The following is a 49,503-nucleotide window of genomic DNA, read 5'->3' on the forward strand; positions in this document are numbered from 1 at the left end:
CAGCCCGCCCAGCAGCGGAGCGAGCGCCGATGCCGGGCGCCCGTCGACCGCTCCGGCGACGAGCTGCGCGACCAGCCAGGCGAACGCGATCGCTCCGAGCGTGCGGGCGAGCGCGAGAGCGCCGCCGAGCACGAGGAACTTGCGCGCCGCCCGGGCGTAGCGGAGCAGGCGGGGGTCGAGGGGCTTCACGTCAGAGGGGGCTTCCGGTCGCGGTCGTCACGTCAGTGGGCGTCCACCGGGATCTGCGTGCGGGTGATGCGCTTGCGGAAGATCCAGTAGGTCCAGGCCTGGTACCCCACGATCAGCGGGACGAACACCAGCGCCGTCCAGCTCATGACCGTCAGCGTATAGGGCGTGCTCGAGGCGTTCTCGATCGTGAGGCTGTTCGCCGCGTCGTTCGAGGCGGGCATGACCGCGGGGAACAGCGTCGTGAACAGCGCGAGGACCGCAAGGGCGATCGTGCCGGCGAGGAGGGCGAAGGCGCGGCCCTCCCGACCGCGGAGGTTCGCCACCCAGGCCAGGATCAGCGCCCCGGCCGCGGCGAGCGAGAGCAGCCACGAGGGTCCGGTGCCGGCCTGCAGGTTCGTCCAGGCGAGGAACACGGCCGCGACCACGATCGTGAGCAGCCCCGCCTTCGTCGCCAGCCGGCGCGCCCGCTCGCGGATCTCCCCGTCCGTCTTGAGCGAGACGAAGACCACTCCGTGCGTGAAGAACAGCAGGAGGGTCGTCAGACCGCCCAGGAGCGCGAAGGGGTTCAGCAGGTCGAGCACGGTGCCGGTGTAGTTGTGGTCGGCGTCCAGCGGCACGCCCTGCACGATGTTGGCGAAGGCGACGCCCCAGAGGAACGCCGGAAGCGCCGAGCCCACGACGATCATGCGGTCGAACCGCGTCTTCCAGGCCGCCTCCGGGCGCTGGTGGCGGTACTCGAACGAGACGCCGCGGGCGATCAGCGCGAGCAGGATCAGCAGCAGCGGCAGGTAGAACCCGCTGAAGAGCGTGGCGTACCACTCGGGGAACGCCGCGAACATCGCCGCTCCCGCCACGATGACCCAGGTCTCGTTGAGGTCCCAGACCGGGCCGATCGTGTTGATGAGGACCCGGCGGTCGGTGTCGTCGCGACCGAGGAACGGGAGCGACATGCCGACGCCGAAGTCGAAGCCGTCGAGGACGAAGTAGCCGATGAAGAACGCGGCGACGACCCAGAACCAGAGGGTGGGCAGATCCATGGTGGTGCCTCCTAGTAGACGGTGCCGACGAGCTGCGGGCGACCGCTCTCCTCGTCGATCTCGGGGGCGTCGTCGGGTCCGGCCTGGGCCGCCCGCGTGATGAGCCGGAACTCGACGACCGCGAGGGTGCCGTAGATCGCGGTGAAGGAGAGGAGCGAGATCAGCACCTCGACGCCGCTGACGCCGGGCGAGACTCCGTCGGCCGTCTTGAGCAGGCCGAAGACCAGCCAGGGCTGACGGCCCATCTCGGTGAAGACCCAGCCGACGATCATCGCGAACAGGGGCAGCGGAGCGGCCCAGATCGCGACCTTCCACATCCACTGCTTCGGCTCGCGGCCCTTGCGGGTGAACCAGAGGCCGGCGGCGGCGACGCCGATGGCCAGGACGCCGAGCGCCATCATCCAGCGGAACGACCAGTAGGTGACCCAGATGATCGGGGTGTAGTCGCCGGGGCCGTAGACCTGCTCGTACTGCGCCTGCAGGTCGTTGATGCCCTCGACCGTGCCGGTGAACGTGTGGGTCGAGAGGAACGACAGCAGGTACGGGATGCGGATCGAGAACAGCTCGCTCGAGCCGTCGGGCGTGCCCCAGGTGAAGACCGAGAACGAGGCGTCGACGCCCGTCGAGGTGCGGTAGAGCGCCTCCGCCGCCGCCATCTTCATCGGCTGGGTGTCCACCATCGCGAGACCGAGCTGGTCGCCGGTCAGGAGGGTGAGACCGCCGCTGATGATCATCATCCAGGCGCCGAACTTCAGCGCCGGGCGCATGGTCTCGAGGTGCCGGCTGCGCGAGAGGTGGTACGCGGCGACGCTGATGATGACCGCGGCCGACACCATGAAGCAGGCGAAGATCGTGTGCGGGAACGCCGCGAGAGCCACCTTGTTGGTGAGCAGCGCCCAGATGTCGGTGAGCTCGGCCCGGCCCTTCGCCTCGTTGATCCGGAAGCCGACCGGGTTCTGCATGAAGGCGTTCGCGGCGATGATGAAGTACGCCGAGAGCGTCGTGCCCAGCGAGGTCAACCAGATCGTGGCGAGGTGCAGCTTCTCGGGGAGCTTGTCCCAGCCGAAGATCCAGAGGCCGATGAAGGTCGCCTCGAGGAAGAAGGCGAGAAGCCCCTCGAATGCGAGCGGAGCGCCGAAGACGTCGCCGACGAAGCGCGAGTAGTCGCTCCAGTTCATGCCGAACTGGAACTCCTGAACGATCCCGGTGACCACGCCCATCGCGAAGTTGATCAGGAAGAGCTTCCCGAAGAACTTCGTGAGCTGCAGGTAGTGGATCTTCGAGGTCCGCACCCAGGCGGTCTGGAAGATCGCGACGGTCAGCGCCATGCCGATCGTCAGCGGCACGAAGAGGAAGTGGTAGATCGTCGTCAGGCCGAACTGCCACCTCGACAGCAGGAGCGGATCCAGGAGTTCGTTCACGGCCCCGAGCCTAGGTCCGCGTCGGGGCGCCGATGGCCTCCGATCCCAGTACTGGGGCGGATGTGCGCCCCGTCGGACCCCTCCTGCGACACCCTTTCACGGGCCGCCCCCGGCCCCCTCCGGAGGGTTCCGCGCAGAGGTTGTGTCGACGTCGAGACGGACTGTCTCGACGTCGAGGAACACCCCCGCCGGAGGACGGTCGAGAAGGACTCGGGACCGGCACGGGCGTTGCCGCGGACGTCTCGAGGCCGAGCGATCTGCGCGAGGTTCGGAAGCTGAGCATCCGGTCCACCGCCTCCCGGCTTCTTCTCAGGATGAACGGACCGCACCGGCGTGTTGAACGTCCGTTCAGCCTGCGCGACCGCGCATGACGGCGCGTGCACCGCGCGTCCGGCCTCGCCCCGTACGATCGATCCATGCCGAGCAAGGGGAGCTACGCCAAGGGTGTCGCCAAGCGCGAGGAGATCCTCCAGACCGCGCTCGAGGTGTTCTCGCGCCAGGGGTACCGCAAGGCCTCCCTGCGCGAGATCTCGGAGGCGGTCGGACTGACGCAGGCGGGCCTGCTGCACTACTTCGATTCGAAGGAGGAGCTCTTCGCCGAGGTCCTCCGCAAGCGCGACGACCTCGACCGGACGGCCTACGACCTCGACCGGACGGGCGACGCCGCGATCGAGGAGCTCGTTCGCCTCATCCGGCACAACAGCGACGTGCCCGGTCTCGTGCACCTCTACGCCACGCTGTCCGCCGACGGGACCGACCGCTCGCACCCCGCCCACCCGTTCTTCGTCGAGCGCTACGCCATGGTCATCGAGCTCCTGGCGTCGCGGGTCCGCGAGGACCAGCGCGAGGGGCTCATCGCGGCGGACGTCGATCCCGAGATCGCCGCGCGCATGATCACGGCCCTCTCCGACGGCCTGCAGATCCAGTGGCTCCTCGACGACGAGGTCGACATGGGCTCGATCGTCGAGACCTTCTGGGCGCTGCTCAAGCGCGTGCGCTGACACGACGGCTCCGACGTGAACGACGCCCTCACCGCGATCCTGGACTTCGTCGTCTCCGTGCCGCCCGTCTGGCGCACCCTGCTCGCCGGGCTCGCGATCTTCCTCGAGACGACGATCCTCGCCGGACTGATCGTGCCGGGCGACACGGTCGTGATCGTCACCGCGACGGGTGTCACCACTCCCCTGCAGTTCTTCGCCCTCGCCCTCACGGTGATCGTGGGAGCGCTCGGCGGCGAGTCCGTCGGATTCGCGCTGGGCCGCTTCTTCGGGCCGCGGATCCGCGGCTCCCGCCTCGGGCGCCGGCTCGGCGAGAAGAACTGGCTCCGCGCCGAGCGCTACCTCGCGCGCCGCGGGGGCATCGCCGTCTTCCTCTCGCGCTTCCTCCCGGTGCTCCACTCGCTCATCCCCCTCACGGTCGGGATGAGCGGGATGGGCTACCGCACGTTCATGGCGTGGACGACGCCCGCGTGCGTCATCTGGTCCTTCGCCTACGTCGGAGTCGGCACGGCGGTCGCGGGCGGCTACCGGGAGCTCTCGGACACCCTGCACTGGGCCGGGTACCTCTTCGTCGGGGCCATCGTGCTGTTCGTCCTGCTCGTGCTCGGCGGCAAGAAGCTGCTCTCACGAGCAGAGGCGCGTCACCTCGACGAGTGACGCGCCCCTGCGCGGTGCGGTCGGCCGGAGCCGACCCGGTCAGCCGATCAGGCCGGCCGAGGTGAGCCACTCGGTCGCGATGGCCGCGGCCGACTTCTGCTCGTTGACGCTCTCGGAGTTGAGCGAGACGAGGTCCTCGGCGCTCAGCTCGGCGCTGACCGCGTTCAGCACGTCGGCGGCCTCCTCGTCGACCTTCTCGGAGACGATCGGCACCACGTTGTCCGCGACGAACAGGCCGTCGGGGTCCTCGAGGGGCAGCAGCGAGTTCGACTCGATGTTGGGGTCGGCGGTGTAGATGTTCGCCAGCTGGATCTGGTTGCCGGTCAGCGCGTCGACGGTCGTCGATCCGCCGCTGTCCTCGATCGCCTGGAACGTGGTCGCCACGCCGTACTTCTCCTGCAGCGCGTCCGGCCCGTAGGGGCGGGTCTGCAGCTCGGAGTTGCCGCCCAGCACGATCGGGTCGGTGACCTTCGAGAGCGAGGCGATGTCGGTGAGGCCCCACTGGTCGGCGAAGGCCTGGGTGACCGTGTACGAGTTCTGGTCGCTGGCGTCCGCCGCGTCCAGGGCGCGCAGGCCCTCGGGCAGCGCCTCGGTCAGCGCCGAGTACACGTCGTCGGCGGAGGTCGCGGTCGTGTCGGGCTCGAGAGCCTGGAGGAGGCTTCCGCCGTACTCGGGGAAGACGTCGATCGAGCCGCTCTCGATCTCGGGGAGGTAGATCTCGCGCTGTCCGATGCGGAAGTCGCGCTGCACGGTGAACCCGCCGTCTTCCAGCGCCTGCGCGTAGATCTCGGCGACGATCTCGTTCGAGTAGTAGTCCTGCGAGCCGACGACGATCGTGTCGCCGCCCTCGGCGGCACCCGATCCCTCGTCCAGCGGATCGCTCGAGGAACACCCTGCCAGTGCCACGACGGCACCGACCGCGAGTGCGCCCAGCGCGACACGGCCCTTCGTGAAGTGTGCTGTGAACATTGCTATTTCCTCTCTTCGGTGGGGATCCCCACCACCGCGCGTCGTCGGGGCGACGAGGCGCGGATGTTCGAACGGCCGGCGGCGCTGCCGGCGAGACCGAGGACCACTCCGCGCGGGACGGCGACCCGCTGGAGGACGGCGTAGACCACCTCGCTGATCAGAGTGAGCACGATGACGATGATCGACCCGGCGAGCATCTGCGGGTAGTCCCCCGCCTTCACGCCCTGGAAGATGTAGCGGCCGAGCCCTCCGGCGCCGATGAAGTCGGCGAGCGTGGCGGTCGCGATGATCTGCAGCGTCGCCGAGCGGAGCCCGCCCATCAGCAGCGGGAGCCCGAGCGGGATCTCGACCCTGGTGAGGATCTGCCACTCCGTCATGCCGACCGAGCGGGCGGCGTCGACGGTGCGACGGTCGACTGCCTCGAGACCGGAGTAGGCACCGGCGAGGATCGACGGGACGGCGAGGATCACCAGGGCGATGAGCGGTGCGCCCAGACCCAGGCCCAGGCTCATGGCGGCGAGCACCAGCACGCCGAGCGTCGGGAGCGCGCGCAGACCACCGGCGACGGGGACGGCGATCCCCTTGCCCTTGCCGGTGTGCCCGATCGCGTAGCCGATCGGGATCGCGATCGCCGCGGCGATCACGAGGACGAGGAGGCTGATGCCCAGGTGCTGGGCGACCCGGGTGGGGATGCCGTAGATCCCGGTCCAGTGCTCCGCGTCGCCGATCCAGGCGAACGCCTCGAGGATGAGGTTCACGTCGTGACCGCCTTCCGGGGCGCGGAGGCTCGGCGGTCGGAGCGGACGCGGTCCGCCGCGGTCCACGGCATCACCAGGCGTCCGAGCAGGACCAGCAGGCCGTCCAGGGCGAGGGCCAGCGCGATCGTGAGCACGATGCCGGTGACGATCTCGCCGGTGATCCCGCGCTGGAACCCGTCGGTGAAGAGCAGGCCGAGGCTCTGGATGCCGAGCACGGCGCCGACCGTCACCAGGCTGACCGTGCTCACGGTGACCACCCGGAGGCCCGAGAGCAGGACCGGGCCGGCGAGGGGGAACTCGACCTTCCAGAAGCGCGCCCAGTCGGAGTAGCCCATCGCCGTGGCCGACTGGATCACGTCGTCCGACACCGCCGAGAGCGCATCGGCGGTCGTGCGGACCATGAGCGCGATGCCGTAGAGCGTGAGGCCGATGACCACGTTGGCCGTCGAGCGCAGGGGGATGCCGAGCACGGCCGGGAGCAGGATGAACATCGCCAGCGACGGGATCGCGTAGAGCACCCCGAGCGCGGTGAGCAGAGTGCCGCGACTCCAGCGGTACCGGTTGGCGAACCAGCCGAACGGCACCGAGAGCACGAACGAGAGGAGTATCGGCGGCACCGAGAGAGCGAGGTGCGCGAGCAGGTTCGCGACGATCGAGTCGACGTTGTTGACGACCCAGTTCACGAATCGACGCCGTCCCGGCCGCGCAGCACTCCCGTAGGGCGCCCGTCGCCGTCGATCACCAGGCGCACTCCGTCCCGCTCCTGGATGCTGAGCGTGCGCTTGCCGCGGTCGGCGCCGATGAAACCGGCGACGAAGTCGCTGGCGGGCGCCGCGAGGATCTCGGCGGGCGAGCCCTTCTGGGCGATGCGGCCGCCCTTCTCGAGGATCACGACCTGGTCGCCGAGCAGGAAGGCCTCGTCGATGTCGTGGGTGACGAATACCACGGTCTTGTCGAGCTCGCGCTGGAGCCGCAGGGTCTCACGCTGCAGATCGGCGCGCACCAGCGGGTCGACGGCGCCGAAGGGCTCGTCCATCAACAGGATGTTGGGGTCGACGGCCAGGCCGCGCGCCACTCCCACGCGCTGCTGCTGCCCGCCCGAGAGCTGGCTGGGGTACCGGGTGGCGAGGGAGCGGTCGAGTCCGACCGTGTCCATGAGCTCGAGCGCGCGCTCGTGAGCGGCCTTCTTGGCGACGCCGTTCAGCCGCGGCACCGTGGCGATGTTGTCCACGACCCGGCGGTGCGGCAGCAGGCCGGAGTTCTGCATGACGTAGCCGATGCGGCGGCGCAGCGCCACGGCCGGGAGCGTCGAGATGTCCTCGCCGTCGATCTCGATCGTGCCGCCCGTGGGCTCGATCATGCGGTTGATCATCCGCAGGATGGTCGTCTTGCCGCAGCCGGAGGAGCCGACGAAGACGGTGGTGCGCCGCGACGGCAGCACCAGCGAGAAGTCGTCGACGGCACGGGTGCCGTCCGGGTACCGCTTGCTCACTCCGCGGAATTCGATCACGCCTGTGCCTGCTCTCGCTCCGCCGTTCCGGGCCTGTCCCGGGTCGGGAACCTCGGGAACCCGGCTGTCAGCAAAACATCATTCGGAGACTCCCGCCAACCGGATGGCGGAGTGTTGCGGGAGTCGCCGGGAAGAGCTAGGGCCTGTTGAACAAGAGATCGCCGTCGCGAGCACGGCCTGGTCGTGCGAGCTGCAAGGAGGAAGCCGAAGGTCGATGCGGGCATCGACCGAGGATTCCGACGCCGCAGATCGTGCGATCAGGCCGAGCGGAGCACGCGAGATCGTGTTCAACAGGTCCTAGGGGGCGACCGCATCGAAGCGCAGGAGCACCTTGCCGGAGCGCGACGCGTCCCGGGCGACGTCGAACGCCTCCGCCGTGTCCTCCACCGCGAACTCGTGGGTGACCACGGGATCGACGACGAGCGATCCGTCGGCGAGGGCGGCGATGACCTCGTCGATCTCGTCCGCGAAGCGGAAGGAGCCGACGAGCTCGAGCTCGCGGGTGATCGCGAGGGAGACCAGCACGGGCTGCTCGCCGGTCGGCAGCAGCCCGACCATGACGACCCTGCCGCCCCGGGTCGCTCCGCGGACGGCCGACATCAGGCCGCGGGCGCTGCCGGACGACTCCAGGACCACGTCGGCGTCCACGGCCGCGACCGCGTCCGCGTCGGTCGCGAGGAGGGTGCGGTCCGCGCCGACCGCCCGCGAGATCGCGAGGGGCAGCTCGTGCATGTCCACCGCGACGATCTCCCCCGCGCCGTGGTGGCGGAGCACGGCGACGATCAGGGCGCCGATCGGACCGGAGCCGATCACGAGGATCCGCTTGCCTCGGACGTCACCGGCGCGGCCGACCGCGTGCCAGGCCACGCTCGCGGGCTCGACCAGCGCCGCCTCCCGGAGGCCGAGTCCGTCGGGCAGGACGCGGAGCATCCGCGTCGGCAGGGCCACGCGACGCGCGAACGCGCCCGCCGTGTGCGGGACGCGGGCGGCGCTGCCGAGGTACGTGGCTCCGGGCGCGATGTTCGGGCGGTCCTCCGGCCAGCGGGTACCCGCCGCGTCGGGACCCGGTGTCGCCGGGTGCACCGCCACCGTCGCGCCGACCGCGGGACCGCTGCCGTCCGCGGCGGCCTCGATCACCGTGCCCACCACCTCGTGTCCGAGCACCATCGGCTCGCGGAGGACGGACTCCCCCGCCGCTCCGTGGGTCCAGTAGTGCAGGTCGGAGCCGCAGACTCCGCCGAAGGCGATCGCCACCACGGCGTCCGAGGGCGACGGGTCCGGCTCGGGCAGGGTGTCGACGCGGAGGTCGTCCCGGCCGTGCGCGACGACGGCGAGATTGGGGGTGCTGATGGTCATGGGTGCCTCCTGGGATCGGTGGACGAGCGGGCGGGCGTCAGACCACGACGGTCATGCCGCCGTCGACGAAGATCACCTGGCCGTTGACGAAGTCGGACCCGCTGGAGGCGAGCCAGACCGCCGGTCCGACGAGGTCCGCCGTGGTCCCCCAGCGGTGAGCCGGGGTGCGACCGAGGATCCAGCCGTTGAACGCCTCGTCGTCGACGAGCTTCTGGGTCATCTCGGTGTGGATGTAGCCGGGTGCGAGCGCGTTGATCTGCAGACCGTGCGCCGCCCACTCCGCGGTCATCGCCCGGGTGAGATTGCGCAGCCCGCCCTTGGCCGCCGTGTACGCCGCGATCGTCGGCCGGGCGAGGTCGGTCTGCACGGAGGCGATGTTCACGATCTTGCCGCGACCGCGCTCGATCATCCCGCGGGCGACCTCGCGTCCGACGAGGAAGGCCGACGTCAGGTCCGTCCGGATCACGCGGTCCCAGTCCTCGACGGCGAGCTCGAGCATCGGCACCCGGTGCTGGACGCCCGCGTTGTTCACGAGCACGTCGAGCGGCCCGATCTCCGACTCGATCCTTCGGACGCCCTCGACGACGGCGTCGGCGTCGGTCACGTCGAACGGCACCGCGTGGACCGAGCCCGCTCCGAGCAGTCCGGCCAGCTCGGAGCGGGTGCGCTCGAGCGCCTCGGCGTCGCGGCCGTGGAGGACGACTGCGGCGCCCGCCTGGACGAGGCCGATCGCCAGTGCTCGGCCGATCCCCCGGCTGGAGCCGGTGACGAGGACGAGGCGCCCGTGGAGATCGAAGGGGGAGGTCATGGCTGCCTTTCGAGAGGGTGGGAGTGGCGGCGGCCGCGGATCCGCTCCGCGCCGCCGCTGGGATCAGACCAGGGAGGCGACGAGGAAGAGCGCGAGGGCGAGCACGAAGCCGAGCACTCCGATCAGCGCCTGCCCGACCGTCCAGGTCTTCAGAGTGGTCGGCGTGTCCATGCCGAAGAAGCGGCTGACCAGCCAGAAGCCGGAGTCGTTCACGTGCCCGGCGAACACGGAGCCGGCGGCGAGGGCCAGCACGATCGCCGTGAGCTCGACGGGGTTGAGGCTCGCGTCCGCGGCGACCACCGGCTGCAGGAGCGCGGCCGCCGTCGTGAGCGCCACCGTCGCGGAGCCCTGAGCGACTCGGACGATGGCCGCGATGACCCAGCCTGCGACGATGATCGGCAGACCGACCGCGTCCAGCGACTCGGCCAGGGCGTTGCCGATGCCGCTGGCGCGCAGCACACCGCCGAACATGCCGCCCGCACCGGTGATCAGGATGATCGAGCAGACCGGGCCCAGCGCGCTGTCGACGATCGACTCGACCAGGGTCCCGGGCTTGCCGCGACGCCAGCCCAGGAGCGCCATGGCGGCGAAGACGGTGATGAGCAGCGCGATCGGGGTCTCCCCGAGCATCCGGAGGATCTGCACCACCGGGCTGTCGAGCGAGACCACCTCGGCCGTGGCGAGGGCGTTCAGGCCGGTGTTCATGAAGATGAGGACCAGCGGGAGCACGAGCAGGAGGATGATCGTGCCGAGCTTGGGTGCCGACTGGAACCGGTCCGCGTCGTCGTCCCCGCCCGAGCGGCCGGCCAGGATGTCGGGGACGGCGATGTCGTACTTGCGGCCGACGTAGCGGCCGAAGAGGTGGCCCACCACGTACCAGCACGGGATCGCGACGACGAGGCCGAACAGCAGGACCAGTCCGACATCGGCTCCGAGGAGGCCCGTCGCCGCGACGGGGCCGGGGTGCGGCGGCACGAAGATGTGCATGACCGAGAAGGCCGTCGCCGCGGGGAAGGCGTAGAGCAGGAGGGAGCCGCCGAGCCGTCGCGCCACCGCGAAGATGATCGGCAGCATGACGACCAGACCGGCGTCGAAGAAGATCGGGAAGCCCATCATGAGCGAGGCCATCGCGAGGGCCAGCGGTGCGCGCTTCTCGCCGAAGCGGTCGATCAGCGCCTCGGTCAGCACCTTCGCCCCGCCGCTGGTCTCGAGCATGCGTCCGAGCATCGCGCCCAGTCCGACCAGCAGGGCGACCGTGCCGAGCGTGCTGCCGAATCCGCCCGTGAGGACCGAGACGAGCGAGCCCGCCGGGATCCCGGTGGCGACGGCGGTCAGGAAGCTCACGACGATCAACGCGAGGAACGCGTGGATCCGGAAGCGGATGATCAGCAGGAGCAGCAGCGCGATCGCTGCGGCTGCGATGCCGAGGAGCGCCGCGGTCGGCAGCTCCCAGGTCAACTCGAGTTCGGGCATCGTCGTCCTCTCGGGGTCGGTGGCGCTCGCTCGTCCCGGCCGGTCACCGCGACGTGAGCTCGTTGAAACCATACTTCAACAGAGGCGCCGAGCGCCAGAGGTCCCCCGGAGCCGTCAACCCGCGTCATCGGGCTCGACGAGCCCCACGACCTCCGACAGCGTCTTCTCGGCGAGCGCGGCCATCGCCCGGGCGGCGTCCGACCGGCTCCCCCGGGAGACCGCGTCCGCGACCGCCCGGTGCAGCGCGAGGGACTCGCCGTCCGGTCCCGACGGCGTGGCCTCGTGCAGCGTGTGGCCGCGGAGGACCTCGGCGACGACGTCCGAGAGCCGGGCGAACATCTCGTTGCGGCTCATCCGGAGCACCAGCCGATGGAACCGCACGTCGTCGCGGAGGAAGCCGTCGATGTCGCCGCGCTCGGCGCACGACGCCAGCGACGCCGCCAGCGCGGTCAACTCGTCCACCTCGGCCCGCTCGGCGTGGAGCGCCGCGAGCCCGGCCGCCACCGGCTCCACCGCCGTCCGCAGCTCTGTCAGCGACCGGAGCTGGCGCAGCGCCCCGGAGCCGGCCAGCCGCCAGTGGATCACCGCCGGGTCGAGGACGTTCCAGGACGGCATCGGCAGCACCCGGACCCCGATGCGCTTGACCGTCTCGACGAGCCCGAGCGACTGGAGTACCCTGACCGCCTCGCGCGCGACGGGGCGCGACACCGACTGCTCGACGGCGATGCTCTCGAGGAGCATGACGTGACCGGCGGGGAGGCGGCCGGACACGATCGCACCGCCCAGGGCGTCGAGGACGCGCTGATGGAGGACGCCGAGCACCGGGTCAGCCTAGCGAGAGCGGGCCGTTCCTCACTCCCCGACGGGGCCGTAGTGCATCGAGAGGTAGTTGCGCAGCAGCGCCCGGCTCTCGTCGATGAAGCGCTGGTCGCCGTTCGGATCGATCAGGAACGCCCGCGTGAGCAGCGAGTCGGCGACCTCGACGACGACCTCCAGGCGGAAGGACAGCTGCGCGCCCCCCGGCAGTCCGTACTCGGACGACAGGATCTCGGCGAACCGGCGGGCGAAGAAGCCGGCCTCGAACGCCTCGCCGGCGACCTCGGGGGCGTGGACCGTGTCGACGAACCGGATCGAGCGGAAGCCCGCCTCGGTGCGGTGCATGTCGCAGAACGCGTCGACCGCGCAGTCGACGGCACCCCACCACGTCTCGGGCTTCGTGTCCCGGATCTCGGAGATGACCTTCTTGCGGAAGCGCTCGAGCGCCCGCTCGCGCAGGGCCTGGAGCACGGCGATCCGGTCGGGGAAGTAGCGGTACACGGTGCCGATCGCGGCACCCGCGCGCTCGGCGACCATGGCGGTGGTGAGGCGGTCGAATCCGACCTCGTCGACGACGGCCGCCGCGGCGTCCAGCAGCGAGGCGAGTCGTGCGGCGCTGCGCACCTGCACGGGCTCGTTGCGGACCTGGGGGGATTCGCCGAAGGGTCGATCCACGAGATTTCCTAGAGGCACGGCGGGCTCCTTCGCTGACGGTTCTTACAATCGTACGCACGCGCACACGCCGTCCGCGTCACTTCGCCGAATGTCCCTCGTGTTCCTCGCCCCCCGATGGGCGACGGCCGCAGGACGAACCGCCCTCATCAGGAGGACCCCATGTGCGGACGCTTCGTCCTCTCGCAGACCACGGCCGACCTCGTCGCCCTCTTCGACATCGACGACGTCGGCGCGGATCTGCCCGAGCCGTCCTGGAACATCGCGCCGACGCAGCGCGTGCCGATCGTCGCCGAGTCGATGAAGGGAGTCGAGGAGGGCAGCCCGCCCCGCCGCCGTCTCGCGGGCGCCCGCTGGGGCCTCGTGCCCCGCTCCGCCGCCGACCCCTCGGCCGGTGCGCCGCTGTTCAACGCGCGGATCGAGACCGTCGCCGAGAAGCCCTCGTTCCGCGAGTCCTACGCCGCCCGCCGCGCGATCCTGCCCGCCTCCGGCTGGTACGAGTGGCGCACGGGCGCGGACGGCGCGAAGTCGCCCGTCTTCGTCTCGCCGGGCGGGGACTCCGTCGTGCTGTTCGCGGGCCTGTACGAGTGGTGGCGGTCCGCGGAGGCGGGCGCGCCCTGGCTGCTCTCGGCGACGATCCTCACCCGCCCGTCGGCCGGCGTCCTCACGGACGTGCACGAGCGGATGCCGGTGCTCCTGCAGCCCGAGCTGATCGAGGACTGGCTCGACCCGCTCGCCGAGCCGGACGGCTCGCTCCTGCGCGCGGCGTCGGACGGTGCCGCGGATCTCGCCGAGGAGCTCGAGGTGCAGCGGGTCGGCGACGCGGTCGGCTCGGTCTCGAGCAGCGGGCCGGAGCTGATCCGGCCTGTCTGAGGGCTCTGCGGTGCGGGGCGCCGTCTGCCACACTGGGCGGATGCCGCTGACGCCCGCAAGCAAGCCCATGAGCGCCGGAGCGGCCGAGGTCATGCACCGCGCCGCACGACTCGAGGACGCCGTCCACCGGTTCCGGATGCGGCGGGGGAAGCGCCGGGGCTACGTCGCCCGGGTGATCCCGTACACCGGCTACGGCTCCACGGGCCAGCTCCGGGTCCTGGCGCGCGTGCTCTACACCCGCCCCACGCCTCCCGGCGCCGCGGAGGAGTCGCCCGTCGAGGGCGTGCGCGGCTGGCGCAGCTTCACGAGCGTGTTCGTGAGCGGAGCGGTGGTCTCGGTCGAGGTGGACGGGCAGCGGCACGACATCGTCGCCGACCGCGGCGGGGTCGTCGACTCCGACATCCCGATCACGCTCGAGCCGGGCTGGCACACGATCACCTTCACCACGGACGACGCCGCACCGGTCGAGGCCCCGGTCTTCATCGTGGACCCCGAGGCCCGGATCGGCATGGTGTCCGACATCGACGACACGGTCATGGTGACGGCGCTCCCCCGGCCCTTCATCGCCGCGTGGAACACCTTCGTGCTGAACGAGCACGCGCGGATGCCCACTCCCGGCATGGCGGTCTTCCTCGACCGCTTCGCCCGTCGGAACGAGGGATCCCCCGTCATCTACCTCTCGACCGGCGCCTGGAACGTCGCCCCCGCGCTCACGCGCTTCCTCTCGCGCCACCTGTACCCCTCCGGCGCCCTGCTGCTCACCGACTGGGGCCCCACGCACGACCGCTGGTTCCGCAGCGGCAAGCAGCACAAGGAGCAGAACCTGCGCCGCCTGGTCGCCGAGTTCCCCGACATGCGCTGGCTCCTCGTCGGCGACGACGGGCAGCACGACGAGGAGATCTACTCGGACTTCGCCCGCGAGCACCCCGACAGGGTCGCCGCGATCGCCATCCGGCAGCTCTCGACCGGAGAGGCGGTGCTGGCGGGGGGCCGCTCGAAGGCCGCCGACCGCTCCCAGACCAGCGGGACGCCGTGGGTCTACGCGCCCGACGGCGCGGGCATCTCGGAGCAGCTCACGGAGCTCGGCCTGCTCTAGACGCTGCGGGTAACGCGAGAGGCCGCCGTCCCCGAGGGGGCGGCGGCCTCTGCCGTTCTCAGACGATCACGCCTGGTGAGCGGCCTGCAGGTCGAGCGTGATGGTGACCTTCTCGCCGATGAGGACGCCGCCGGTCTCGAGCGCGGCGTTGTAGGTGAGACCGAAGTCGGTGCGGTCGATGGTGGTCTTCGCGGTCAGACCGGCCTTGTAGTTGCCGTACGGGTCGGTGCCGAAGCCGCCGAACTCGACCTCGAAGGTGACGGGCTTGGTGACGCCCTTGATGGTGAGGTTCCCGTCGACGAGGAAGTCGTCGCCGTTCGCGCGCACGCCGGTCGACGCGAAGTGGATCTCGGGGTACGTCTCGGCCTCGAAGAAGTCGCCGGTGCGGAGGTGGCCGTCGCGGTTGGGCTCGTTGGTGTTGATGGAGGCGACCTCGGCGGTGGCCTCGACGGTGGAGTCGAGCGGGTTCTCACCGGTGGTGAACGTCGCGGTGAAGCGCTCGAACTTGCCCTTGACCTTGCTGATCATCAGGTGGCGGACGCTGAAGGCGACCTCGCTGTGGGTGGGGTCGATGACCCAGGAGCCGGCCTTGTAACCGGGGATGGAAAGCGTGTCGGTCATGATTACTCCTCGAGAGAACGGTCGTCGCGGGGAGCACCTCCCCGTCCGATACATGCAAGCGTATCGAGGATCCGGCTATTCCATGTAGCTACAACTATTTCTGGCGTGTCGCGGAGACGGACGCCGGGTTACTGATCCCGACCAGCGACACGAGCCCGCCGAGGATCAGCAGGACGGCGGTCGCGAGCGCCGCTCGCGAGAAGCCCCCGTCGTCCAGCGTGTCGCCGACCACCAGCGTCGTGGCCGCGATGGCCACCAGGCCCGCGATGCGCGACACCGCGTTGTTCACGGCGGAGCCGACTCCGCTGTGCTCGCTCCCCACGGCGCCCAGGATCGTCGAGGTCAGCGGGGCGACCGTCAGGGCGAGCCCCAGCCCGAAGAGCAGGATGCCCGGGAGCAGCTGCGTCAGGTAGTCGGCCGGCTCCCGCACGCCCACCATCAGGAGGAAGCCGCCGCCGGCGAGGATCGGCCCGAACCCCATGAACAGCCGCGGCCCGAACCGGGCCGAGAGCGAGCCCGCGTACTGCGAGACGAGCAGCAGCAGGATCGTCGGAGGCAGGGTCGCGAGCCCCGCGAGCGTCGCCGAGAAGCCCAGGCTCTGCTGCAGGAACAGCCCGAGCGCGAAGAAGCCGAACGAGAGCGCGCCGTAGACGAACGCGGTCGCGATGTTCCCGACCGTGAAGTTGCGCGAGGCGAAGAGCGAGAGCGGCAGCATCGGATGCGGTGCCCGCCGCTCCCAGACGACGAAGGCCACCAGCGCCGCCACTCCCACGACCAGCGCGGTCAGCACGAGGGGGTGCGCGACGCCCAGGCGCTCCTGCTCGATCAGCGCGAAGACCGGGCCGCCGAGTCCGACGACGCCGAGAACGGCTCCGACACCGTCGATCGGCACGCGCGTGCCCGCGTCGACGTGGCCGAGGCGGCGCAGCAGCACGATCGTGACGAGGATCGGCAGCACGTTCAGCGCGAAGACGTACCGCCACGAGCCCGCGTCCACGAGGAGCCCGCCGAGCACCGGTCCGGCGATGGTCGCGGTGCCCGTCCACGCGGTCCACGCGCCGATCGTCCGCGCCTGCGCCGCTCCGCGCACCGTCGACACGATGAGGGCGAGGGAGCTCGGCACGAGGATCGCCCCCGCGGCGCCCTGCAGCATGCGCGCGACGATGAGCACCTCCGCCGTGGGGGCGACGGCGCAGAGCAGCGAGGTGACGCCGAAGCCGACGAGGCCGATCATCATGCTGCGCGCGCGTCCGATGCGGTCGGCGAGCGACCCCGCGACGAGGATCAGCGCGCCGAGAGTGATCAGGTAGCCGTCCACCACCCACTGCTGCACCGCCAGTCCGCCGCCGAGCTCGTCGGTGATCGCGGGCAGCGCGACGTTGACGACGGTGCCGTCGAGGAAGGCGACGAAGGAGGCGAGGATCGCGACGACCAGGACCGCCCGGCGCCGCCGCTCCCCCTCGTCGGCACTCGGATCGGAGGCGCTCACGTTCGGTTCCGGCTCATCCGCTCACGGTACTCCCGGCTCCGTCGGCGCGCGCTTGTCGGACGCGTCGCCTACTCTCGTAGCCATGTCTGCGCAAGGAACCGCCCGCGGCGGCGTGCTCGCCCGCGTCCTCGGGATCGTCGGGGCGAGTGTCGCCGGGGGTCTGCTGATCACGGTCGGCGTCACCCCCGCTCTCGCCGTCACCGGCCTCGCCTCGAACAACCCGATCGGGCTGTTCGAGACCGTCCCCGAGTACCTCGAGCTCGGGCAGCTGGCCCAGAAGACCGAGATCTACGCGAAGAACGCCGACGGCACCGACGGCCTGCTCGCCTCCTTCTACGCGCAGAACCGCGAGGAGGTGACGTTCGACCAGGTGGCCCAGTCCGTCAAGGACGCCACCCTCGCGACCGAGGACCCGCGGTTCTACGAGCACGGCGGAGTGGACCTGCAGGGCACCATCCGCGCCGTGGTGAGCAACGTGATCGGCGGCGACCTGCAGGGCGGCTCCTCGATCACGCAGCAGTACGTCAAGAACGTGCTCATCCAGCAGGCCGAGGCGCTGAGCGATCCCGCCGCCTCGCAGGCCGCGTACGACGAGGCCACCGCCACCACTCCGGCGCGCAAGCTCAAGGAGATGAAGCTCGCCGTCGACCTCGAGAAGAAGTACAGCAAGGACGACATCCTGCTGGGCTACCTCAACATCGCCGGCTTCGGCGGGCAGGTCTACGGCATCCAGGCCGCGGCGGAGTACTACTTCTCGACCACCGCCTCCGCCCTGACGCTCGCGCAGGCCGCCAGCCTGATCGCCACCGTCAACAACCCCAACGGGCTCCGCATCGACCTGCCCGAGAACATCGCCGCGAACAAGGAGCGCCGCGACTACGTCCTGGGCCGCATGCTCGAGGAGGGGAAGATCTCGCAGGCCGACCGCGACGCCGCCGTCGCCGAGGAGGTCGTGCCGGCCATCACGCAGACCCCGACGGGCTGCCAGACCGCCCAGGACGCCGCCTTCTTCTGCGACTACGTCACGCGCGTCGTGCAGAACGACCCCGCCTTCGGAGCCGACGAGGCCACCCGTCTCGCGAACTTCCAGCGCGGCGGCTACAAGATCTACACGACGCTGGACCGCGACCTGCAGGCGGTCGCCACGGCCGCCACGAACCAGTGGGTGCCCAAGACCCCGATCGAGGAGGTCAACATCGGCAGCTCGACCGTCTCGATGGAGGTCGGCACGGGCCGGATCCTCGCGATGGTGCAGAACAAGGACTACGACGCGGCCGGATCGGTCAACGGAGAGAACTTCTCGGCGATCAACTTCAACACCGACACCGCGTACGGCGGATCCAACGGCTTCCAGGTCGGATCGACCTACAAGGTCTTCACCCTCGCGCAGTGGATCGCCAACGGGCACACCATCTACGAGACCGTGAACGGCCGCGAGCGCACCTTCGAGGACTTCCCGGCCTCCTGCGCACCCGACGGCGAGTGGTTCGGCGACTTCCCCGTCGGCAACGACGACGACGAGACCGGCACCTTCAGCGTGCTCCAGGGCACGATGCGCTCGATCAACACCGTCTACGTCGCCATGGCCCAGCAGCTGGACCTCTGCGCGATCCGCGACCAGGCGGCCGCGTTCGGCGTCAAGACCGCGTCCGGCGCCGAGCTGCAGTACCTCCCCTCGGCCATCCTCGGCTCGGCCGACCAGATCGCGCCGCTCTCGATGGCGACGGCGTTCGCCGGCTTCGCCAACAACGGCACCGCCTGCAGCGCGATCGCGATCGACTCCATCACCGACGCCGCCGGCAACCCGGTGCAGCCGCCCGTGTCGACCTGCAACCAGGCCCTCTCCCCCGAGCTGACCGCCGTGGCGACCGACGCGCTGCAGGACGTCGTCACCGGCGGCACCGCCGCCGCCTCCGACCCGGACGACGGCATCGAGCACATCGGCAAGACCGGCACCACCGACGACGCGGTGCACACCTGGATGGACGGCGCCTCGACCGAGGTCGCGACCGTCGTCTGGGTGGGCAACATCACCGGGGACGCGTCCATGCGCAACGTCCGGGTGCGCAACGCCGAGACGGGGACCCGGGCCTACGCCTCGAACGTCCGCCACTACATCTGGAACGCGGTGATGACCCGCGCCGACGAGAAGTACGGCGGAGAGGACTTCACCGACCCCAGCGCCGCTCTGCTGAACGGCCGCCAGGTGACGATCCCGAACGTGACCGGCCGCTCGGTCGACTCCGCGACGGACGTGCTCGAGGACCTCGGGTTCGACGTCGAGGAGGGCGGCACCGTCGACTCCGCCGCCCCCGCGGGCACCGTGGCCGGGACCGACCCCGGCGCCGGCACGGCCATCGCGCGCTACTCGAGCATCACGCTGCTGATCAGCAACGGCTCCCAGGTCCCCGCCGCGGCTCCCGAGACGCAGGCTCCTGCGCCGGCCCCGACCGAGACCGCGCCCTCGCCCGCTCCCACCGAGCCGGTCGAGCCCGCGGCGCCGACCGCGACTCCCACCGCCGCTCCGACGGCCACGCCCACCGCGGACGTGACGGAGTGAGCACGGGGTTCGACCCCGCCTTCCTGGGGGCCCCGCTGATCGCGCCGGCGCCGCAGGCGGACCGGATCGTGCGGCGACTCCCCTACACGCACTTCGAGGTGCTGCTGGATCCCCGGCGCCGGCTCGCACTGTCGACCGCGGTCAACATCGACGGGGCGTCGCTCCTGGATCTCGGGCGCGGCGACGACTGGCACCTCGACGACCGGGTGCCCGCCTCCGAGCAGACCGGACCCGAGGTGTACTCCCGCAACGACCTCGACCGCGGCCATCTCGTGCGCCGTCGCGACCCGGTGTGGGGCGAGCCGGCCGAGGCGCGCCAGGCCAACCACGACAGCTTCTGCTACACGAACGCGGCGCCGCAGGCGAGCGGCTTCAACCAGTCGAAGGAGTTGTGGCTGGGCCTGGAGGACCTCGTCCTCCAGTACGCGCAGACCTGGCGCACGCGCCTGAGCGTCTTCACCGGCCCGGTGCTGGCGGAGGGCGATCCGGTCTACCGCGGTGTCGGTGTCCCCCGCCGCTTCTGGAAGATCGCGGCGTGGAGCCCGGACGGCGGGACCCTCGCGGCCAGCGCCTACCTCCTCGACCAGTCCGACCTCGTCGAGCCGATCCGCGAGAGCGCCGCGCCCGGCCTGGGCGCCTTCCGCACCTTCCAGGTGCCGGTCGCCGAGATCGGCGAGCTGACCGGACTCGACGTCTCCTCGCTCGCCGCGGCCGACGTGCTGGGCTCCGCGGGCGTGCGCCCGGGGTCGCCCTGGCGGGAGCTCGCCGACGACGACGACGTCCGCGCGGGACTCGCCGCGCGCTGACGGCCCGCCCGGTCCAGGATGGGGTCATGTCCTCCCCCGTCCTCGTCGAGATCGACGCCTCCGGCACCCCCGTCCTCCGTGATCCCGCGGCCGGGCTCGTCGCGGTCGACGAGCCCGGCTACCTCCGCGGCGACGGCGTCTTCGAGACGCTCGCGGTGATCCGCGGCCGCGCGCACGGCCTCGCCGAGCACTTGGCCCGGCTCGAGGCCTCCGCCGCGGCCGTCGAGCTCGCCCTTCCCGCCCGAGCGGCGTGGGAGGCGGCGGTCGCCCTCGCCGTCGCCGAGCACGACGACGTCGACGATCTGTCCGTCCGGATGGTGGCGAGTCACGCGGAGCCGGCGGCCCGGTGCACCGTGCGCGCCGAGCCGACGGCCGATGCGAGCGCGATGCGACGCGACGGAGCGGCCGTCGTCGTGCTCGACCGGGGCTACGCCCGCGGGGCGCAGGAGGCGGCCCCCTGGCTCCTCGGCGGCGTCAAGTCGACCTCGGGTGCCGTCACCCGCGCGGCCCTGCGGGAGGCGCGTCGCCGGGGAGCCGACGACGTGGTCTGGCGGACGAGCGACGGGCAGCTGCTCGAAGGCGCCACGTCCAGCCTGGTCCTGCTCTCGGGCGGAGCGCTGCTGACGCCGTCCGCCGCCGGCAACGGGATCCTCGACGGCACGACGGTCGCCCGCGTGCTGGAGCTGGCCGCGCGGCGCGGTCTCGCGACCGGGCGGCGGGAGCTGGCGGTCGAGGCGCTGAGCGGCGCGGACGCGGCGTGGCTCGTCTCGAGCACGCGGCGGGCCGTGCCGGTCCGCTCGGTCGACGGCGCCCCGCTCCGCCTGGATCGCGAGCTCACCGACGCGTTCGAGCGGGGGCTGCTCGAGGGCTGACCTCAGGCCGCCTCCGCGAGCTCCCTGGCCGTGCAGGGACCGACGCCCGCCGCCTCGGCGTCGCGCAGGTCGTCCACCGTGTCCACGTCCAGGCGCAGCGTCGACGCGCGCGGCACCTCGAGCACGCGGCAGCCCGCATCACGGTGGCGGCGCAGGGAGTCGGGGCCGAAGGCGGGCGCGATGCGAGCAGCCGCCCCGACGAGGAGGGCGGTGGTGCCCGTCCCCGCCCGGTCGGCGACGACGGCCGGGAGCGCCGTCGCGAGAGCGAGAGCGCCGTCGAGATCGGCCGCGACGAGTGCGGGCAGGTCGCCCGTCAGGGCGACCACGGGAGCGCCGGGGGCGAGACGGAGCGCCGCGTCGACGCCCGCGGTCACGGCGGGGTCGAGCGCTCCCGGGTCCTCCACGAGCACGAGGTCGGGATGCCGCACGGAGGCTCGCGCGGCGGCTGCCGCGTCGGACGTGACCAGCACGAGCAGGTCGACTCCGGTCGCCGCTCCCACCGCCGCGAGCGTGTCGAGCAGGAACGCCTCGGCGAGGGCCGACCGGCCCTCGTGCTCGAGGCGGGTCTTCGACGCACCCCGGCCCTTGAAGACGACGACCGCGCTCCAGCGAACGCTCACTCCGACGCCTCGCCCCGGGCCGCGACGGCCGCCGCCCAGCCCTCCGCGTACGCCTCGTCGGCACCGAGCCGGAACATGTCCTCGGGACCGGTGCGCGTCAGGGTGCGCGCGCCCGGGGCGTCGAGGCCGGTCACGAACCTGCCGAGGCCGCGGACGACGGCGACCGGGCGCCCGCTCGACTTGCCCTTGACCAGATCGCCCAGCGCCGCGATCTCGTCGGCCACGGCCGGCATGGTGACGCCGAGGGTGCGCCCGAGCGCGTCGACGGCTCCGCGCAGGTCGTCGACGACGTGCAGCCCCGCCGCGCCGATCGCGGCGTCCGTCTGCCCGACCCGCCAGGCCCGGCCGAGGGTGTCGCTCACGACCACGCCGACCCGGGCGCCGAGGCGCTCTCGCAGACCGGCGCAGAGAGCGCGGGCGGACGCGTCGGGATCCTCGGGGAGCAGGAGCACGGTGCCCTCGGCCACGTTGCTCGCGTCGACTCCCGCGGCCGCCTGGACGATGCCGAGGCGGTTCTCGACGATGCGGGTGACACCGTGGGCGTGGGCGCGGGTCGCGACGACGCGCACGGTCTCGGCGGTGATCGCGTCCTCGCGGTCGATCGCCGCGACGACGCGCCCCTCGGCCTTCGAGACGATCTTGCTCGTGACGACGAGCACGTCCCCGTCGACGGGACGGTCCTCCTCAGCGGCCTCCTGGACGGCCGCGAGGATCAGCTCGAGCAGGTCGTCTCCGGGCGAGACCTCGGGGATCCCGTCGAGGGCCCAGGCCTGGACGCGTGTCGCACTCACCCGTCCATTCTCCCCCGCGGCGCGCCGATCGGCCGACGCGGCGGCGCTCAGGCGGTGAGGTAGGCGGCGACCGCCGGCGGCACGTAGGGCGCCACGTCGCCGCCGAGGCTGGAGACCTGGCGGACGAGCGAGGACGAGACGTGCGCGTGCGCGGGGTCGGGGAGCAGGAACACCGTCTCGACGTGCGCGAGGTTGCGGTTCACGATGGCCATCGGGGTCTCGTACGCCACGTCGACCTGCGAGCGGATGCCCTTCACCAGGATGCTCGCGCCCACGTCGACGCAGTAGTCGACCAGCAGGCCCATGCTCCAGGACGCGACGACGATCGAGCCCTCGATGCCGGCCTCCGCGATCGACTGCTCGATCAGGGCGACCCGCTGCGAGATCGGCAGCAGGGCCGTCTTCGCGGGGTTGTGCACGACCACCACGTGCAGCTCGTCGACGAGGCGCGCGGCACGCTCGATGACGTCGAGGTGACCGAGGGTGACGGGGTCGAACGAACCGGGGACGACGGCGATGCGGGCCATGCCGACAGCGTACCGGCCGGTTCCCCGCCCCCTCCGGGCGTCGGCGTCACCCGTCAGGGGCGATCAGCTCTTCGCCAGGAACTCCCGGTCGCGGTCCTGCACCCGGCGCTCGAGGGCTGCACGGAGCCGGTCGTGGGCCGCGAGCGAGGGGTCCTCCTCGAGCAGGCGCTCGGCCAGCGCGCGCGCCTCGACGATGAGGTGCGCGTCCTGCACGACCCGCAGCAGGCGCAGGGAGGAGCGTCCGCCCGACTGCGAATCGCCGAGCACGTCGCCCTCCCGGCGCAGCTCGAGGTCGACCTCCGCGAGCTCGAAGCCGTCGAGCGTCGCGGCCACGGCCCCCACCCGCTCGCGCGCGATGGTGCCCGCCTCGGCGGCCGTGACGAAGAGGCAGACCCCGGGCACCCCGCCGCGGCCGATCCGGCCCCGCAGTTGGTGCAGCTGCGAGACGCCGAAGCGCTCGGCGTCCAGGACGATCATCATCGAGGCGTTGGGGACGTCCACGCCGACCTCGATCACGGTCGTCGACACGAGCACGTCGATCTCCCCCGCCGCGAAGGAGCGCATGACGGCGTCCTTCTCCTCCGTCGTCATGCGGCCGTGCAGCGCGGCCGAGCGGCGGTGCTTCAGCAGCGCGTGCGAGCGGACGCCCTCGAGGGTCTGGGCCACGGTCGAGAGCGGCGTGGCCGCCTCCTCGGGCGCGGTCGCCGCCGCCCCCTCCGCCGCCTCGCCGGGCTCGATGGCCGGGCAGACGAGGTAGATCTGGTGGCCCTTGCGGATCTCCTCCTCCGCCCGCTCCCACGCCCTCGCGATCAGGCCGGGGGTGTCGGTGAGGGACACCACGTGGCTCGTGATGCCGGGACGACCGGCGGGCAGCTCGCGGATCGTGGACGTGTCGAGGTCGCCGAACACCGTCATGGCGACCGTGCGCGGGATCGGCGTCGCGGTGAGCACGAGCACATGCGGCGGCACGGCGCCCTTGCGCCGGAGTGCGTCGCGCTGGTCGACCCCGAACCGGTGCTGCTCATCGATGACGACGAGGGCCAGGTCGTAGAAGGTCACCTTGTCGCCCAGCAGCGCGTGCGTGCCGACGACGATCTTGGCCGTGCCCGACACGATGCGCAGCAGCGCCGCGCGCCGCTCGGCCGCTCCCAGACCGCCCGTGAGGAGCGTCGGGACGAGGGCCGTCGACAGCTCCGGGCCGAGCGTCCTCACGATGGAGCGCAGATGTTGGCCCGCGAGCACCTCGGTCGGCGCGAGCAGAGCGGCCTGGCCGCCGCTCTCGGCCGCGGCCAGCATCGCGCGCAGCGCGACGAGCGTCTTGCCCGACCCCACCTCGCCCTGCACCAGTCGCGACATCGGGCTCTCCCGCGCCAGGTCGTCCGCGATCTCGGCGCCGACGGAGCGCTGATCGCTCGTCAGATCGAAGGGGAGAGCGGCGTCGAAGCGCTCGAGCCAGCCACCGGGCGCAGGCACCCGGGGTGTCGCAGGAGTCGCCCGCGCGGCGGCGCGGCGCTCGAGCAGCGCGAGCTGGAGGAGGAACGCCTCGTGGAAGCGCAGCGTCTCGCGCGCCTGCGACTCCTCGCCCTCGCGCGCCGGCCGGTGGATCAGCTCGAGGGCCCGGCCCAGCGGCATCAGCGAGCGGCCCGCGCGGACCGGCTCCGGCATCGGATCGGGGACGTCCCGCAGGCCGTCGAGGATCACGCCGATGGCCGCCTGCAGCTGCCAGCTCGAGATCGCGCTCGTGGCGGGGTAGATCGGGATCGGGCGCTCCGCCCAGTCCTTCGCGAGCGCGGAGCCCTTGTCGGCCTCGGCCGTCGCGGCCTCCTCGTCCTCGAAGAGCCGGTAGTCGGGGTGCGTGAGCTGCACGGTCTCGCGGAACATCGACACGCTCCCGGCGAAGATCCCCCGCACGCCCCGCCGCAGCTTCGCCGCCCGCCACGGCTGCCCGAAGAAGGTCAGGGACAGCGTGCCGGTGCCGTCCGAGATGATCACCTCGAGCAGCGAGCCGCGGCGGTTGCGCATCGGCCGCTCCCGGACCTCGCGCACCTCCGCCACGATCGTCACGCTCTCGCCGACCGGGAGCCGGGAGAGCTCCGTCAGCTCACCGCGCTGGGCGTACCGCCGGGGGTAGTGGCCCAGCAGCTCGCCGACCGTGCGGTAGCCGAAGGCCTTCTCGACGGCCGCGGCGGTGCGCGGGCCGACGACCGGCGCGAGCGAGGCGTCGAGGGGGTCCGGGATCACCTAGCGATCATAGGTCGACCCTCGGACGTCCGACGCGGGAGAACGCGCCGAGCGCCGAGCGCGGGAGCACCGCGGCGAAGGCGCGGCGGGGAGTTCCCGCGGCGGCGCGCAGCGCCCGCACCACCCGGGCGCCCGCGATCCAGCCGGAGGCCTCGACTGCGGGTACCGGGGCGTACCGGGCGCGCTCGACGGTGTCGCGGAGTCCGCCCAGCGCCCGGCGGGCGTCCGAGTCGTCGCCGAGCGAGTCCCCGATCAGCGCCTCCTGCGCACGGGGCGAGTCGGTCTCCTCCACCGGCACGCCGAGATCCCGCGCACTCGCGAGCACCTCCGCCCAGGCCGCCTCGGCGGAGCCCGCCTCCGCAGCGCGTCGCCGCAGCGAGCGCTGCACCACGCGCAGCAGCCAGGGCACGAGCAGCAGGAGCAGGAGGAGGACCCAGGCGGTGACCGCCGGAGCCGAGGGGCCGACGACCGTTCCGGCGGCTCCCGGAGTCGCCGTGGCCGTCGACGCGGTGGGAGTCGGGGTCGCCTCCTCCTCGCTCTCCTCCTCCGGCGCCGCGCTCGACGAGGCGCCGGGGGTCGAGCCGGTGGACGACGTCGCGCTCGGCAGGGTGTACGAGGCGGGGGCGCCGCGGCTGGGCGTGGGCTCGAAGGGCAGCCAGCCGACGCCCTCGAAGTAGAGCTCCGGCCACGCGTGCAGGTCGGAGGAGAGCAGCCGGTAGCTCGTCAGGTCGCTGTCGGCCGACGGCACCACGGATCCCGGCTGGTAGCCGATCGCGAGCCGCGACGGGATCCCGAGCTCGCGGGCCATGACGGCCATCGCGGAGGCGAAGTGGACGCAGTAGCCCTCGCGCACCTCGAGGAACGACTCGAGGACACCGACGCCGTCGCCGTCGTAGCCCTCCTCGGCGGGAGTGTCCTCCGAGTAGGTGAAGGCGGAGGAGCGGAAGAAGGACTGCAGCTCCCGCGCCTGGTCGTAGGCGCTCCCGGCCCCCGCGGTCACCTCGGCCGCCGTCGCGGCGACCACCGCCGGGACGTCGTCGGGCAGCTCTAGGTAGCGCTCGAGACCCTGACCCGCGGCGGGCGCGGCGAGGAGCTGCTGGGGGTCCGGATCGAGACGGAGGGCCTCGACGGCGTACTCGTCGCCCGCGCGGGTCGTCGCGTCGCCGCGGATGGACCCGTCCTGCACGTCCTGCAGCCAGCCGTCGCCGATGCCCTCGAGCGCTGCCACCGGATACGGGACAGGGAGCCACTCGCTGCGCAGCGTCTCGACCGAGACCTCGACCTCCTCCGTCTCGCGCGGCACGCTCTCGGCGAGTCCCTCCGGTGCGATCGGGGCCTCGATCGGCGCGGTCTCCTCCGTGCCGCTCGGCGCCCAGTTCTCGCCCTGGAAGTCCGAGACCGTGAGCACCCGGAGGTACACCGGCAGATCGGAGTCGGTCGCGTAGCGGAGCACCGTGACCGGGTTGGGCCGCCGCAGGTCGTCCCCGAGGGCCACCACGGGATCGATCGAGCCGTTGAACAGCGTGCCCGAGACCCCGGAGGAGGAGGGAGCGCGGACGTACCCGGTCGCCGAGCCCGCGAGTACTCCGGCCGCGACGACGACCGTGCCGACCACGGCCACCGACGGGAGGGCCGCGGCGAGCGAGAGCCGCCGTGCGGGCGCTCGTCGCTCCGGGCGCGATCCCGCGACGAGGACCCCCGCGTAGGCGAGCGCGGTGAGCACGAGGCTCGGCCACGACACTCCGCTCGGGTCGATGATCGCGGGGACCGCGACCAGCGCGAGCAGGAACAGCCCCGAGAGCGCGGGCAGCCGCACCGAGAACGCGAAGAGGTCGGCCGCCCAGGCGAGGACGACGACCCCGCCCACGAGCAGGAACGCGATGCCGCTGTCGGCCACCGCCGGCAGCCCCTGCTGCGCGATCGAGGTGAAGCCCGCCTGCGCGAGGTCCTGCGCCTCGGCGATCGCCGCGGGCGTGGGGAGGAGGAAGAGGAGCGCGCGGGCGGGGACGAACATCGCCGTGAGCACCACGGCCGCCGTCAGCGTCCCGAGCACCGGCGGGACGACGGGATGCGCGCGGAGCGCCCGTGCTCCGGCCGGCACGGCGAGCACGACGGCGACCGCGAGGGCGAGCTGGACGAGCCAGCCCACGCCCTCCAGGAGCCGTCCCACCCCGGAGGCGGCCGCGACCAGCGAGGCCCAGAGCAGGAGCGAGAGCAGCGCCGAGCCGGCCCGCGGATCGCTCTCGGTTCGGCGGCTCATGCGATCGCCCGCAGAGCGAGCGCCCGGGACCAGGCCTCCTCGACGCTCGTGCCCGCGGTGGTCGCCACGGGGTACCAGCCGAGCGACGCCAGTGCGCCCGCCTCCTGCTCCGTGCCCTCGACGAGGAAGGCGACGGCGGGGCGGGCGTGCGAGGCGAGCGAGGCGAGGGCGTCGAGGTCCTCCTCCTGCAGCCGCGTCAGCACGGCGAACACGGGGCGCGCGCCACCGGCCTCGCGCATCTCGGCCGTGATGCGGGGGACGGCGTCGCCGGAGTCGGACGCCGGTGCCAGCTCGGCGAGCCTCAGGAGCACGTCGTGCGCGACCTCGCGCTCGTCCTCGGAGTGCTCGATGCCGGGACCGGCGCCGGTCTCGACGAGGTGGGTCTCGAATCCGCGGTCGAGGAGGTGCACGGCGATCGAGGCGGTCATCGAGACCGCCCACTCGAGCCGGTCGTCCCCGCCACGCGAGCCCGCCCGTCCGGAGGCCCCGAGGACCCGGCTCGCCCGCGACTCCAGCAGGATCCACGCGTGCGGATCGGTGTTCTGCTCGTCCTGGCGCACCATCAGCTCGCCCGAGCGCGCGCTCGCACGCCAGTGGACCCGGCGCATCGCGTCCCCCGGGCGGTAGTCGCGCGGGATCACGTCGTCGGTGCCGGAGCCCGCCGTCGCGTGGGCCACGGGACTGGATCCGCCCGCGCCGAACGCGTCGAGCACGTCGCTCTCGAGCGGCACGGCGCGCGGAGTGACGACGAACGGCTGCGCGGAGCCGACGACGCTCTCGCGCAGCGCCATCCCGAGCGCCTCGCTCCGCACGATCCGGAGCGGGCCGAGCCGGTGGATGCCGCGTCGCCCGGCGGGCAGGCGGTAGCGGGCCCGAACCCGGCTCGTCCGCTGACCCGCGCCGGCGATCGGAGGAAGGCCGAAGCCTCCCCGCGCGGCGGCGCTGTCCGATGCGGCGCCGTGCTCGAGGCGGGTCAGCCTGTCCTCGGCGCGGGCGGCCGACCGCAGCGGCGCGCCCCGGTTCTCCAGCACGACGTTTACGTCGACGACGTCGCCGACCGCCACGACCCGCGGGGCGAAGCGGCGCTGGACCTGCAGCACGGGGGTCGTCACGGCCAGGGAGAGGACGGCCCCGAACGGCAGTCCGAGCAGCACGAGGCCGAGGAAGAGGAGCTCGCGGAACTCGACCAGCGGAGCCGCGACGATCGCCGCGGTGCCCAGCACCGTGAAGGTCCACCCGCGCAGGGTCAGCGCGACGCCGCCGAGCGCGGGGAGAGATCCGATCCGCGAGGAGGGGCCGTCCTGGCCGCGCCGCTCAGTCGCCACGGCCGCTGAAGGGCACCGGTGTCGACGCCAGGATCCGCTGGACGATCTCGGTGACCGAGTGGGAGGCGCTCGTCCCGGAGCGACCCGGCAGGCGGGTCGCCGGCAGCAGCCGGTGCCCGAGGACGGGGACCGCGAGGGCGTCGATGTCGTCCGGCACCACGAAGTCGCGGTCGCTGATGGCGGCCAGCGCCTTCGCGGCGGCAATGAGCTGGAGAGTGGCGCGCGGGCTCCCACCGAGCCGCAGCTCGGGGTCGATGCGGGTGGCCTGCATGATCGCGACCACGTACTCCTGCACGGGCGGCGCGACGTAGACCGTCTGGACGTAGTCGATCATCCGCTCCAGCTCGTCGCGGGTGATCACCGGGCGGAGGGCGTCGAGCGGGCTCGCGGCGTCGCGCGTGCGGATCATCTCGAGCTCCGCCCGCTCGTCCGGGTAGCCGAGCGACAGCCGCGCCATGAAGCGGTCGCGCTGCGCCTCCGGGAGGCTGTAGGTGCCCTCCATCTCGACCGGGTTCTGCGTCGCGACGACGGCGAACGGGCGCGGGAGCAGGTGGGTGATGCCGTCGACCGAGACCTGGCGCTCCTCCATGCACTCCAGCAGGGCGGACTGCGTCTTGGGCGACGCGCGGTTGATCTCGTCGCCGATGAGGATGTTCGCGAAGACCGGTCCGGGCTTGAACTCGAAGTCCCGGGTCGCCTGGTTGTAGACCGAGACGCCGGTGACGTCCGACGGGAGCAGGTCGGGAGTGAACTGGATGCGCGCCACGCTGCCCCCGACGGAGGCGGCCAGCGACTTGGCGAGGACCGTCTTGCCGGTGCCCGGAACGTCCTCCATCAGCAGATGGCCGCCGGCGAGGAAGACGGTCAGCGCCATCGAGACCTCGGCGTCCTTGCCGTCGATGACGCTGGTGAGATTGCGCAGGATCGCGCGGCAGTGGGCGGTGAACTCCTCTCGCGACATCGGCGCCGCCGCCGCGCTCGGACCGGCAGGAGCGCCGACAGCGGCGAGGGTGTCATCGAGGGACGTCATGATCCTCGATTCTCTCAGTCTCGAACGGGTGACGGGCGGTCGGTCCGAGCGGTCTCCCAGCCAGGAGCCGCCGCCTATGCTCGGGACGGTGACCAGGATCATCTCCGGATTCGCCGGATCGCTCACTCTGAAGGTCCCGCGCGCGGGCACCCGTCCTACCAGCGACCGCGTCCGCGAGGCCGTCTTCTCGGCGCTCGAGGCCCGCGATGCGCTCGACGGAGCGACCGTCCTCGACCTCTACGCCGGTTCCGGCGCCCTCGGTCTCGAGGCGGCCAGCCGCGGCGCCTCCTACGTCGTGCTGGTCGAGCGGGACGCGTCGTCCGCCCGCGTCATCGACGGCAACGCCCGCGCCCTGACGGCCGCGGCGACCGCCAATCGGCTGTCGAAGCCGCGGATCGAGGTGGTGACCTCGTCGGTCCGCTCGTTCCTCGACCGCTCGGCCGGACTCCTCGTCGACACGGTGCTCATCGACCCGCCCTACGACCTGAGCGAGGACGATCTGGCCGCCGATCTGGGAGCAGTGCTGCCGCTCCTGCGCGAGGACGCCGTCGTGGTCGTCGAGCGCAGCACCCGCAGTCCGGAGCCGGCCTGGCCGGTCGGGCTCGAGCGCGAGCGCCGGAAGGACTACGGCGACACGGCCGTCTGGTACGCCTCTCGGCCCGTCGCCGACTGAGCGCTCAGCCCGACGCGCCGTCCCAGCCCGCGTAGGGGTCCCAGCCTCCCCGGTCCTCCAGCGGCACCCCGCCCAGCCGCACCTCGGGTGCGCCCTCCCGCACCCGACCGAGCGGAGTGAAGCCGGTCGGCAGCACCACGTCCGGCGGGAAGCACGCGAGCATCGCGTGGTCCTCTCCCCCGCCCAGGACGAGTGCCCGGGCCAGCGCCGCGTCGACGCCGTCGACCACGAGGAGTCCGGCGGCGTGCGCGTCGACGGCCGACGGCTCCAGGTCGAGGACCGCTCCGCTCGCCCGCGCCATCCGCCGGGCGTCGAGCACCACGCCGTCCGAGACGTCCATCATCGCGGTGGCCGATCCTCCTGCCGCGATCCCGGCCGCGATGGGGGACGTCGGCCGCAACTGGGCGTCGAGCAGCAGCGGGAAGCGCTCCCGGAGGAGGCGGGCGAGTCCGACCGACGGCGCCCCGTCCTCCTGCGCGCGCTCGAAGAGCAGCCGCAGCGCGAGTCCTGCCTCGCCGAGCACTCCGGCGACCGCGAGGACGTCGCCGGGGCGCGCTCCGCTGCGCAGCACCGGCGCCCGCCCGTCGAGCGACCCGAAGGCGGTGATCGCGAGCGTCAGCGTCGCGGAGGCGGAGAGGTCGCCCCCGACCACAGCGCAGCCTGGCGCCATCGCCGCGCAGCCGGCGGCGAGGCCGTCGGCGATGCCCTCCAGCACGTCGACGCCGAGGTCCTGCGGGGCCGCGATCGCGACCACGAGCGCCGTCGGCCGCGCGCCCATGGCCGCGACGTCCGAGAGGTTCGAGGCCGCCGCCTTCCAGCCCAGATCGAACGGCGTCGACCAGGCCAGCCGGAAGTCAGGACCGTGAATCATCATGTCGGTCGTCACCACGAAGCGGCCGTCCGGTGCGCGGAGCACCGCGCAGTCGTCGCCCGGGCCGACCAGGGTCTCGGAGCCGCCGTCCGGCGCCGCCGCCGCCAGCCGCGAGAGGACCCTCGCGAGGACCTCCCCCTCGCTGAGTGCAGCCAGGGTGGGGCTCTGATCCGGTGCCATGGTTCACACGCTAGCCTGGCTCGCGATGTCCCCCCGCCGCCTCGCCAGCCCCCTCGCAGCCCTCGCCACCGTGCTCCTGCTCGCCGGCTGCTCCGCCCCGGTCGCGCTCGAGCCCGCAGACGACGCGACGAGCGCCGACTGCGCCGAGGTCTCGGTGCGGCTGCCCGACGTGGTCGCCGACCAGCCTGAGCGCGAGACGAACGCGCAGGGCACGGGCGCCTGGGGCACCCCCGCCGCGGTCATCCTCCACTGCGGAGTCCCGGTGCCCGGGCCGACGACGGATCTCTGCGTCTCGGTCAGCGGAGTGGACTGGATCATCGACGAGAGCCGCGCGGACGAGGACGTCTACACGCTGACCACCTACGGTCGCGATCCGGCCGTCGAGATCACCGTCGACCAGGACCGCGCCTCCGGCACCTCGGCCGTGGTCGATCTCGCCGACGCCGTCTCCTACCTGCCGAAGGTCGGCGAGTGCACGAACGTCTCCGAGACCGACACGCTCGATCCCAGCGGCACGCCGACCGGCTGAGCGCCGACCGGCTCGACTCCACCCGCTGGGCTCCGTCGTCCGGGGCTCCGACCGGCAGAGCTCGGAGGGCTGGGCTCCGGTACGCAGGGCTCAGAGGCCGAGTGCGGTCCGCACCGTCCGCAGCGCCTCGTCCGGGGCCACTCCGAGCGCCCGGATGCGCGCCGCGAACGCGACCGCAGCGAGCTGCGCCTCGTGCTCGGCGCCCTCGATCCCTCCGGCGACGACCGTGCCCGCGCGTCCGCGCGTCTCGACCACCCCCGCCGCCTCGAGCTCCTTGTACGCGCGCGCGACCGTGCCGGGAGCGGTGCCGAGCGCCTCGGCGAGGGCGCGCACGGGAGGCAGGCGCGTGCCGACCAGCAGCTCCCCCGCCGCGATGCGCTCCGCGATGCCGTCGCGGATCTGCTCGAAGGGCGCCTGGGCGCCCGGCTCGATCCGCAGCCCGAGGGCCGCGTCGCTCACGCGACCGCGACCGGACGGCGCTCGAGCGCGAGCTCGATCAGCTCGCTGATGAGGTCGGGGTAGTCGACACCGCTCGCGCCCCACATCCGCGGGAACATCGAGATCGGGGTGAAGCCCGGCATCGTGTTGATCTCGTTGACGACGAACCCGTCGGCGGTGAGGAAGAAGTCGACCCGCGCGAGACCCTCCGCGCCGATGGCGTCGAAGCCGCGCACCGCCAGCTCGCGCATCTCGGCGAGCTCGGCGTCGGTGAGGTCCGCCGGGCAGACGAGCTCGATGCCCGCGGCACCCAGGTACTTCGCCTCGAAGTCGTAGAAGCCGCGCCCCGAGACCACGATCTCGCCCGCGACGGAGGAGCGCGCCGGCTCGCCGCGCCGGCCGCCGAGCACGCCGATCTCGACCTCGCGGCCGACGATCGCGGACTCGACCAGCACCCGGTCGTCGTGCGAGAAGGCCTCGTCGAGCGCCGCGGCGAGCTCCGAGCGCGCCTCGACCTTGCTCACGCCCACACTCGAGCCCGCTCGCGCGGGCTTCACGAACGCCGGGAGGCCCAGCTCGTCCAGCGCCGCCTCCGCGTCGCCGGGGGCGCTGCGCCACTCGGACTCGGACACCGTGTACCAGGGCGCGACAGCGATGCCCGCCGCCCGGAGCACCGTCTTGGTGAAGTGCTTGTCCATGCCGAGGGCGGAGGCGAGCACGCCCGAGCCCACGTAGGGCAGGCCCACGAGCTCGAGGAGCCCCTGCACCGTGCCGTCCTCGCCCCACGGTCCGTGCAGGATCGGGAACACCACGTCGACGTCGCCGAGCGACTCGACCGTGCCGTCGGCCCGGGTCACGGTCAGCTCGCGCGAGAGCGCCGACTCCGGCCAGTGCACGCGGCTCCCGTCGTCCTGCACGTGAGGCAGGGCGGCGGCGTCGAGCGCGAACTTCCCGGGGCGGTCCTCCTCGAGCACGAACGCGCCGTCGGTGGTGATCCCGACCGGGATCACCTCGAAGCGGTCACGGTCGATCGCCGTCAGCACCCCTGCCGCCGTGGCGCAGCTGATCGAGTGCTCGCTGGAGCGCCCCCCGAACAGAACGGCTACGCGGAGCTTGCTGGTCATCGAGGTTCCTCTCACCCTGTGGCTCGTCCGAATCCGTGGTCAGGTGCGGCGCGATGTCCTTCGGGTCGAGAGTACCGGCGAGCACCTGCGACACCTGCTGGACGATGGGCATGTCGACTCCTCGGGCGCGTGCCAGCTCGAGGACGGGGGCGACGGAGGCGAGTCCCTCCGCCGTCTGCTGCATCGACTTGACGACGTCGGTGAAGCTGTAGCCCTGGCCGAGCAGGCGCCCGGCCGTGTTGTTGCGCGAGAGCGACGAGCTCGAGGTGGCGATCAGATCGCCCAGACCCGCGAGCCCGGACATCGTCTCGGGGCGGCCGCCGTACGCGACCGCGAAGTCGGTCATCTCGGCGAGACCGCGCGTGATGATCGACGCCTTCGTGTTCTCGCCGTAGCCCACGCCGTCGACGATGCCGATCGCGACCGCGATCAGGTTCTTCAGCACTCCGCCGAACTCCGTGCCGATCACATCGGTGTTGACGTAGGAGCGGAAGTAGCGGTTGGTGGCCGCGAGGGCCACCTCCTGCGCGGTGACGAGGCTCTCGGAGGCGATGACGGCCGCCGTGGGCTGCTCCTTCGCGATCTCGAGAGCGAGGTTGGGGCCGGAGGCGACCGCGATGCGGCTCGGATCGATCGGCAGCATCTGCGCGATCACCTCGCTCATCCGCTGCCCGGTGCCCTTCTCCACGCCCTTCATCAGGCTGACCAGGATCGTGCGCTCGGTCAGGTGCGGCGTGATCGCCTCGAGGTTCCCGCGGAGCGACTGGGACGGGATCGAGAGGTACACGTGGTCCGCCCCCTCCAGCGCCTCCTCGATGCGCGGGGTGGCGCGGATGTTGCGGGGCAGATTGATGCCGGGGAGGTAGTCGCTGTTGCGCTTGGCCTCGGTGATCTCGCGCGCCAGCTCGCTCCGGCGAGCCCACATCACGACGTCGGAGCCGCCGTCGGCGAGGATCTTCGCGAAGGTGGTCCCCCAGCTGCCGGCTCCCAGGACCGCGACACGACGGGCCACCGGGATCGGTGCGGATCTCCTACTGCTGGGCGTCAAAGCGTCCCGTCCCCTTCTGGTTGTGCTCGGACGGGTTCCAGCGGGTCGCCGGCGCGGTCTCGCCGCGCAGCTCCTCGAGCAGCGCCGTGATCGCGGCCATGACGACCGCCGAGGCCTCGTTGAGCGTCGCGGAGTCGAGGCTGCGCCCGCGGAACGCGGACAGGTCGACCGGATCGCCGATCAGCACGTCGACGCGCTTGCGGCGGAAGAGGGTGATCTTCTTGGAGTAGCGCCCCATGAGCTGCTGGGTGCCCCAGTGCGCCGCCGGGATCACGGGGAGGTCGTACTGCAGGGCCATCCGCACGGCGCCGGTCTTGCCCCGCATGGGCCAGAGCTCCGGATCGCGGGTCAGGGTGCCCTCCGGGTAGATGATGACCGAGCGCTGCTCGTCGACGAGCGCCTTCGCGGCCTTGAGCGGCTCGCTGCCGCGCACCGAGCCCGCGCGCTCGACCGGGATCTGACCCGAGGCGCGCAGGATCGCTCCGACGACCGGGACCGTGAAGAGCGACGCCTTGGCGAGGAACCGCGGGGCGCGACCGCCCTTCCAGAGGGTCCAGCCCGTGATGATCGGGTCGATCTCGCTGTAGTGGTTCGGCGCGAAGACGAACGCGCCGGTCGAGGGGATCTTGTGAGCGTCGCGGATCCGCAGATCGACCGAGGCGGTCATCACGGGGATCACCGCGGCCGCGAGGAACCAGAAGATGGACGGACGACTGCGTTCAGACACCCGCCCATCCTCTCATCGAGCTCCGCCGGGGGCGTCCGGCCACGCCCGCCCGACGAGGGACCGATCTCCGCGTCAGCGGGCGTCGCGGTAGCGCCACATGGTCAGCGAGCCGAAGACCGCGACCAGTCCGGCCGCCCAGACGAGGGTCAGCACGAGGTCCGCTCCGGGGTCCGCGCCGGCCATCAGCGCGCGGACCGCGGTCACGAGGTGCGAGACGGGGTTCACCTCGACGAAGGCCTGCAGCCAGCCCGGCATCGTCGAGGGGTCGACGAAGATGTTGCTGCCGAAGGTGATCGGGGTGATCACCAGCATGCTCACGCCCATCACGGAGCCGGAGGTGCGCAGCACCAGGCTGAGGAACGTCCAGATCCAGCCGAGTGCGAAGGCGAAGACCAGCAGCAGCAGGACTCCCAGCACGACGCCGACGGCGCCTCCTCCGGGCCGGAAGCCGAGCAGCAGGCCGAGGCACACGGTGATGACGGCCGAGATCGTGAAGCGCACCGCGTCCCCCAGCAGCATGCCGACGAGCGCGGAGGGGCGCCAGATCGGCAGCGACCGGAACCGGTCGAAGACGCCGCGGTCCAGGTCGGTGCGCAGGGTCGTGCCCGTGTACATCGTGATCATGATCACGCCCTGCACGAGGATCCCCGGCAGCAGGAACTGGATGTAGTCGACCGTGCTGCCCGCGAGCGCGCCGCCGAAGAGGAAGGTGAACAGCAGCGTGAACATGATGGGGAACACCGTCACGTCGAACAGCTGCTCCGGCACGTGCTTGATCTTGAGCAGCGCGCGCCAGCCGAAGGTGAGCGACGTCGAGAGCGGACCGGGCGGTGCGGGCCGATCGCCCTGCACCAGCACCGAGAGCAGCGCCTCCCGATCGGGCGCCGTCGCCTCGCTCGTCCGAGTGCTCATGCCGCGGCCTCCTCGCCCGTCGCGTCCTGTGGTCGGCCGGTGAGCGCCAGGAAGACCTCGTCGAGCGAGGGCTGTCCGAGCGAGAACTGCGCGAGGTCGATGCCGGCTCCCTCGAGCGCGGTGAGGCCGCGGGTGACGACCCGGGCGGAGCCGTCCACCCGCGCCGCGAGCGCCGCCGGGTCGGCCTCCTCCCGCACCTCGACGCCGAGCACGGCCTCCAGGAGCCGCCGCGCCTCGGAGCGGTCGGCGGGGTCGAGCACGCGGACGTGCAGCGAGCCGGAGCCGACCGACGCCTTCAGCTCCCCCGGCGTGCCCTCCGCGATCACCCTGCCGCTGTCGATGACGCTGATGCGGTCGGCGAGACGGTCGGCCTCGTCCAGGTACTGCGTGGTGAGGAGCACCGTCGTGCCGCTGGACACCATCGCGCGCACGATGTCCCACACCTCGTTGCGGCTGCGCGGGTCCAGCCCCGTGGTCGGCTCGTCGAGGAACAGCAGCTCGGGTGTGACGACGATGCTCGCCGCGATGTCGATGCGGCGTCGCATGCCTCCGGAGAACTTCTTGACCTGGCGGTCGGCGGCGTCGCCGAGGTTGAACGCGTCGAGCAACTCGTCGGCCCGCCGCGAGGCGCGGGCGCCCGTGTACCCGAAGAGGCGCCCGATGAGCCTCAGGTTCTCGCGGCCGGTGAGGTCCTCGTCGACGGAGGCGAACTGCCCGGTCAGGCTGACCAGGCGCCGGACCTCCTTCGCCTCGCCGACGACATCGTGGCCGAGGACGAGGGCTCGACCGGCGTCGGGGCGCAGCAGGGTCGCGAGCACGCGGATCGTCGTCGTCTTCCCCGCTCCGTTGGGTCCGAGGAAGCCGTGCACGCCGCCGCGCGGGATGACGAGATCGACACCGTCGATCGCCCTCGTCGCCCCGAAGGTCTTGACCAGGCCCTCGGTCAGGATCGCGGGGTCGTCCATCATCGCTCCTCGGCCGCGGCGGCTCCGGCGGGCCGCCCGCCTGAGAATGCGCACACCGTACGCCCGGTCTCCTGCCCAGGACAAGACCGCCCGGACGACTCGGCCGGGAACGACGGAGGAGCCCGACGATGCGGGCTCCTCCGGGTCGTGCTCCTCGTGTGGCCGAGGCGGTGCGCCGACTACGCGTCGAGCGAGAAGTCGGCTCCGAGCAGCTCGAGCTTCGTCAGGAAGTTCTCGTAGCCGCGGCTGATGATGCCCACGTTCGAGACGGTCGAGGTACCCTCGGCCGAGAGCGCCGCGATGAGGTGCGAGAACCCGCCGCGCAGATCCGGCACCACGATGTCGGCGCCGTGCAGCTTCGACGGGCCCGAGATGACGGCCGAGTGCATGAAGTTCCGCTGGCCGAACCGGCAGGCCTGACCGCCGAGGCACTCGCGGTGGATCTGGATGGTCGCGCCCATCTCGACCAGCGCGTCGACGAAGCCGAAGCGCTGCTCGTAGACGGTCTCGTGCACGATCGAGACGCCCTTGGCCTTGGTCAGCGCCACGACGAGCGGCTGCTGCCAGTCGGTCATGAAGCCGGGGTGCACGTCGGTCTCGATGATGACCGGCTTCAGCTCGCCGCCGGGGTGGTAGAAGCGGATGCCGTCCTCGGCGATCTCGAACGCGCCGCCGACCTTGCGGAAGACGTTGAGGAACGTGGTCATCTCCTGCTGACGGGCGCCGCCCACGAAGATGTCGCCGTCGGTCGCGAGCGCCGCGGCGGCCCAGGAGGCGGCCTCGTTGCGGTCGAACAGCGCGCGGTGGGTGTAGCCCTCGAGGCGGTCGACGCCCTCGATGCGGATCACGCGGTCGGTGTCGACCGAGATGATGGCGCCCATCTTCTGCAGGATGTTGATGAGGTCCATGATCTCGGGCTCGATGGCCGCTCCCGAGAGCTCGGTGATGCCCGACGCGCGGACGGCGGTGAGCAGGACCTGCTCGGTGGCGCCGACGCTGGGGTAGGGCAGCGACACCTTCGCGCCGTGCAAGCCCTCGGGCGCCGACATCCGGATGCCGGAGGGCAGCTTCTCGACGATCGCCCCGAAGTTGCGGAGCACCTCGAGGTGGTAGTCGATCGGGCGGTCGCCGATGCGGCAGCCGCCGAGATCGGGGATGAACGCCTCGCCCAGGCGGTGCAGCAGCGGTCCGCAGAAGAGGATCGGGATGCGGCTCGAGCCGGCGTGCGCGTCGATGTCGGCGAAGTGGGCCGACTCGACGTTCGACGGGTCGAGGATGAGCTCGCCGACCTCGGGGCCCTGCTTGACCTTCACGCCGTGGACCTCGAGGAGGCCCTTCACGACGCGGACGTCGCTGATGTCGGGCACGTCGCGCAGCGTCGAGGCGGTCTCGCCGAGCAGCGCGGCGACCATCGCCTTGGTGACGAGGTTCTTCGCCCCCTTGAGCTCGATGCGGCCCTTCAGCGGACGGCCGCCGTTGATCGTGATCCGCTCGGTCATCATCCCCACCCGCGCTCCGGACGCCTTGGCGTCCTGGAGGGCCTTCGCATCCTGCAGAAGTGTGTTCACGCTATTTCACCGGCAATGTCTTGGGCCGCCAGCTCTCGCGACGGGTCTCGAATTCGGAAATACGCGCTTCGTCGCGCAGGGTCAGGCCGATGTCGTCCAGCCCTTCGATCAGGCGCCAACGAGTGTAGTCGTCGACCTCGAAGGGGAAGGTCTCGCCACCGGCGGTGACCGTACGCGCAACCAGATCGACGGTCGGTTCTATTCCCGGCTGCTCGTCGATGAGCTCCCACAGGCGCTCGATCGCCTCCTCGGCGACGACCGCGGCCAGCAGGCCCTGCTTGCCGGAGTTGCCCCGGAAGATGTCGCCGAAGCGGGAGGAGAGGATGACGCGGAAGCCGAAGTCGCGCAGCGCCCAGACCGCGTGCTCGCGGCTGGAGCCGGTACCGAAGTCGGGACCGGCGACCAGGATCTGCGCACCCCGGAACTGCGGCTGGTTGAGGACGAAGTCCTCGTCCTGACGCCAGCCGTGGAACAGCGCGTCCTCGAAGCCGGTCTTGGTGACCCGCTTGAGGAACACCGCCGGGATGATCTGGTCGGTGTCGACGTTGCTGCGCTTCAGCGGCGCGGCGATGCCCGTGACCGTCTCGAACTTCTCCATGATCAGGCCTCCACCAGTTCGCGAGCGGGCTCCAGGTCGGACGGGCTCGACAGCGTGCCGCGGACGGCGGTCGCCGCGGCGACGAGCGGGGACACCAGGTGGGTGCGCCCGCCCTTGCCCTGGCGGCCCTCGAAGTTGCGGTTCGAGGTCGAGGCGCAGCGCTCACCGGGGGCGAGCTGATCGGGGTTCATGCCGAGGCACATCGAGCAGCCGGCGAAGCGCCACTCGGCGCCGAAGTCGGTGAAGACGCGGTCCAGGCCCTCCGCCTCGGCCTCGATGCGCACGCGGGCCGAGCCGGGGACGACCATGACGCGGACGCCCTCGGCCTTCGTGCGGCCCTTGATGACGGAGGCGAAGGCGCGCAGGTCCTCGATCCGGGAATTGGTGCAGGAGCCCATGAAGACGGCGTCCACCGGGATCTCCTTCATCGGCGTGCCCGCCTCGAGATCCATGTACTCGAGGGCGCGGCGTGCGTTCGATCGCTCGTTCGGGTCCTCGATCGCGTCCGGGTCGGGCACGGACTGCGAGAGCGAGACGCCCTGTCCCGGGTTGGTGCCCCAGGTCACGAACGGCTCGAGGGAGTCGGCGTCGAGCACGACCTCGGCGTCGTAGACGGCGCCCTCGTCGCTGGGCAGGGTGCGCCAGTAGGCCACCGCGTCGTCCCAGTCCTGACCGGCGGGCGCGTGCGGGCGCCCCTTCAGGTACGCGAAGGTCGTCTCGTCGGGGGCGACCATGCCCGCGCGGGCCCCGGCCTCGATCGACATGTTGCAGATCGTCATCCGGCCCTCCATCGAGAGCGAGCGGATGGCGGAGCCGCGGTACTCGAGCACGTAGCCCTGGCCGCCGCCGGTGCCGATCTTCGCGATGACCGCGAGGATGATGTCCTTCGCGGTCACTCCCTCGCGCAGCTCGCCGTCGACCGTGATCGCCATGGTCTTGAACGGCTTGAGCGGCAGGGTCTGCGTCGCCATGACGTGCTCGACCTCGCTCGTGCCGATGCCGAACGCCATCGCGCCGAAGGCGCCGTGGGTCGAGGTGTGCGAGTCGCCGCAGACGACGGTGATGCCCGGCATGGTGAGCCCGAGCTGCGGTCCGACGACGTGCACGATGCCCTGCTCGATGTCGCCGAGCGAGTGCAGGCGGACGCCGAACTCCTCCGCGTTGCGGCGCAGCGTCTCGATCTGGGTGCGGCTGGTCAGATCGGCGATGGGCTTGTCGATGCCCAGCGTCGGGGTGTTGTGGTCCTCGGTCGCGATGGTGAGATCAGGACGCCGCACCGGGCGCCCGGCCATCCGGAGGCCGTCGAAGGCCTGCGGGCTGGTCACCTCGTGCACCAGGTGCAGATCGATGTAGATGAGGTCGGGGGTGCCGTCCTCGCCCTTGGCGACGAGGTGGTCGTCCCAGACCTTCTCGGCCAGCGTGCGCGGCCGGACCGCGCCCGCGATCGGGTTCGCGGACTCGATGGAACTGTCGTTCATGACGGGTTTCTCTTCCTCGGAAAGGTGGTCAGCCCACGGAGACACCGCGACGAGGGAGGCCTGTCAGATCGAGGTCTCGTCGCGGCGGAGAAGGAGGAGCCGGCCGAACAGCATCCCCAGACACTACCACCGCGCCGAGGCCGCTCCCGGGAGCGCGACGCGCTAGGACGTGACGAGCATCGCGATGAGGACGGCCGGGACGACGAGCAGCGCCGCGGTGCCCACGACCACTCCCCCGACGACGAAGACGGCCGCCACGGCGGCGCCCAGCATGCCGACGATGCCGCCGCGCTTGCGGGCGGGGAGGGCGTCGTGCTCGAACCACTCGGCGGACTCCTCGTTCGCCGAGTCCGCCTCGTGGCGGGAGGCCTCGAGCAGCTTCGCGGGCAGTTCGGCGAGCATCCGCGCGGCGTGCGACGACTCGTTCGCGAGCTCCCACGGCTCCACGAGGGCGCGCTCGGCCAGCTCGAACGGATCGTCGTCGGTGCGGACGAGAGCGCGCTCGAAGGCCTGCAGCTCCTCGGGCGACGCCCCCTGCTCGACGAGGTAGCCCCAGCGTCCGGCCTCGATCAGATCGCCGGAGCGGCGGTAGAGCTCCGAGAGGAGGACCCGCGGATCGAGCCAGGAGGGATCGGCTTCGACGCAGCGCTCGAGGAGCGACACGGCTCCCCTGACGTCACCCTCGGCGAAGCGCGTCTTCGCGCGATCGAGGGCTTCGGCGGTATCCATCCCTCCAGTATGCCAACGAGGCGGCGGGGGCGGCGCCCCGCGCCCCCTTCGGGCATCACACCTGTTGGAGGGTCACAGCGGAGGCGTCGCGCTCAGCGACGCGGGTCGAGGACCGCGTCGACGACGACGACCGTCACGTTGTCGCGTCCGCCGGCCCGGACCGCGGCGCTCACGAGCCGGCGGGCCAGATCCGCGGAGCCGATCGCACCGCTGTCGCGCTCGGCGAACAGCGCCGCGATGGCCTCGTCGGAGAGCTCCTTCGTCAGTCCGTCGGAGCACAGCAGGTAGCTCGAGCGCGGCAGGACCGGCAGCGTCCAGACGTCGGTCTCGACCTCGTCGTCGGCCCCGAGGGCCCGGGTGACGATGTTCCGGTCCGGGTGCGTCTCGGCGAGCTCCCGCGTGAGCAGACCGGCCGAGACCAGCTCCTGCACCGCCGAGTGATCGACCGTGAGCTGCTCGAGACCGGCGCCGTCCCAGCGGTAGGCCCGCGAGTCGCCGACGTTGAAGAGCGCCCAGCGAGCCGGTCCCGTCGCGCCGGGCAGCACGAGGGTGAGTCCGGTGAGGGTCGTGCCGCAGACCTCTCCGCCGACGTCGAGGCCGCGGACCGCCGCGTTCGCCGCCTCGACCAGATCGAAGACCGCGTCCACCGGTCCGAGGGCGGAGGGGGCGTTCGCCCGGAGCGCGTCGACCGCGGTCGCACTGGCGAGGTCTCCGCGGGCGTGACCGCCCATGCCGTCGGCGACCGCGAGGACGAGGTCGTCGGCGAGCAGGGCGTCCTCGTTGACGCGGCGCACGTTCCCGACGTCGGTGCTGCTGGTCACGCTCAGGCGGAGCACGCCCTGGGGCAGCTCGACCTCGAGGGGCGTCATCCGCGGGTCACTTCTCGTCGGAGGGACGGGTCGCCTCCGGGTCGTGCACGACCTCGGGGTGCCCGTCGTGCAGCTCGATGTGCGAGTGCTCGCGGCGCATCTTCACGAGGCTCGCGAGGGTCGCGACCGCCATGCTCACGATGATCACCGCGAGGGACGTCCAGGTGTCGATGTCCCAGACCGGCACGGGCTCGCCGCCGTTGATGAAGGGGAGCTCGTTCTCGTGCAGGGCGTGCAGCACGAGCTTCACGCCGATGAAGGCGAGGATGAACGCGATGCCGTACTTGAGGTACTCGAGCTTGTCGATCAGGCCGCCCAGCAGGAAGTAGAGCTGGCGGAGCCCCATCAGGGCGAAGATGTTCGCGGTGAACACGATGAACGGGCTCTGCGTGATGCCGAAGATCGCCGGGATCGAGTCGAGTGCGAAGAGCAGGTCCGTCGATCCGATCGCCAGGAAGACGATCAGCATCGGCGTGAAGTACTTCTTGCCGTCGATCACCGTGCGGACCTTCGAGCCGTCGAAGGTGTCCGAGATGTTGACGCGGCGGCGGAGCAGGCGGATCAGCAGGTTGTCGGTGCCCTCGTCCTCGTCCTCCTTGCCGAACGCCTGGTTGTAGGCGGTGTAGACGAGGAACGCGCCGAAGAGGTAGAAGATCCAGCTGAAGCTCTCGATCAGCTGCGCGCCGAGCAGGATGAAGATGCCGCGCAGGATCAGGGCGATGATGATGCCCACCATCAGCACCTCCTGCTGGTACTTCGGCGGCACCGCGAAGCGGCCCATGATGATGACGAAGACGAAGAGGTTGTCGATCGAGAGGCTGTACTCGGTCAGCCAGCCCGCGAGGAACTGCCCCGCGTGCTCGCCGTCGCCGAGGATCAGCATCAGCAGCGCGAAGATCAGCGCGAGGCTGACGTAGAAGGCGACCCAGAGGCTCGACTCCTTCAGGCTCGGCACGTGCGGGCGCTTGTAGACGATCAGCAGGTCGGCGGCGAGGATCAGCGTCAGGCCGATGAAGGAGCCGACGACGAACCAGACGGGCAGATCGAGCATGGGGGCCTTTCGGGAGGAGTGGGTGCGGCGGAGCGGATCCGACGGGCGGTCCTCGCGGGGACGGCCCGGAGCTCGCCCCTCCCGGAGCGCGCGGTGCGGCGTGATCGGAGGGAGCGGGAAGGCCGGAGTGCTCCCCTTCGCGGATGCGATCCTATCGTCGGCGCGGCGCGAGGGGGCGAGGACGCCGAGCCGGATGGTCAGCGCGAGCATTCGACTCTCGAGGGCCGGCCGCTCCCACCGAACCCGGACGAGCCCGTTAACGCAGAAGAACCCCCGGCCTGAGCCGGGGGTTCTTCTGGTGTTGCCGTGGTGACCCCAGCGGGATTTGAACCCGCGTTACCGCCGTGAGAGGGCGACGTCCTAGGCCGCTAAACGATGGGGCCGCGTTTTTGCAACTCGAAGAGTGTTGCACACGGATCAGCATCGATGCAAATCGAGACGGGCGAGCGAGGAGCGTCCCCCTCCTGAGGTGCGGAACCGCGGTGCAATCCTCCGCTGCGACAGCCCCCCTCCGGGGCCGACCGCGAAGGGCGCCCGGCTCCTACGCTCGAGGTCCCCACCCGCTTACCGGCGGGCGCACCACCCCGAGGAGCCGACAGATGCCGATCCGCCAGCACCCCCGATCCCGACTCCTCGCCGCCGTCCTGGCCCTCGGGGTCGCCGCGGCCGCACTCGTCGCCGCCCCGACGGCGGCCGCTGCTGCCGCACCCGCGTCGATCGTCCTCTCCCCTGCGTCCGGCCCGGTCGGGACGAACGTCGTCGTCACCGGTGCCGCCTTCCCGAAGCGGTCCGCGGGCTCGCTCTCGGTGCTCGGCCGCTCCGCCGCCTTCACGACCAACGGCTCGGGCGCGTTCACCGCGTCGATCACTATCCCCGCCGCACCGGCCGGCCCCGCGACCGTCTCGGCGCGAGCCGGCTCGGCGACGGCGACGGCGGTCTTCACCGTCACCGCTCCTCCGGCCGCGCCCGTGATCAGCGGCGCGCGACTCCGCTTCGGGGTCACCACCCCCGGCGGAGCGTCCGCGAACGCCGAGCTCGACGCCGTCGCGGCGCTCGCGGGCGAGAGCCCGTCGATCATCGTCTCGTACCAGGACTTCGGGCAGCCGGCTCCGCTCGCGGATCTGCGCAGCGTCGCCGCCCGCGGGGCGACGAGCCTGATCACCTGGGAGCCCTGGCGCTGGGGCGGCGGCGTCGACCAGCCCGCCTACTCCTCCGCGCGCATCATCGCCGGCGACCACGACGCCTACCTCACGAGCTGGGCGCGGGACCTCGCCGCCTGGGGCTCGCCCGTCCTGCTCCGCTACGCGCACGAGATGAACGGCGACTGGTACCCCTGGTCGGACGGCGTGAACGGGAACGCTCCGGGCTCCTACGCGGCAGCGTGGAACCACGTGCACGCGATCTTCCAGGCGCAGGGCGCGACCAACGTGCAGTGGGTGTGGAGCCCGAACGTGCCCTACGACGGATCGGTCCCGCTCGACACGCTCTTCCCGGGTTCCGCCTCCGTCGACGTCCTCGCGCTCGACGGCTACAACTGGGGCACGGCGACGACCTGGAGCTCCTGGACGTCCGCCGGCGCGCTCTTCGCCGCGGGACTGGACCAGGTGCGGTCGCTGGCCCCCGGCACCCCGATCATCATCGGCGAGACGGCGTCCGCCGAGGCCGGCGGCTCCAAGGCCGCGTGGATCAGCGACCTGGTCGGGTACCTGAACGTGCAGCAGGACGTCGTCGGCCTGGTGTGGTTCCACCACGACAAGGAGGTGGACTGGCGGATCGACAGCTCGCCCTCCTCCGCCGCCGCGTTCGCCGGCGCCCTCGCCGCCCGCCGGGCCTGACGGCTCCGCCTTGCGACCGGGCGGCGAGGGCGGTTAGCTCGGAGCCATGCGACTGACCAAGCTCGAGCACGCCGCCGTCCTCGTCGAGGAGGCCGGATCCCGCCTGGTGATCGATCCCGGTGGATTCACACGCGCCGTCGAGGGCACACCCGAGACCGTCGCCGTGGTCCTCACCCACGAGCACCCCGACCACTGGGCGCCCGAGCAGCTGGAGCGCCTGCGGTCGGCGAACCCGTCGATCCGCTTCTTCGGACCGGCGGGGGTCGCGGCGGCCGCGGAGGGCTTCGCGATCGAGACGGTCGCGGACGGCGACCTCGTCGAGGTCGGTCCCTTCGAGCTGCGGTTCTTCGGGTCGCGGCACGCGGTGATCCACCGCTCGATCCCGGTGATCGACAACGTCGCGGTGCTCGTGAACGGGCGCTTCTACTACGCCGGCGACTCCTTCACCGTGCCGACGGGAGTCGCCGTCGACGTCCTCGCGGCGCCGTCCGGCGCGCCCTGGATGAAGATCGCCGAGGCGATGGACTACGTCCTCGAGCTCGCTCCGCGCCACGCGTTCGCCACGCACGAGATGGTCCTGTCCGAGGCGGGGAAGGGCCTCGGACACGACCGCCTCGGCTGGGCGACGCGCGAGGGCGGCGGCGAGTACCACGCCCTCGAGCCCGGGGACGTGCTCGAGTTCTGAGCTCAGCGAGCGGGCGGCCAGCCGGGAGCGTCCGAGTCGGCGACGCTCGCGAGGTCCTCCGCGAAGTCGAACCGCCAGCGCGCGCTCTCGCCGTTCCGCAGGACACCGGGGAGCCAGAACCTCGCGTCGTCCCACATCCGCTCGAACGGGACGTCGTCCACCGGCACGAAGGACGCGGCGAGCTCGCTCGACTCCGTCACCGCACCCGAGAACCGGCGGCAGAGGAAGACGTGCGACCGCTGGCTCCACTCGGGCCGGTGCGGGAAGCGGTAGTCCAGGACCCCGTGCGCGACGAGGTCGCGCGGCTCGGCGTGCAGCCCGACCTCCTCGGCGAGCTCCCGCACGGCGGCCTGGACCGCGGACTCCCCCGGCTCGAGCTTCCCGCCCGGAGCGACGACGCGGCCCCGGCCGAGCCCCCTCCGCTTCTCCCCCAGCAGGACCTCGACGCCCGCCGGCGTCTCGCGCAGCACGTAGACCACGCACACCTCGGGCAGTGGGGACACTCGGCACCTCCGCTCGCGCGGGCCGGAGGCCGGTGACCGCCGTCGTAGGCTAGCCCGGTGACGACCACCTCCGCGCTCGAGCGCTTCCAGGCCCTGCTGCGGGTCGACACGGTGTCGCACTCCGACGAGTCCGCGACCGACTGGTCGCGCTTCGACGTCTTCGTCGAGCTGCTCGAGCAGTTCTACCCCGCCCTGCACGGCGCGCTGGAGCGCGAGATCGTCGCCGGGCACTCCCTGCTCTGGCGCTGGCGCGGCACCGTCGACGGCGATCCCGCGGTGCTGATGGCCCACTACGACGTCGTCAGCGTCACCCCGGAGGACTGGTCGAGCTCGCCGTTCTCCGCCGACACCGTCCTGCGGCCCGACGGCCGCACCTCGGTGATCGGCCGCGGCGCCCTCGACGACAAGGGCTCGCTCGTGGCATTGCTCGAGGCGGTCGAGGCGGCGGTGCTGCGCGGCGAGCGTCCCGAGCGCGACGTCTACCTCCTCTCGACGCACAACGAGGAGACCGCCGGCGACGGTGCGCCCTCCGTCGTCGCCCTGCTCGCCGCCCGCGGCGTGCGGCCCCGCTTCGTGCTCGACGAGGGCGGCAACGTCCGCCGCGGCATCCTGCCCGGCGTCACCACTCCGATCGCCGTCGTCGGAGTGACCGAGCGCGGAATCATGAACCTCGAGCTGACCTGCCGCGACGCCGGCGGCCACGCCTCCGCTCCCCCGCCCTTCCCGGGACTGCTCGCCACGCAGCGGCTCGCCCGCGCCATCCACCGGCTGACCGAGAACCCGTTCCCGTCGACGCTGCCCGAGCCGATCGCCGAGCTCGTGCAGGCGGCCGCTCCGCACGCCGATGCGGCGCACGCCGTCTGGTACGCCCACCCGCACGAGCACCCGGACGCCGTGATCGGCGCCCTCGCCGCGCACTCCAACCGCTCGGCCGCGATGCTGCGCACCACCGTGGCCGTCACCCAGCTCCGCGGCAGCACCGGCGCGAACGTCCTCGCGTCGACCGCCAGCGCGGTCGCGAACGTCCGGATCAACCCGGGCGGCACCGTCGCGGGAGTGGTCGCCCGGATCCGCGACGTCATCGACGACCCGCAGGTCGAGGTCGAGGTGCAGGTGGCGCACGAGCCCTCGCCGGTCTCCTCGACCGGCGAGCGGGGCGACGGCGGAGCGTACGACGTGCTGCGGTCCGTGATCCACGAGGTCTTCCCGGAGGCGATCGTCGCGCCGTACGTGCAGACCGGCGGCAGCGACGCCCGGCACTTCCACGCGATCAGCGACGGCGTCTACCGCTTCATCCCCTTCGAGATCAGCCCGCAGCAGCAGCTCGGCATCCACGGAGCCGACGAGTCGGTCGAGGTCGACCAGTTCGAGCGCGCGATCGTGTTCTACGAGCGGCTGCTGCACCGGCTCTGAGCCGATCAGCCCTCGTTCCCCCGGTTCGCGTCGCTTCCTGGGAAAAGCGTTCGATGACGCGCCGCGCCGTGTTGGCCCCTCGTTCATCCCGCGATGATGGACTGGCGTCAGCGGGTGCAGTCCTGGATCCCGCGTCGTACCTTCGCTAGTGTCGATGCTGGAACAACCGATTCAGCTCCCGCCGATCGTGAAACCCGAGGATCATGACTGTCCGTCAGGCCGAGTACCCGCGGCCCAACCACTTCATCCTTCATCTCAGCGACACCCACTTCATCGCGGGCGATGGGGGCCTATACGGCTCCGACGTCGACAGCGAGGCGCAGCTCCGTCGGCTCTTCGACGAGCTCGAGGAGTCCGGCGGACGGCCGGAGGCGATCGTCATCACCGGCGACCTCGCCGACAAGGGCGAGCCGGAGGCGTACGCCAAGCTCCGCGCGGTCGTCGAGCCCGCGGCAGCCCGCCTCGGTGCCGAGGTGATCTGGGTCATGGGCAACCACGACGACCGGGGCGCGTTCCGCTCGGGACTGCTCGACCAGCTCCCGACCACGCAGCCCGTCGACCGCGTGCACGACGTGAACGGGCTGCGCATCATCGCGCTCGACTCGACCGTCCCCGGCGCCCACTACGGCGAGATCTCGGACGCACAGCTCGACTGGCTCGCCGAGGAGCTGGCGAGCCCGGCGCCCCACGGGACGATCCTGGCGCTGCACCACCCGCCGGTGCCGTCCGTGCTCGATCTCTCCGTGCTCGTGGAGCTGCGCGACCAGCCGGCGCTGGCCGAGGTCCTCGAGGGATCGGACGTCCGCAGCATCATCGCGGGCCACCTGCACTACTCCTCGACCGCCACCTTCGCGGGGATCCCCGTCTCGGTCGCCTCGGCCACCTGCTACACCCAGGACCTCAACGTCCCGGTCGGCGGCACCCGCGCGCGCAACGGCGCCCAGGCGTTCAACCTCATCCACGTCTACGACGGCACGGTGCTGCACTCGGTCGTGCCGATCGGCACCTCGACGGAGGTCTCGTACGTCTCGGCGAACGAGACCGAGCGGATCCTCGCCGCCGCCGGCGTCGAGATCGCCCCGGCCACCGCGGCACCGGTCACCCGCGACGAGGCGCTCTACCCGCCGCTCGAGGAGCGCGTGGGCGTCAGCGCCTAGCGCACGGCTCGTCGGGCGCCCGCCTCGCGGGCGTCTTCGACGATCGTCGCTCGCTCTTCCTCCATCACGCAGCCCGGATCGCCGCTGTCCCCCGTCCTCCGCTGACCGAACGGCGGGCACCGCGTCCGCCCACCCTCCTCCGCGGGTCGAGCAGCCCGCACCGCACCGCGTCCGTCCACCCTCCTCTGCTGATCGAGTAGCGCGCGCAGCGCCGCGTCCGTCCACCCTCCTCTGCTGATCGAGTAGCGCGCGCAGCGGGCGTATCGGTGATTGCCTTGGTGGTGTCGCGGGGTTCTGACTCGTCTGCGTATCTGACGCGCCTGGCCGTGCTGTCTGGATCTCGAACTGTCGAACCCCGCGACACCGTTTGAAGCG

At 72.0% G+C, this 49,503-nt stretch carries 47 protein-coding genes, 1 tRNA gene and 1 pseudogene; 13 read left to right on the forward strand and 36 right to left on the reverse strand.

Going from position 1 to position 49,503, the window contains the following annotated elements; translation table 11 throughout:
- The 3 genes and pseudogenes from NB037_RS06045 to NB037_RS06055 all read right to left on the reverse strand — a co-directional run.
- Nucleotides 1–189 (reverse strand): annotated as a pseudogene (locus NB037_RS06045) (thiol reductant ABC exporter subunit CydD); the annotation flags it as partial.
- A 32-nt stretch (nucleotides 190–221) separates the two neighbouring features.
- Nucleotides 222–1,226, reverse strand: coding sequence for a cytochrome d ubiquinol oxidase subunit II (gene cydB, locus NB037_RS06050; RefSeq protein ID WP_251944394.1), 1,005 nt, complete (start codon nucleotides 1,224–1,226; stop codon nucleotides 222–224).
- A gap of 11 nt (nucleotides 1,227–1,237) precedes the next feature.
- Nucleotides 1,238–2,647: a cytochrome ubiquinol oxidase subunit I gene (locus NB037_RS06055; RefSeq protein ID WP_251944395.1), complete on the reverse strand. Its 1,410-nt coding sequence runs from the start codon at nucleotides 2,645–2,647 to the stop codon at nucleotides 1,238–1,240.
- A 416-nt stretch (nucleotides 2,648–3,063) separates the two neighbouring features.
- Here NB037_RS06055 and NB037_RS06060 point away from each other — a divergent pair, with 416 nt between their 5' ends.
- Both NB037_RS06060 and NB037_RS06065 read left to right on the forward strand, forming a co-directional pair.
- Nucleotides 3,064–3,648 (forward strand): TetR family transcriptional regulator, encoded by a 585-nt coding sequence (locus NB037_RS06060; protein ID WP_251944396.1) that lies wholly within the window; start codon nucleotides 3,064–3,066, stop codon nucleotides 3,646–3,648.
- A gap of 15 nt (nucleotides 3,649–3,663) precedes the next feature.
- Complete coding sequence (locus NB037_RS06065) at nucleotides 3,664–4,302, forward strand: DedA family protein (protein ID WP_251944397.1); 639 nt, start codon at nucleotides 3,664–3,666, stop codon at nucleotides 4,300–4,302.
- A gap of 39 nt (nucleotides 4,303–4,341) precedes the next feature.
- On the opposite strand, the gene NB037_RS06070 is transcribed toward NB037_RS06065, so the two are convergent.
- From NB037_RS06070 to NB037_RS06110, 9 genes are all read right to left on the reverse strand, one after another.
- Nucleotides 4,342–5,271, reverse strand: a complete 930-nt coding sequence (locus tag NB037_RS06070; protein ID WP_251944398.1) for an ABC transporter substrate-binding protein — start codon at nucleotides 5,269–5,271, stop codon at nucleotides 4,342–4,344.
- A 2-nt stretch (nucleotides 5,272–5,273) separates the two neighbouring features.
- Nucleotides 5,274–6,029, reverse strand: coding sequence for an ABC transporter permease (locus NB037_RS06075; RefSeq protein WP_251944399.1), 756 nt, complete (start codon nucleotides 6,027–6,029; stop codon nucleotides 5,274–5,276).
- Entirely contained in the window at nucleotides 6,026–6,712 is a 687-nt protein-coding gene (locus NB037_RS06080; RefSeq protein WP_251944400.1) for an ABC transporter permease, read from the reverse strand. Before NB037_RS06080 ends, NB037_RS06075 begins: the two co-directional genes overlap by 4 nt.
- Nucleotides 6,709–7,539 (reverse strand): ABC transporter ATP-binding protein, encoded by an 831-nt coding sequence (locus tag NB037_RS06085; protein WP_251944402.1) that lies wholly within the window; start codon nucleotides 7,537–7,539, stop codon nucleotides 6,709–6,711. Before NB037_RS06085 ends, NB037_RS06080 begins: the two co-directional genes overlap by 4 nt.
- Before the next feature lie 297 nt (nucleotides 7,540–7,836).
- Nucleotides 7,837–8,895, reverse strand: a complete 1,059-nt coding sequence (locus NB037_RS06090) for an L-idonate 5-dehydrogenase (RefSeq protein WP_251944403.1) — start codon at nucleotides 8,893–8,895, stop codon at nucleotides 7,837–7,839.
- 37 nt (nucleotides 8,896–8,932) lie between these two features.
- Nucleotides 8,933–9,703 (reverse strand): SDR family NAD(P)-dependent oxidoreductase, encoded by a 771-nt coding sequence (locus tag NB037_RS06095; protein ID WP_251944404.1) that lies wholly within the window; start codon nucleotides 9,701–9,703, stop codon nucleotides 8,933–8,935.
- Nucleotides 9,704–9,766: 63 nt separating this feature from the next.
- Complete coding sequence (locus NB037_RS06100) at nucleotides 9,767–11,176, reverse strand: GntP family permease (protein WP_251944405.1); 1,410 nt, start codon at nucleotides 11,174–11,176, stop codon at nucleotides 9,767–9,769.
- 114 nt (nucleotides 11,177–11,290) lie between these two features.
- Nucleotides 11,291–11,998 carry a FadR/GntR family transcriptional regulator gene (locus tag NB037_RS06105; RefSeq protein ID WP_251944406.1) on the reverse strand — a complete coding sequence of 236 codons (708 nt, stop codon included), beginning with the start codon at nucleotides 11,996–11,998 and terminating at the stop codon, nucleotides 11,291–11,293.
- Nucleotides 11,999–12,028: 30 nt separating this feature from the next.
- Nucleotides 12,029–12,667: a TetR family transcriptional regulator gene (locus NB037_RS06110; protein ID WP_251944407.1), complete on the reverse strand. Its 639-nt coding sequence runs from the start codon at nucleotides 12,665–12,667 to the stop codon at nucleotides 12,029–12,031.
- A gap of 159 nt (nucleotides 12,668–12,826) precedes the next feature.
- On the opposite strand from NB037_RS06110, the gene NB037_RS06115 reads away from it, so the two are divergent.
- Together NB037_RS06115 and NB037_RS06120 are read left to right on the forward strand one after the other, a co-directional pair.
- A complete protein-coding gene (locus NB037_RS06115) occupies nucleotides 12,827–13,537 on the forward strand; it encodes an SOS response-associated peptidase (protein ID WP_251944408.1) in 711 nt (236 codons plus the stop codon).
- 40 nt (nucleotides 13,538–13,577) lie between these two features.
- Nucleotides 13,578–14,633, forward strand: coding sequence for an App1 family protein phosphatidate phosphatase (locus NB037_RS06120; protein WP_251944409.1), 1,056 nt, complete (start codon nucleotides 13,578–13,580; stop codon nucleotides 14,631–14,633).
- A gap of 66 nt (nucleotides 14,634–14,699) precedes the next feature.
- Here the strand turns inward: NB037_RS06120 and NB037_RS06125 are convergent, their stop codons facing one another.
- Nucleotides 14,700–15,254, reverse strand: coding sequence for a YceI family protein (locus NB037_RS06125; RefSeq protein WP_055792972.1), 555 nt, complete (start codon nucleotides 15,252–15,254; stop codon nucleotides 14,700–14,702).
- Between the two features lie 94 nt (nucleotides 15,255–15,348).
- Nucleotides 15,349–16,743 (reverse strand): MFS transporter, encoded by a 1,395-nt coding sequence (locus tag NB037_RS06130; protein ID WP_251944410.1) that lies wholly within the window; start codon nucleotides 16,741–16,743, stop codon nucleotides 15,349–15,351.
- 82 nt (nucleotides 16,744–16,825) lie between these two features.
- Here NB037_RS06130 and NB037_RS06135 point away from each other — a divergent pair, with 82 nt between their 5' ends.
- Genes NB037_RS06135 through NB037_RS06145 form a run of 3 tightly spaced genes read left to right on the forward strand, consistent with a single transcriptional unit; the run spans nucleotide 16,826 to nucleotide 20,981 of the window.
- Nucleotides 16,826–19,303 carry a transglycosylase domain-containing protein gene (locus NB037_RS06135; protein WP_251944411.1) on the forward strand — a complete coding sequence of 826 codons (2,478 nt, stop codon included), beginning with the start codon at nucleotides 16,826–16,828 and terminating at the stop codon, nucleotides 19,301–19,303.
- The gene (locus NB037_RS06140; protein WP_251944412.1) at nucleotides 19,300–20,109 is read left to right on the forward strand and encodes a DNA/RNA non-specific endonuclease; all 810 of its coding nucleotides are present in this window, start codon (nucleotides 19,300–19,302) and stop codon (nucleotides 20,107–20,109) included. Before NB037_RS06135 ends, NB037_RS06140 begins: the two co-directional genes overlap by 4 nt.
- A 26-nt stretch (nucleotides 20,110–20,135) precedes the next feature.
- On the forward strand, nucleotides 20,136–20,981 hold the full coding sequence (locus NB037_RS06145; RefSeq protein WP_251944413.1) for an aminotransferase class IV: 846 nt from the start codon (nucleotides 20,136–20,138) through the stop codon (nucleotides 20,979–20,981).
- 2 nt (nucleotides 20,982–20,983) lie between these two features.
- Here NB037_RS06145 and cofC read toward each other — a convergent pair whose 3' ends face one another.
- The 7 genes from cofC to NB037_RS06180 all read right to left on the reverse strand — a co-directional run bounded on the left by cofC (nucleotide 20,984) and on the right by NB037_RS06180 (nucleotide 29,706).
- The gene (cofC, locus tag NB037_RS06150; protein WP_251944414.1) at nucleotides 20,984–21,601 is read right to left on the reverse strand and encodes a 2-phospho-L-lactate guanylyltransferase; all 618 of its coding nucleotides are present in this window, start codon (nucleotides 21,599–21,601) and stop codon (nucleotides 20,984–20,986) included.
- Nucleotides 21,598–22,392, reverse strand: coding sequence for a coenzyme F420-0:L-glutamate ligase (locus tag NB037_RS06155; protein ID WP_251944415.1), 795 nt, complete (start codon nucleotides 22,390–22,392; stop codon nucleotides 21,598–21,600). The genes cofC and NB037_RS06155 overlap by 4 nt, the downstream gene beginning before the upstream one ends.
- Before the next feature lie 47 nt (nucleotides 22,393–22,439).
- Nucleotides 22,440–22,919 carry a pantetheine-phosphate adenylyltransferase gene (coaD, locus tag NB037_RS06160; protein ID WP_251944416.1) on the reverse strand — a complete coding sequence of 160 codons (480 nt, stop codon included), beginning with the start codon at nucleotides 22,917–22,919 and terminating at the stop codon, nucleotides 22,440–22,442.
- 63 nt (nucleotides 22,920–22,982) lie between these two features.
- A complete protein-coding gene (locus tag NB037_RS06165) occupies nucleotides 22,983–25,160 on the reverse strand; it encodes an ATP-dependent DNA helicase RecG (RefSeq protein WP_372490709.1) in 2,178 nt (725 codons plus the stop codon).
- A gap of 7 nt (nucleotides 25,161–25,167) precedes the next feature.
- Nucleotides 25,168–27,420 (reverse strand): transglutaminase TgpA family protein, encoded by a 2,253-nt coding sequence (locus NB037_RS06170; protein ID WP_251944417.1) that lies wholly within the window; start codon nucleotides 27,418–27,420, stop codon nucleotides 25,168–25,170.
- On the reverse strand, nucleotides 27,417–28,745 hold the full coding sequence (locus NB037_RS19835) for a DUF58 domain-containing protein (protein ID WP_251944418.1): 1,329 nt from the start codon (nucleotides 28,743–28,745) through the stop codon (nucleotides 27,417–27,419). The genes NB037_RS06170 and NB037_RS19835 overlap by 4 nt, the downstream gene beginning before the upstream one ends.
- Nucleotides 28,735–29,706 carry an AAA family ATPase gene (locus NB037_RS06180; protein WP_251944441.1) on the reverse strand — a complete coding sequence of 324 codons (972 nt, stop codon included), beginning with the start codon at nucleotides 29,704–29,706 and terminating at the stop codon, nucleotides 28,735–28,737. Before NB037_RS06180 ends, NB037_RS19835 begins: the two co-directional genes overlap by 11 nt.
- A 157-nt stretch (nucleotides 29,707–29,863) precedes the next feature.
- Between NB037_RS06180 and rsmD the strand changes: the two genes are divergently transcribed.
- Nucleotides 29,864–30,448: a 16S rRNA (guanine(966)-N(2))-methyltransferase RsmD gene (rsmD, locus tag NB037_RS06185; protein ID WP_251944419.1), complete on the forward strand. Its 585-nt coding sequence runs from the start codon at nucleotides 29,864–29,866 to the stop codon at nucleotides 30,446–30,448.
- Between the two features lie 4 nt (nucleotides 30,449–30,452).
- Here the strand turns inward: rsmD and thiL are convergent, their stop codons facing one another.
- Nucleotides 30,453–31,499: a thiamine-phosphate kinase gene (thiL, locus tag NB037_RS06190; RefSeq protein WP_251944420.1), complete on the reverse strand. Its 1,047-nt coding sequence runs from the start codon at nucleotides 31,497–31,499 to the stop codon at nucleotides 30,453–30,455.
- A gap of 25 nt (nucleotides 31,500–31,524) precedes the next feature.
- Between thiL and NB037_RS06195 the strand changes: the two genes are divergently transcribed.
- Nucleotides 31,525–32,028 carry a DUF3515 domain-containing protein gene (locus NB037_RS06195; protein ID WP_251944421.1) on the forward strand — a complete coding sequence of 168 codons (504 nt, stop codon included), beginning with the start codon at nucleotides 31,525–31,527 and terminating at the stop codon, nucleotides 32,026–32,028.
- Between the two features lie 90 nt (nucleotides 32,029–32,118).
- Here the strand turns inward: NB037_RS06195 and NB037_RS06200 are convergent, their stop codons facing one another.
- The 13 genes from NB037_RS06200 to NB037_RS06260 form a co-directional block, all read right to left on the reverse strand.
- Entirely contained in the window at nucleotides 32,119–32,487 is a 369-nt protein-coding gene (locus NB037_RS06200) for a GntR family transcriptional regulator (protein ID WP_251944422.1), read from the reverse strand.
- Entirely contained in the window at nucleotides 32,484–33,590 is a 1,107-nt protein-coding gene (locus NB037_RS06205; protein WP_251944423.1) for a D-alanine--D-alanine ligase family protein, read from the reverse strand. The genes NB037_RS06200 and NB037_RS06205 overlap by 4 nt, the downstream gene beginning before the upstream one ends.
- Nucleotides 33,487–34,638: an NAD(P)H-dependent glycerol-3-phosphate dehydrogenase gene (locus NB037_RS06210; protein ID WP_251944424.1), complete on the reverse strand. Its 1,152-nt coding sequence runs from the start codon at nucleotides 34,636–34,638 to the stop codon at nucleotides 33,487–33,489. The genes NB037_RS06205 and NB037_RS06210 overlap by 104 nt, the downstream gene beginning before the upstream one ends.
- Nucleotides 34,622–35,305 carry a lysophospholipid acyltransferase family protein gene (locus tag NB037_RS06215; RefSeq protein WP_279308652.1) on the reverse strand — a complete coding sequence of 228 codons (684 nt, stop codon included), beginning with the start codon at nucleotides 35,303–35,305 and terminating at the stop codon, nucleotides 34,622–34,624. Before NB037_RS06215 ends, NB037_RS06210 begins: the two co-directional genes overlap by 17 nt.
- A 132-nt stretch (nucleotides 35,306–35,437) precedes the next feature.
- Entirely contained in the window at nucleotides 35,438–36,277 is an 840-nt protein-coding gene (locus NB037_RS06220; protein ID WP_251944426.1) for an ABC transporter permease, read from the reverse strand.
- Nucleotides 36,274–37,242, reverse strand: a complete 969-nt coding sequence (locus tag NB037_RS06225) for an ATP-binding cassette domain-containing protein (protein WP_308202056.1) — start codon at nucleotides 37,240–37,242, stop codon at nucleotides 36,274–36,276. The genes NB037_RS06220 and NB037_RS06225 overlap by 4 nt, the downstream gene beginning before the upstream one ends.
- 179 nt (nucleotides 37,243–37,421) lie before the next feature.
- Nucleotides 37,422–38,741 (reverse strand): UDP-N-acetylglucosamine 1-carboxyvinyltransferase, encoded by a 1,320-nt coding sequence (gene murA, locus NB037_RS06230; RefSeq protein ID WP_251944443.1) that lies wholly within the window; start codon nucleotides 38,739–38,741, stop codon nucleotides 37,422–37,424.
- Nucleotides 38,742–38,811: 70 nt separating this feature from the next.
- Nucleotides 38,812–39,408 carry a 3-isopropylmalate dehydratase small subunit gene (leuD, locus tag NB037_RS06235; RefSeq protein ID WP_251944430.1) on the reverse strand — a complete coding sequence of 199 codons (597 nt, stop codon included), beginning with the start codon at nucleotides 39,406–39,408 and terminating at the stop codon, nucleotides 38,812–38,814.
- Nucleotides 39,409–39,410: 2 nt separating this feature from the next.
- Nucleotides 39,411–40,886 carry a 3-isopropylmalate dehydratase large subunit gene (gene leuC, locus NB037_RS06240; protein WP_251944431.1) on the reverse strand — a complete coding sequence of 492 codons (1,476 nt, stop codon included), beginning with the start codon at nucleotides 40,884–40,886 and terminating at the stop codon, nucleotides 39,411–39,413.
- A gap of 162 nt (nucleotides 40,887–41,048) precedes the next feature.
- The gene (locus NB037_RS06245) at nucleotides 41,049–41,615 is read right to left on the reverse strand and encodes a DUF6584 family protein (RefSeq protein ID WP_251944432.1); all 567 of its coding nucleotides are present in this window, start codon (nucleotides 41,613–41,615) and stop codon (nucleotides 41,049–41,051) included.
- Nucleotides 41,616–41,707: 92 nt separating this feature from the next.
- Nucleotides 41,708–42,484 (reverse strand): PP2C family protein-serine/threonine phosphatase, encoded by a 777-nt coding sequence (locus tag NB037_RS06250; protein WP_251944433.1) that lies wholly within the window; start codon nucleotides 42,482–42,484, stop codon nucleotides 41,708–41,710.
- 7 nt (nucleotides 42,485–42,491) lie between these two features.
- Nucleotides 42,492–43,535 (reverse strand): TerC family protein, encoded by a 1,044-nt coding sequence (locus tag NB037_RS06255; RefSeq protein ID WP_251944434.1) that lies wholly within the window; start codon nucleotides 43,533–43,535, stop codon nucleotides 42,492–42,494.
- Nucleotides 43,536–43,842: 307 nt separating this feature from the next.
- Nucleotides 43,843–43,918: transfer RNA gene (locus NB037_RS06260), tRNA-Glu, on the reverse strand.
- Nucleotides 43,919–44,134: 216 nt separating this feature from the next.
- Between NB037_RS06260 and NB037_RS06265 the strand changes: the two genes are divergently transcribed.
- Together NB037_RS06265 and NB037_RS06270 are read left to right on the forward strand one after the other, a co-directional pair.
- A complete protein-coding gene (locus tag NB037_RS06265; RefSeq protein WP_251944435.1) occupies nucleotides 44,135–45,370 on the forward strand; it encodes a glycoside hydrolase family 26 protein in 1,236 nt (411 codons plus the stop codon).
- 46 nt (nucleotides 45,371–45,416) lie between these two features.
- On the forward strand, nucleotides 45,417–46,055 hold the full coding sequence (locus tag NB037_RS06270; RefSeq protein WP_251944436.1) for an MBL fold metallo-hydrolase: 639 nt from the start codon (nucleotides 45,417–45,419) through the stop codon (nucleotides 46,053–46,055).
- A gap of 2 nt (nucleotides 46,056–46,057) precedes the next feature.
- Here the strand turns inward: NB037_RS06270 and NB037_RS06275 are convergent, their stop codons facing one another.
- A complete protein-coding gene (locus NB037_RS06275) occupies nucleotides 46,058–46,558 on the reverse strand; it encodes an 8-oxo-dGTP diphosphatase (RefSeq protein ID WP_251944437.1) in 501 nt (166 codons plus the stop codon).
- A gap of 57 nt (nucleotides 46,559–46,615) precedes the next feature.
- Here NB037_RS06275 and NB037_RS06280 point away from each other — a divergent pair, with 57 nt between their 5' ends.
- Together NB037_RS06280 and NB037_RS06285 are read left to right on the forward strand one after the other, a co-directional pair.
- Nucleotides 46,616–47,971 (forward strand): M20/M25/M40 family metallo-hydrolase, encoded by a 1,356-nt coding sequence (locus NB037_RS06280; protein WP_251944438.1) that lies wholly within the window; start codon nucleotides 46,616–46,618, stop codon nucleotides 47,969–47,971.
- 203 nt (nucleotides 47,972–48,174) lie between these two features.
- Nucleotides 48,175–49,128, forward strand: coding sequence for a phosphodiesterase (locus NB037_RS06285; protein ID WP_077223515.1), 954 nt, complete (start codon nucleotides 48,175–48,177; stop codon nucleotides 49,126–49,128).
- Nucleotides 49,129–49,503: the final 375 nt, after the last annotated feature.

Source organism: Rathayibacter rubneri (genome assembly GCF_023743255.1).
Taxonomy (GTDB): Bacteria; Actinomycetota; Actinomycetes; order Actinomycetales; family Microbacteriaceae; genus Rathayibacter; species Rathayibacter rubneri.

What these genes read in the sequence shown, in the direction of transcription:
- NB037_RS06215 (WP_279308652.1), bottom strand. Translation starts at nt 35,305, where the DNA reads ATGACCGCCTCGGTCGATCTGCGGATCCGCGACGCTCACAAGATCCCC.
- NB037_RS06095 (WP_251944404.1), bottom strand. Translation starts at nt 9,703, where the DNA reads ATGACCTCCCCCTTCGATCTCCACGGGCGCCTCGTCCTCGTCACCGGC.
- thiL (WP_251944420.1), bottom strand. Translation starts at nt 31,499, where the DNA reads ATGGCACCGGATCAGAGCCCCACCCTGGCTGCACTCAGCGAGGGGGAG.
- NB037_RS06250 (WP_251944433.1), bottom strand. Translation starts at nt 42,484, where the DNA reads ATGACGCCCCTCGAGGTCGAGCTGCCCCAGGGCGTGCTCCGCCTGAGC.
- NB037_RS06135 (WP_251944411.1), top strand. Translation starts at nt 16,826, where the DNA reads ATGTCTGCGCAAGGAACCGCCCGCGGCGGCGTGCTCGCCCGCGTCCTC.
- NB037_RS06090 (WP_251944403.1), bottom strand. Translation starts at nt 8,895, where the DNA reads ATGACCATCAGCACCCCCAATCTCGCCGTCGTCGCGCACGGCCGGGAC.
- NB037_RS06205 (WP_251944423.1), bottom strand. Translation starts at nt 33,590, where the DNA reads ATGACCAGCAAGCTCCGCGTAGCCGTTCTGTTCGGGGGGCGCTCCAGC.
- murA (WP_251944443.1), bottom strand. Translation starts at nt 38,741, where the DNA reads ATGACCGAGCGGATCACGATCAACGGCGGCCGTCCGCTGAAGGGCCGC.
- NB037_RS06120 (WP_251944409.1), top strand. Translation starts at nt 13,578, where the DNA reads ATGCCGCTGACGCCCGCAAGCAAGCCCATGAGCGCCGGAGCGGCCGAG.
- NB037_RS06255 (WP_251944434.1), bottom strand. Translation starts at nt 43,535, where the DNA reads ATGCTCGATCTGCCCGTCTGGTTCGTCGTCGGCTCCTTCATCGGCCTG.
- NB037_RS06070 (WP_251944398.1), bottom strand. Translation starts at nt 5,271, where the DNA reads ATGTTCACAGCACACTTCACGAAGGGCCGTGTCGCGCTGGGCGCACTC.
- NB037_RS06180 (WP_251944441.1), bottom strand. Translation starts at nt 29,706, where the DNA reads ATGTCGCGAGAGGAGTTCACCGCCCACTGCCGCGCGATCCTGCGCAAT.
- cydB (WP_251944394.1), bottom strand. Translation starts at nt 1,226, where the DNA reads ATGGATCTGCCCACCCTCTGGTTCTGGGTCGTCGCCGCGTTCTTCATC.
- NB037_RS06265 (WP_251944435.1), top strand. Translation starts at nt 44,135, where the DNA reads ATGCCGATCCGCCAGCACCCCCGATCCCGACTCCTCGCCGCCGTCCTG.
- NB037_RS06195 (WP_251944421.1), top strand. Translation starts at nt 31,525, where the DNA reads ATGTCCCCCCGCCGCCTCGCCAGCCCCCTCGCAGCCCTCGCCACCGTG.
- NB037_RS06100 (WP_251944405.1), bottom strand. Translation starts at nt 11,176, where the DNA reads ATGCCCGAACTCGAGTTGACCTGGGAGCTGCCGACCGCGGCGCTCCTC.
- NB037_RS06060 (WP_251944396.1), top strand. Translation starts at nt 3,064, where the DNA reads ATGCCGAGCAAGGGGAGCTACGCCAAGGGTGTCGCCAAGCGCGAGGAG.
- leuD (WP_251944430.1), bottom strand. Translation starts at nt 39,408, where the DNA reads ATGGAGAAGTTCGAGACGGTCACGGGCATCGCCGCGCCGCTGAAGCGC.
- NB037_RS06245 (WP_251944432.1), bottom strand. Translation starts at nt 41,615, where the DNA reads ATGGATACCGCCGAAGCCCTCGATCGCGCGAAGACGCGCTTCGCCGAG.
- NB037_RS06125 (WP_055792972.1), bottom strand. Translation starts at nt 15,254, where the DNA reads ATGACCGACACGCTTTCCATCCCCGGTTACAAGGCCGGCTCCTGGGTC.
- NB037_RS06285 (WP_077223515.1), top strand. Translation starts at nt 48,175, where the DNA reads ATGACTGTCCGTCAGGCCGAGTACCCGCGGCCCAACCACTTCATCCTT.
- NB037_RS06115 (WP_251944408.1), top strand. Translation starts at nt 12,827, where the DNA reads ATGTGCGGACGCTTCGTCCTCTCGCAGACCACGGCCGACCTCGTCGCC.
- NB037_RS06220 (WP_251944426.1), bottom strand. Translation starts at nt 36,277, where the DNA reads ATGAGCACTCGGACGAGCGAGGCGACGGCGCCCGATCGGGAGGCGCTG.
- coaD (WP_251944416.1), bottom strand. Translation starts at nt 22,919, where the DNA reads ATGGCCCGCATCGCCGTCGTCCCCGGTTCGTTCGACCCCGTCACCCTC.
- NB037_RS06145 (WP_251944413.1), top strand. Translation starts at nt 20,136, where the DNA reads ATGTCCTCCCCCGTCCTCGTCGAGATCGACGCCTCCGGCACCCCCGTC.
- NB037_RS06225 (WP_308202056.1), bottom strand. Translation starts at nt 37,242, where the DNA reads ATGGACGACCCCGCGATCCTGACCGAGGGCCTGGTCAAGACCTTCGGG.
- NB037_RS06170 (WP_251944417.1), bottom strand. Translation starts at nt 27,420, where the DNA reads ATGAGCCGCCGAACCGAGAGCGATCCGCGGGCCGGCTCGGCGCTGCTC.
- leuC (WP_251944431.1), bottom strand. Translation starts at nt 40,886, where the DNA reads ATGAACGACAGTTCCATCGAGTCCGCGAACCCGATCGCGGGCGCGGTC.
- NB037_RS06270 (WP_251944436.1), top strand. Translation starts at nt 45,417, where the DNA reads ATGCGACTGACCAAGCTCGAGCACGCCGCCGTCCTCGTCGAGGAGGCC.